Below are 55,926 nucleotides of genomic sequence, written 5' to 3' on the forward strand. Positions count from 1 at the left end.
GCCCGAGCATCCTCATGCTCGACGAGCCGGCCGCCGGCCTCAACCCGCGCGAGACCGAAGACCTCAAGGCGCTGATCGCCATGCTGCGTGACCAGCACAATGTCACCGTGCTGCTGATCGAGCACGACATGAAGCTGGTGATGAGCATTTCCGACCACATCTACGTGATCAACCAGGGCACGCCCCTGGCCGATGGCACGCCGGAGCAGATCCGCAACAACCCGGACGTGATCAAAGCCTATCTGGGGGAGGCGTAATCCATGCTCAGCTTCAACAACGTCTCCACCTTCTACGGCAAGATCCAGGCGCTGCACGACGTCAGCATCGAAGTGCAGAAAGGCGAGATCGTCACCCTGATCGGTGCCAACGGTGCCGGCAAGTCCACCCTGCTCATGACCCTGTGCGGCAACCCGCGCGCCACCAGTGGCAGCATCCGTTACCTGGGTGAAGAGCTGGTGGGCATGGACACCCCGGAGATCATGCGCAAGAGCATCGCCATCGTACCGGAAGGCCGTCGCGTGTTCGCCCGCCTGACCGTCGAGGAAAACCTGGCCATGGGCGGCTTCTTCGGCAACAAGGCGGACAATCAGGCGCAACTGGACAAGGTGCTGCACCTGTTCCCGCGCCTGAAGGAACGCTTCGCTCAGCGCGCCGGCACCATGAGCGGCGGCGAGCAGCAGATGCTCGCCATCGGTCGCGCGCTGATGAGCAAGCCCAACCTGCTGCTGCTCGACGAGCCGTCGCTGGGTCTGGCGCCGATCATCATTCAGCAGATCTTCGACATCATCGAGCAACTGCGCCAGGACGGTGTGACCGTCTTCCTGGTCGAACAGAACGCCAACCAGGCGCTCAAGCTGGCCGACCGTGGCTATGTGCTGGAGAACGGCCATATCGTCATGCGCGGCAGCGGCGAAGAGCTGCTCAACGATCCGAAAGTACGCGACGCCTACCTCGGCGGTTGATCCGCAGCAGAAGCAAACCGTGGGAGGGGCTTTAGCCGCGACAAAAGCTCGCCGCTAAAGCATCTCCCACGGTCACCCACCCGCGTGCCGCCCCTCTCTACTCCGGCACCTCGACGCTGACGTGAATGGCGTCGTGTCGCCAGAATTCCACATCGCAATCGATGATGCGCCCGTGCTGATCGCGGTTGACCCGAGTGATGCGCAATGCCGGGCTGCCCGGTGCCACCCGCAGACTGGCCGCCGCCTCGATGTGCAGCGCCGTGGGCACCATGTCGAAACGCACCCGCCCGTAATGAATACCGTACTCGCTGGCATACAGGTCGGTGAGCGAGCGGGTCAGGTCGAAGTCGAGAATCCCCGGAAAATACGCCGGGTTCAGGTAGTGCTCGACGTACAGCACCAGGCGCCCGTCGATACGCCGCGCCCGGCACACCTGATAGACGCTGGAAAGGGCCGGCAATTCGAGAATCTGACAGACCTGCGCTGATGCAGGAATCAGTCGCGCGCTCAGCACCTCGGTGGCTGGCACCCGCCCCTGTCCCGCCACCATGGCGTGAAAATGCGTGCGCACCAGCGGGTTGTAGGCAATGCGCGTCGGTGACACGAACCAGCCCCGCCGTTCCTCGCGGTAGACCAGCCCCTGCGCTTCCAACTGGCCCAGTGCCTCACGCAAGGTGATGCGTGTGGTGTCGAACAATTCACTGAGTTTGCGCTCGGCGGGCAACTTGCTGCCCGAGGGCAACAGGCCGCGGTCGATCTGTTCCTGTAAGGCACGGCAGATGGTGGTGACGGCACGCGGCGCTTCTATACGCATCAATTTTTCCCTTTTGGACTAGTCCAGCCCCATTACAGGGCAAAGACCTGCAGCTCATGCTTGTGACAAGCCTAGGCAAAGCAGATGACCAAGCGATGACAATGAAGCTACAAGCATCGCTCATGCCAGGCTCCAACCTAGAAAAATCAAGGCTCTAGCCATGGTCTACGCTTGCTGGAAGCGCCTCGCTGGCGGCACTGGACATCTGCCGTCGGCGCCTGGACACAAAACTGTCATCGAAGGCGCCTAAATTGGCTCAGGTATTGCTGATCTAGACCAACACTCACATGCAAAGGAGTTTCCGATGAAACAACTGCTGCTGGCTTCTCTGATGGGTTCGGCCATTGCTCTGGCCACCTCCGCCATGGCTGCAGGCCCCGACCTGCAGGCGCTGGAAAAAGCCGCTCGCGCCGAAGGTACGGTGAACAGCGTGGGCATGCCCGACAGTTGGGCCAACTGGAAGGACACCTGGAACGACCTGAGCACCAAATACGGCCTCAAGCACAGTGACACCGACATGAGTTCGGCGCAGGAAATCGCCAAGTTCGCCGCCGAGAAGGACAATGCCACCGCCGATATCGGCGACGTCGGCGCCGCCTTCGGCCCCATCGCCGTGCAGCAGGGCGTGACCCAACCCTACAAGCCGAGCACCTGGGAGCAGATTCCGGACTGGGCCAAGGACAAGGACGGCCACTGGATGCTGGCCTACACCGGCTCCATCGCCTTCATCGTCAACAAGCAACTGGTCAAGGACGTGCCACGCTCCTGGGCCGACCTGAAGAACGGCAAGTACCGCGTCGCCATTGGTGACGTCAGCGCCGCCGCCCAGGCGGTCAATGGCGTGCTGGCCGCCGCCATCGCCAATGGTGGCGACGAGAAGAACATCCAGCCGGGCCTGGACTTCTTCGCCGCCATCGCCGAGCAGGGCCGCCTGTCGCTGTCCAACCCAACCATCCAGACCCTGGAGAAGGGTGAAGTGGAAGTCGGCATCGTCTGGGACTTCAACGGCCTGTCCTACCGCGACCAGATCGACCCGAGCCGCTTCGAGGTGCTGATCCCGTCCGACGGTTCGGTGATCTCCGGCTACACCACCATCATCAACAAGTACGCCAAGCACCCCAACGCGGCCAAGCTGGCGCGTGAGTACATCCTCTCCGACGCTGGCCAGATCAACCTGGCCAAGGGCAATGCCCGGCCGATCCGCGCCGAGCACCTGACCCTGCCGGCCGAGGTACAGGCCAAGCTGCTGCCCAACGAGCAGTACGCCAAGGTCAAGCCGATCAAGGATGCTGCCGCCTGGGAAGCCACCTCCAAGGCCCTGCCGCAGATGTGGCAAGAGAACGTGATCATCAATATGGAATAAACCACGCTCGGTGGGAGCGCGCGTAGGGTGGACGACGCTGCATCCGTCCACCTTGCCATTTTGGCGTTTACCCATACGGTGGATCGATAAAGCGCGATCCACCCTACGCTTTTCAGGATTCCCCATGCCCTCCAAGGTCATCCTCGTCGTGCTCGACGGCCTCAGCCACTCGGTCGCACAACACGCCATGGGCCATCTGCACGCCTGGTGCGACGCCGGTCGCGCCGCCCTCTACCGCCTCGACTGCGAACTGCCGGCGCTGTCGCGCCCGCTCTACGAGGCCATCCTCACTGGCGTGCGCCCCATCGACAGCGGCGTGGTGCACAACGATGTCTCGCGCCTATCGCGCGAACGCAGCATCTTCCATTACGCCCGCGATGCCGGCCTGAGCACCGCCGCTGCGGCCTATCACTGGGTCAGCGAGCTGTACAACCGCTCGCCCTTCATCGCCGTGCGCGACCGGCATACCTGCGATGAGTCGCTGCCGATCCAGTACGGCCATTTCTACTACGCCGACCATTACCCGGATTCGCACCTGTTCGTCGACGCCGAAAGCCTGCGCCTGCAGCACGCGCCCGACCTGCTGCTGGTGCACCCGATGAACGTCGACGACGCCGGCCACAAGCACGGCCTGGACAGCCCCCAGTATCGCAACGCCGCGCGCATGGCCGACGTGCTACTGGCCGAGCATCTGCAGAACTGGGTCGATGCCGGCTATCAGGTGCTGGTCACCGCCGACCATGGCATGAACATCGACCGCTCGCACAACGGCCTGCTGGCAGAAGAGCGCCAGGTGCCGCTGTTCGTCATCGGCGATGCCTTCAGCCTCGATGCCACTGCGCGCCCTCGCCAGCTCGAGCTGTGCGGCAGCATCTGCCAGTTGCTCGGCGTACCCCACGACAAACCCTACTGCGCGGAGTTGCTGAGATGAGCGTGCCCTATTCCCGGCGGCGCTGGCTGCCGCTGCTGTTCGTGCTGCCCTTCGCCGCATTCTTCCTGGTGTTCCAGGTGGCGCCGCTGGTGTGGGTGGCGCTCAACAGCCTGAACAGCCCCACGGGCTGGGGCCTGGGCAATTTCGAGAAGATCTTCGCCTCGCGCTTCTACCGGCAGGCGATCCAGCACAGCCTGGAGATCGCCTTCTGGTCGAGCCTGTTCGGCATGGCCATCGCCATCCTCGGCAGCTACTCGCTGCGCCAGGTGGACTCGAAGCTGCGCGACTTCGTCATTGCCTTCTCCAACATGACCAGTAATTTTTCAGGGGTACCGCTGGCCTTCGCCTTCATCATCCTGCTCGGCTTCAACGGCGCGCTGACCCTGCTGCTGATCCAGCTCGGCCTGATCGAGAGCTTCAACCTCTACTCGAAGAACGGCCTGATCGTGCTCTACACCTACTTCCAGATCCCCCTCGGCGTGCTGCTGCTCTATCCCGCCTTCGACGCCCTGCGCCAGGACTGGCGCGAGTCCGCCGCACTGCTCGGCGCCGGCACCTGGGATTTCTGGCGCCACATCGGCCTGCCGGTGCTGACCCCGGCGCTGCTCGGCACCTTCGTCATCCTCCTGGCCAACGCCCTGGGCGCTTACGCCACGGTGTACTACCTGACCACCGGCAACTTCAACGTGATGCCCATTCGTATCGCGGCACTGGTCTCCGGTGACATCTCGCTGGACCCGAACCTGGCCAGCGCCCTGTCGATGGTTCTGGTCGGGCTGATGGTGCTGATCACCGTCGTCCACCAGCTACTGCTGAAAAGGAGCCAGCATGTCACGCGCTGATGTCAGCCTCTACCACCGCATCGTGGTCTGGCTGCTATTCCTCATCCTCCTGCTGCCCCTGGCCGGCACCCTGCTCTACTCACTGGCCACCACCTGGTCGGCGACCATCCTGCCGGACGGCCTGACGCTCAAGTGGTACGCCGCGCTGTGGAGCGACGAGCGCTTCCTGCGCGCCTTCGGCCAGTCGCTGCTGGTGTGCTTCGGTGCCCTGGCGTTGTCGGTGGTGTTGATCCTGCCGCTGATGTTCGTGGTGCACTACCACTTCCCCAGACTCGACGCGCTGATGAACGTGCTGATCCTGCTGCCGTTCGCCGTACCGCCGGTGGTGTCCTCGGTGGGCCTGCTGCAACTCTATGGCTCCGGCCCGCTGGCGATGACCGGCACGCCGTGGATCCTGCTCGGCTGCTACTTCACCATCGCCCTGCCGTTCATGTACCGCGCCATCGCCAACAACCTGCAGGCGATCAACCTGCGCGACCTGATGGACGCCGCCCACCTGCTCGGCGCCAGCACCTGGAAGGCCGCGTTTCTGGTGGTGCTGCCGAACCTGCGCAAGGGTCTGATGGTGTCGCTGTTCCTGTCGTTCAGCTTCCTGTTCGGCGAGTTCGTCTTCGCCAACATGCTGGTGGGCACCCGTTACGAGACGCTGCAGGTGTACCTGAACAACATGCGCAACAGCAGCGGCCACTTCAACAGTGCACTGGTGATCTCCTACTTCTTCTTCGTCCTGGTGTTCACCTGGGCGGCCAACCGTTTGAACAGGGACAAGGCATGAGCTTGCTGAGCATCCAGAACCTGCATAAAAGCTACGGCGACACCCGTATCTTCAGCGACATCAACTGCGAGATCGGCCAGGGCGAGTTCGTCACCCTGCTCGGCCCCTCCGGCTGCGGCAAGTCCACCCTGCTGCGCTGCATCGCCGGCCTGACCGATGTCGACGGCGGGCGCATCGTTCTTAGCGGCGAGGATTTGGTGCCACTGCCGCCGCAAAAACGCGGCATCGGCATGGTGTTCCAGAGCTATGCGTTGTTCCCCAACATGAGCGTGGCGCAGAACGTCGCCTTCGGATTGCGCATGCAGAAAGTGGCCAAGGCCGAAAGCGAGCAGCGCGTGCGCGAGGCACTGGAGATGGTCGAGCTGGGCGACTTCGCCGCCCGCTACCCGCACCAGCTCTCCGGCGGCCAGTGCCAGCGCGTGGCACTGGCCCGCTCGCTGGTTACCCGCCCACGCTTGCTGCTGCTCGACGAACCGCTGTCGGCACTCGATGCCCGTATCCGCAAGCACCTGCGCGAGCAGATCCGCGCCATCCAGCAGGAACTGAACCTGACGACGATCTTCGTCACCCATGACCAGGAAGAGGCGCTGACCATGAGCGACCGTATCTTCCTGATGAACGCCGGGCAGATCGTCCAGAGCGGCGACGCCGAAACCCTCTACACCGCGCCGGTGGATGCCTTCGCAGCCGGCTTCATCGGCAACTACAACCTGCTCGAGGCCGACGCCGCCAGCCGCCTGCTCGGCCAGCCGCTAACCTCGCGCGTGGCCATCCGCCCCGAGGCCATCGCCTTCGCTGACAGCGGCATCGCCGCGCAAATCCTTGGCCACAGCCTGCTCGGCAACGTCATCCGCTACCGCGTCGAGGCGCAGGGCTGCCAGTTGCTGGTGGACGTGCTCAACCGCTCGGCCGCCGACCTGCATGGCAACGGCCAGGCGGTCAGCCTGCAGATCGACGCAGCCGCGATCCGGGAGGTGGCGTGATGGCGCTGGCGATCTTCGATCTCGACGAAACCCTGATCCATGGCGACTGCGCCAGCCTGTGGACGGAGGAAATGGTGAAGATCGGCTGGGCCGATGGCGAATCCTTCATCGCCCAGGAGCAGGAGCTGATGCACCAGTACGCCGCCGGTACCCTGGCCATGGAAGACTACATGGCCTTTACCCTGTCGCCCCTGGTTGGCCGCACGCCCGAGGAAGTCGCCCATGTGGTCGAGCCCTTCGTCGAGGACGTGATCGAGCCGATTTTCTACAGCGACGCCAGCCGCTGCCTGGCCGCGCACCGTCAGGCCGGCGACCGCCTGCTGGTGATCTCCGCCTCGGCGCATTTTCTGGTCAGCGCCATCGCCGAACGCTTCGGCATCAGTGATGCGCTGGCCATCGACCTGGAGGTGCAGCACGGGTTCTACAGCGGGCGTACCGAAGGGGTACTGACCTACCGCGAAGGCAAGGTGACGCGCCTGCATGCCTGGCTCGCCGAACAGGGCGAGAGCCTGGCCGGTGCCAGCTTCTATTCCGATTCGCGTAACGACCTGCCGCTGTTGCAGGTGGTGGACAGGCCGTTCACGGTCAACCCCGATCCTACCCTGCGCGCCCACGCCGAGCGGGCTGGCTGGCCGATCCTGCATTGGCGCTGAGGCGCGGTTCGGTGGCCATGCCGCGGGATCCTTTCGGTTTCATCTCGTAGCCCGGATGCAATCCGGGGAAGCCTGGCACTGCCACCCAGCCCGCCGTCAGCCGTGGTGCGCACAGCGCACCCTACAGGGCTGAGGCGCGGTTTAGACTTCAGGCTATTTGAGGAGTGTCGGGGAAAGTCAGCGTGATACCGGACTGGCAAGTGTGTTGGCTTGTTGGTTGTTCTTGTGTCTGTTCCGAATTGCCGCGTTTTTGCTGATGTTTTTGGTTTCGCCCTCCCGGGCGAGTCACTTTGCCCGGATGGCCGGCCCGACAAAAGTAACCAAACCCTCCGCCCGGTCATCCGAGCTAGGCGCCCCCGCCCTGCTACGCGAGGGTTCGTTACTCGCTTCGCTCGCCCTTCGGGCCAGCCTTCGGCTGTTACTCCGCTTCGCTACGTTTCACTCCATCGCCGTTCCAGAGGCCCGCCGCGGTGGGCCATCCCTACCTAGGCGGCCCCGGCCATCGCGGCTCTCGGCTTTGGCATCCTGCGTCGCTCTACCTCCTGCATCCATGCAGTCGTCGCGACATCCATGTCGCTCAACCTCTTCCACGACGACTCCGTTCGCCCTCCTGGGCGGGCTCTGCACGCGCCTGAACCCGAGGTAACCCAGAAGTAGCACGGAGTGGTTGCACATGAGGTCAGCCTTAGGGCTGACCAGAATGCCGGCTGGAAGCCGGCAAGCTATTCAAGCGAATGAAACTACGAGAATGAAAGTTTTGGTTTAACTCGATGGCCCAGTCGCGATTTCACAACTACCAGAACACGCCGGGCGTACCTTGGAATGCCGGTTCGTTCAGGCGCGCGAATGTCCCCCTTCAGGAGGGTGAGTGGAATCGTTGCGTAGAGGGGCGAGCGGCATGGATGCCGCGAGAGGCTTAAAGGGCCAGGGATGGCCCTTGTAAGCCGACCCTCGGAGCAGCGATGGAACGAACGAACCCCGGCGCAGCCGGGGCCGGATGGCGGGGGTGCGTTTCTTTTGCTTACTTTTCTTTGCGCATTTCAAAGAAAAGTGAGTCGCCCGAGGGGGCGAAACCCAGAATATCTGAAAACACCCAAGGCGGCGTCCAGAACACCAACCAAGACAACAAGACAACACACAAACTTGCCAGTCCGGTCTCAAACCATGTCACAGGTCAGCCATGCTCTTCCAGCCGTGGTGCGCGCAGCGCACCCTACAGGGCCATGATCCTTTCACAGGCCTGGATCAGCGCCGTGGCCAGCTCGCGGGCATGGCCGGGTAGCTGGGCACGGGCATGCAGGGCCACCTCCACCGGGGCCACCGTGGGAAACCCCTCGGCCTCGCCCAGCTCGCGATGCGCCGGGGTGATCAGCCGGCGCGGCAGCAAGGTCAGCCCAAGCCCCCCTTCGGCTGCGGCGCTGACGCCGGGCAGGCTGCTGCTGACATAGGCGATACGCCAGGGCCTGCCCATGGCATCCAGCGCATGGGTCATCTCCAGGCGGTACAGGCCATTGGGCGGGAACACCGCCAGCGGCACCGGGTTGCGCGCCAGCACCGGGCGCTCGCGGCTGTCCAGCCAGGCCAGCGGTTCGGCCCAACTGGCCAAGCCCTTGACGCTGCCGGCACGCTGCTTGATTAGCGCCAGATCCAGTTCGCCAGCATTGAAGGCACGCCACACGTCATGGCTGAGACCGCTGGTGATCTCCAGGCGAATGCCGGGGTAGGCCTCGGCGAAGTCGGCCAGATAGGGCGTCAGACTGCTGGCGGCAAAATCGTCCGGCACGCCAAGACGCACCTCGCCCTCCTCCGCGCTGCGCCCCAGCGCCTGCTGCGCCTCGTCCAGCAGCGCGACGATGCGTTGGGCATAACCGAGCAGACGTTCGCCCTCGGTAGTGGTGACCACGTAGCGCCCGCTACGGTCGAGCAACTCTGCACCGACCTGCATCTCCAGACGGCGGATCTGCTGGCTGATGGTGGACTGGGTCAGGTGCAGGCTGGCGGCGGCACGGGTAAAGCCGCCGGTCTGCACCACGGCGAGAAAGCTGCGCAGAAGAACCGGGTCGAGCATGGATATAACCATCATGAAAGCCACTGCCAGGCATTCTACTATTTAATTTCCGAATCCAGCCGTCGCTTCCTTATAGTGCTGGCACGTCAGTTTCCCCGCCGGGCGCCCGCCCGACGCTTCACCATCGCCGAGGCCTCTTCTCGATGAGCAAAACCCCCTTCTACTACGCCCCGCATGGCGGTCATCCCGGTCAGGAGCAACTGCTGACCGACCGCGCCATGTTCACCGAAGCCTATGCCGTGATCCCCAAAGGCGTGATGCGTGACATCGTCACCAGCCATCTGCCGTTCTGGGACAACATGCGCATGTGGGTCATCGCCCGCCCGCTGACCGGCTTCGCCGAAACCTTCTCGCAATACATCGTCGAAGTCGCCCCCAACGGCGGCAGCGACAAGCCGGAGCTGGATCCAACTGCCGAGGGCGTGATCTTCGTCGTCGAAGGCACCTGCGACCTGACCTTGAACGGCACCGAGCATGCCCTGCGTCCGGGCAGCTACGCTTTCATCCCGCCGCAAAGCGATTGGTCGCTGCGCAACAAGAGCAGCGAGGCGGTGCGCTTCCACTGGCTGCGCAAGGCCTACCAGGCGGTCGAGGGCGTGCCCTACCCGGAAGCCTTCGTCACCCACGAACAGGACATCGAGCCCATTGTCATGCCCGGCACCGAAGGCCGCTGGAGCACCACCCGTTTCGTCGACATCAGCGACATGCGCCATGACATGCACGTCAACATCGTCAATTTCGAGCCGGGCGGGGTGATCCCCTTCGCCGAAACCCACGTCATGGAGCACGGCCTCTACGTGCTGGAAGGCAAGGCGGTGTATCGCCTCAACCAGGACTGGGTCGAAGTGGAAGCCGGTGACTTCATGTGGCTGCGCGCCTTCTGCCCACAGGCCTGCTACGCCGGCGGCCCGAGCCGCTTCCGCTACCTGCTGTACAAGGACGTCAACCGCCACATGCCACTGACCCTGGGTGGCCTGAAGCGCTGAGGCAGCCCTCGCCACGACACCAACGCCGCGCTCTTCGCAGAGCGCGGCGTTTTTCGTTGCAACGTGGGCGAACCTCGCGCCCAGATTACTCGTCCGATGCCAGCTCCTTGCTCGGGCGCCGGTGCGCACCGAACACCGACTTCGGCGCCTGGCCGAAGAAGGCGGAAAACGCCGCACTGAAGTTGTTCGGGTAGCGATAGCCAACGCGGTACGCCACCTGCGCCACCTGATGACCGCTCTCCAGCAGGACATGGGCCTTGCGCATGCGCATCTCGTGGAGCATGCGGTGGGGCGTGGTGTTGAAGCGGTAGTGGAAACCTTCCTTGAGCTTGAATTCGTTCAACCCTACCGCTGCGCACAGATAGGCGATGGTCAGTGGCTGGTCGAGCTGTTCGATCATCAGGTCGCGAGCGCGCTCCAGTTTCTCGATGTCCTGAGTGCTGAATTGCAGCGTTTTGGGCGTTGCCGGGCAAAGCAGATTGAGCTGCTCGGACAGCAGACTGAGCGTGTGGATATGCATATCCAGCGCTGCGATACGCTGCGGGTCGTTGAGATACCGCTGCAGCGCTCCGGCATGGGCACTGCTGGCCCCGCTGGTCTTGCGAAAGGCCAGTTGGCGGATATGCCCCGAGCCCAGCAACGTCCCGGCACGCTCCGCGCCCAGGTACCTGACCAGAGTGTTCTCACCCACCAGCAGACGCAGTTGGGAAACCGTGGTGCCGGCTTCGTAGCAGCGTTCCCCCTGGCTGCCATGGAACGCGGTGACGGTGGTGAAGCCGGCACGGAAACACAGCGTGTCACCATTGCGTGCCTTGTAGCCGGACTGCCCCTGCAGCCCCAGGGTGATCACCAGCATGTGGCGGTCATGAGGATCGACCGTCTCCTCGATCAGATCGCGGGTCGGATGGTAGCGCGAGCGAACCACCAGCAGATCGTGATCCAGCACGAAACGCTCCGAATAGCAGTCGCCCAACTCTTCCGGCAGTTGCTGGCGCTCCCAGCCAGAGGTTTCCCGGCGTACCAAGCGTGCCTGGCTCATCGCCAATCGATGCGGCTGGGAGATCCGTTGCACAACGGCCATGGGTCCTTCCTCCTGTTCAGATACGGGAAAATCCAGATTTCATACCAATCTATATGATACTCATTCTTATCTATCTATAGCATTGGTATCAAATCAATAGCACGCCATGTTGCGAAGGTATCTGCCTACGGGGGCATCTGCGGCCCCGTTCGTCATTTACCGGGTTCGGGGGGATAGATGGGAAAGATGGGTATCCGTTTGCCGGCCGGCATGCTGGGAGGCTTGCTGGCGCCGGCTCTGACGCTGGCGGCAACGCAGCAGTTGCCGGACATGACCGTTACCGCCAACAAGATCGAACAGGATCTGCAGGACGTACCGGCCAGTGTGTCGGTCGTACAGGGCGAGACCTTGCGCGACGCCGGGGCCGACGAGCTGCAGGCGCTGGCCCGGCGCACGCCGAACTTCGTCTTCCAGCCGTTCGGCCAGTCCGGCACCAACGTGCCGGTGATGCGTGGCATCAGCTCCAGCGCCACGGCGTTCTCCTCCTCCGTGCTGATGCTGGTCGATGGCGTGCCCACCCTGATGGGTCAGGGCTTCGACCACAACCTGCTGGCGGTGGAGCGAGTGGAAATCCTCCGTGGCCCGCAATCGACCCTGTACGGGCGCAACGCAGAGGCCGGCGTGATGCACCTGCATACCCGCCCCATCGACGACGCGCCCTACGCGCGGATCGATGCCACCCTGGGCAACCGCGACAAGCGCGTGCTGCGCTTCGATCTGAGCCAGGCGCTGGTGGCCGATACGCTGTACGGCGGCATCTCCGGCGAATGGCTCGAACAGGACGGTTTCATCGACAACGCCTACCGTGGCCGCGACGAGGATGATCGCGAGCGCCACAACGGCCGCGCCGTGCTGCGCTGGACACCCGCGTCAGCGACCAGCGCCACCTTGCGTTACAGCCGCCAGGACTACCGTGATGGCGGCTCGCTATGGGGCGCGGCCGGCTCGTCGCGCCGCGAGGTGCGCTCCGGCACCCGTAGCTGGAACCATTCCAGCGGCCGTAGCCTGTCGCTGGATATCGAGCATGAGCTGGATTCCGGCCTGCGCCTGCGCTCGATCACGGCACGCAACGACTTCTACGATCGCGTGCGCCAGGACACCGACTTCCTGCCGATCGACGCCCTGCATCTGGAGCGCGACTACCACCTGAGCACCCTGTCCCAGGAGCTGCGCCTGGAAGGCGAAGGGGCCGAGAGTCAGTGGCTCGTCGGCCTCTATGCCGATCGCGACGACCACTCGCTGGATTATCGCCAGAAGCTGCCCATGGCCATGACCCGCACCCAGGTGGATCTGGGCGGCAACACCGCCGCCCTGTTCGGCCAGTGGACGCAAGCGCTGACCTCGCACTGGTCCCTGACCCTGGGCGCGCGGATGGAGCGCAACGAGGTCAGCCTGTCACCCCGTGACAGCGGCAACCGCAGCGACCAGTGGCAACGCTTCACCCCCAAGCTGGCCTTGCAGTATGCCTGGAGCAGCGACACCCAGGCCTATGCCAGCTATTCGCAAGGCTTCCGTGCTGGCGGCTTCAATGCCTTCTCCGCCTCGGCCGGCTACCCAGGGTACGACCCGGAGCAGGTCGACGCCTATGAACTCGGCATCAAGGGCTGGGCCGCGGAACGTCGCCTGCGCTATTCGGCCGCCCTCTACTGGATGCAGATCAGCGACATGCAGGTGCAGCAGATCGTGCAGCCCGGGATGGTCTACATCACCAATGCCGCCGAGGCCCGCAGCAGCGGCCTGGAACTGGAGGCCGACTACCTGCTCGGCGCCCATTGGCAACTGCAGGCTTCGCTTGGCATCAACCGCACGCGCTTCGAGCGCTTTCAGGACGGCAGCGCCGACTACCAGGGCAACCGCGCCCCCTTCGCGCCCGACCTGACCAGCTACCTGGGCCTGCGCTACGACGCCGATAGCGGCTGGTTCGCCCAGGCCGGAGTCAGCGGAGTGGGTCGCACCTATCTCGATTCGGCCAACCGCTACGCCCGCGCCGGCTACGCCCTGCTCGACCTGAGCGCCGGCTATGACTTCGAGCACCTGGGCCTGAGCGCCTACGTGGAAAACGCCACCGACAAGCGCTACGACGCCGTCGGTTACCTCAATGGCATGGCCCGCGTGTACAGCGAGCCACGCGAGATCGGCCTACGCCTGAGCTATCGATTATGACCCCACACACCGACGCGACCAGCGGCCACCCGCTGCAACCCTACTGGAACCTGGCCCTGGCCTCGGTCCAGGCCGACGCCCTGCGCGTGGCCCTGGAGCTGAAGCTGTTCCGCCTGCTCGCCGAGCCGATGCCGGCCGGCAGCGTGGCCGAGCGTCTGCGCCTGCACCCGGACAACACCGAGCATCTGCTGGAAATACTCTGGAGCATGCGCCTGCTGGATCGTCAGGAAGCCGCAACGCCTGCGCAAGGCTGGCGCTACCAGGCCTCCTGGCTGGCGAGCCGCTACCTGGATCACGAATCGAAGCAGCATTGCGGCGACGCCTGGAGCCTGCGCCTGCAGGCGCTGCGCCATTTCGGCCAGCACCTGGACGAACAGCTACGCACCGGCGAGGCAAGCACCGCCCCCCGGCTCGCCGGCACCGCAGCCAACTGGCAGGCGGCAGCGCGCCTGCAGATCGCCCAGGAGCAACGGGCGGCAACGGCCGAGGCGGCGCTGGCGGTGTTCTCGCAACTGCCCGAATTCCCCCGTGCCCAACGCCTGCTCGACCTGGGCGGCGGCCCCGGGCTGGTCGCCATCGCCCTGGCCAAGGCCAACCCGAACCTGCGCGGCGAGGTGTTCGACCTGCCAGAGACCATCAGCGTGGCCGAAGAGAACATCCACGCGGCCGGCCTCGGCGGGCGTCTGCGGGGCCGCAGCGGCGACCTGATCCGCGACCCGATCGGCGAGGGCTATGACCTGATCTGGTGCTCCTCCGTGCTGCATTTCGTGCCCGATATCGACCAGGCTCTGGGCAAGATCCACGCCGCGTTGCGCCCAGGCGGCGTGCTGGTCTGCGCCCAGGCGGAAATTCCCGACAGCCAGGATGCGGCGCGGCAGATGCTCTCCTACTACCTGTCCATGCGCATGCTCGGGCGCCAGCTAACGCACGCCGGCGGCCTGCGCCAGGCTATGCAGCGGGCCGGTTTCAGCGCCTTGCAGACGCAGCACGAGGTGCCGTTCCCGGTGACCCCGGTCACCGCCGTGATCGGCCGCAGGAGCCTGCAATGACCCCCCAGGCATTGCATCTGCTCGGGCGCCAGGCGCTGTTCGGCTGGCTGAACTTCGTTCTGGCGGTGCCGAGCATCTACCTGTTGCTCGGCATGCCGCTGGTGATGCGCCAGCACGGTTGGTCGGGCACCGAGATCGGCCTGTTCCAGTTGGCCGGGCTGCCGGCGGTGTTCAAGTTCCTGCTGGCGCTGCCGGTGGAGCGCTGGCGCTTCGCCGGCGCGCATTACAGAAGCTGGGCACTGCTGCTGAACCTGGGGCTGGCGGTGGTTCTGCTGCTGGTGGGCAGGGAGGCACTGCTCGACAGGCACGGCCTGTTCTTCGCCCTGACGCTGCTGGCCGGGGTGCTGGCAACCTGGGCCGACATTCCGGTCAACGCCCTGGCGATCAAGCTTCTGCCGGAAGACCAACGCGTGCGCGCCGGGGCGATCCGCTCGGCGGCGCTGTTTCTGGCCGCCATCGTCGGTGGCGGCCTGATGCTGCTGGTGCACGCGCACTGGGGCTGGCAGGCCCCCTTCGTGCTGATGGCCGGCGCCCTGCTGCTGGGTGCGCTGTTGCTGCCGTTGCTGGGCGAAGGTGCGCCGCAAGGCCCGGCAGACGCTGCACAGAGCAGGTACGAGCCGAACTGGCGCGGCTACTTCGAGCAACCCGGGGCAGCGCTGTGGACCTGCCTGCTGCTGTCCTGCTTTCCGTTCATTGGCGCCAGTTGGCTGTACCTCAAGCCGTTGCTGCTCGATCAGGGCATGCCGGCCACCCAGGTGGCCTGGGTGGCCGGCGTCGGCGGCGGCGTGGTCGGTGCCCTGGCCAGCGTGATGGGCGGGCGCCTGTTGCGCCGGCTCGGGGTCGCCCGGGCCATGCCGCTGTTCACCGGCTTCGCCCTCTTCGCCCTGGCCAGTCTGACCGCCGTGCTCTGGAGCCAGGCCGGCCCGCTCGGGCTGATCATCGGCGCAACGCTGGTGGCAGCGGCTATGGGCGCGATCTCCGCCATGGTCTTCGGCCTGATGATGTACTTCACCCGCCACCAGCGCCAGGCCGTCGATTACGGCCTGCAGGCCAGCCTGTTCGTGGTCTCGCGCCTGGCGGTGCCGGTGGCCGCCGGCGTGCTTCTGGATCGCCTGGGCTACACCGGCATGCTGCTCGGCCTGACCTCGGCCATGCTCGGCGTCTACCTCCTGACGCTGATCGCCGGCCCCGCCCTGGCACGCATCACCGAAGGCGAGCGAATCATGGCCGAGTGCGACCTGAAGAATTGATAGCTACAGAGTGGTGGAAATATCGTTTCATACCGTCGTCATGAAAAAGCTCTGCTGGGTAGGTTTGAAACGTAGATAAACCGTACACAAACGAAAAAGGCCATCCCGGAGGATGGCCTTTCTCGTCTCTGCGATGCCCGATCAGCTATGGCGGATCAGGTAGTCGAAGGCGGACAGCGAAGCCTTCGAGCCCTCGCCCATGGCGATGACGATCTGCTTGTACGGCACGGTGGTCACGTCACCAGCGGCGAACACGCCGGGGATGTTGGTCGCGCCCTTGGCATCGACGACGATCTCGCCGAAACGACTGAGCTCCACGGTGCCCTTGAGCCAGTCGCTGTTGGGCAGCAGGCCGATCTGCACGAAGATGCCTTCCAGCTCGACGTTGTGCAGCTCCTCGGTGGTGCGATCCTTGTACACCAGGCCAGTGACCTTCTGCCCGTCGCCCTTGACCTCGGTGGTCTGCGCGCTCTTGATCACGGTGACGTTGGGCAGGCTGAACAGCTTCTTCTGCAGCACGGCGTCGGCACGCAGGGTGTCGGCGAACTCCAGCAGGGTGACGTGGGCAACGATGCCGGCCAGGTCGATGGCCGCCTCGACGCCGGAGTTACCGCCGCCGATCACCGCCACGCGCTTGCCCTTGAATAGCGGGCCGTCGCAGTGCGGGCAGAAGCACACGCCCTTGGCCTTGTACTCCTGCTCGCCGGGCACGCCCATCTCGCGCCAGCGGGCGCCGGTCGACAGGATCACGGTCTTGGCCTTGAGCGAGGCGCCGTTATCGAACTTCACCTCGTGCAGGCCGCCTTCGCTGCTGGCCGGCACCAGCGCGGTGGCGCGCTGCAGGTTCATGATGTCGACGTCGTATTCCTTGACGTGCTCTTCCAGGGCACGCACCAGTTTCGGGCCTTCGGTCTCCTTCACCGAGATGAAGTTCTCGATGGCCATGGTATCGAGCACCTGGCCGCCGAAGCGTTCGGCGGCGATGGCGGTGCGGATGCCCTTGCGCGCCGCGTAGATCGCAGCGGCGGCGCCAGCCGGGCCACCACCGACCACCAGCACGTCGAAGGCTTCCTTGGCGCTCATCTTCTCGGCGTCGCGGTTGGCGGCGCCGGTATCGATCTTGGCGAGGATTTCCTTCACGTCCATGCGGCCGGAAGCGAAGACTTCACCATTGAGGTAGACGCTCGGCACGGCCATGATCTGGCGCCGCTCGACCTCTTCCTGGAACAGCGCACCGTCGATGGAGACGTTGCGGATGTTGGGGTTGAGCACTGCCATCAGGTTCAGTGCCTGCACCACGTCCGGGCAGTTCTGGCAGGAGAGCGAGAAGTAGGTCTCGAACTCGAACTTGCCTTCGATGCTCTTGATCTGCTCGATGGTCTCGGCATCGAGCTTGGACGGATGGCCACCCACCTGCAGCAAGGCCAGCACCAGCGAGGTGAATTCGTGGCCCATGGGGATGCCGGCGAAGGTCAGGCCGATATCCGCTCCAGGGCGGTTGAGGGAGAACGACGGACGACGGGCGTCATTGCCATCGGTCTTGAGGGTGATCTTGTCGGTCAGGCCGACGATGTCTTCGAGCAGCCCGAGCAGTTCCTTGGACTTCTCGCCGTCATCCAGGGACGCGACGATCTCGAACGGCTGGGTGACCTTTTCCAGGTAGGCCTTCAACTGGGTTTGCAGATTGGCGTCCAACATGACGGGAATCCTCTAGAAATAGCGAATTACGGGCGAAAAAACGCCCGGACGGATCGCGCCCGGGCGTTCGGGCACCTTTGAAGGCCTTTTAGGCCTCGTAAGGCGAAAAATGGGATGAAGAGCGTCGCGAGCGACGGTAGTGCAAGGCGAAATCAGGCGAGGGCGCGGAGTTTACGAGCTGTAAATGAGCAGCCCGAGCCTGATTTCAACGCAGCAATACCTAGCGCAGCAGCTCTGCGCCCATTTTTAGATCTTGCCGACCAGGTCCAGGGAGGGAGCCAGGGTCTTCTCGCCTTCTTTCCACTTGGCCGGGCAGACTTCGCCCGGGTGAGCGGCGGTGTACTGAGCAGCTTTCAGCTTGCGCAGGGTTTCGCCGACGTCACGAGCAATCTCGTTGGAGTGGATTTCGACGGTCTTGATCACGCCTTCCGGGTTGATCACGAAGGTGCCACGCAGGGCCAGGCCTTCTTCGGCGATGTGCACGTCGAACGCGTTGGTCAGTTGGTGAGTCGGGTCACCGATCAGCGGGAACTGAGCCTTGCCAACGGCCGGCGAGGTTTCGTGCCAGACCTTGTGCGAGAAGTGGGTGTCGGTGGTGACGATGTACACCTCGGCACCGGCCTTCTGGAACTCGGCGTAGTTGTTGGCGGCGTCTTCGATCTCGGTCGGGCAGTTGAAGGTGAAGGCAGCCGGCATGAAGATCAGCACGGACCACTTGCCCTTGAGGCTCTCCTCGGTCACTTCGATGAACTTGCCGTTGTGGAAGGCGTTGACCTTGAACGGTTGCACTTGAGTGTTGATGAGGGACATCTCTGACTCCTTGTTGAGTTTCACTGAGGGTTGATAACTTCGATGGGGCGTATATTAGCCCCCTATCGAAAAAAAGCTTATTGATTACACCCATGGTATCGATTGAATGTGGCAATCGCAGCATTCATTCAATCGATGAGCGGAGGCTCTATTGGGCCAGTTCGGGGTCAATCAGCAGTACTACCTTGCCGTTGACCTGATTGCTGGCAAGCGTCTCGAAAGCGGCCTCACTGTCTTTGAGTGCAAAAGTGCGCTCCAGTTGCGGCTTGATGCGTCCTTCGCCGAATAAAGGCCATACCTGCTGCTGCAGGTCGTGCAACAGCTCGGCCTTGAAGCGGTCGTCGCGGTTGCGCAGCGTCGAGCCAATCAGTTGGATGCGTTTGCCCAGCACCTGAGCCAGATCCAGCCTCGCCTCGCGCCCACCCATCAGGCCAATGTTGACCCAACGCCCATCCTGCGCAAGCAACTCCAGATTGAGCGCCGCATACTGGCCGCCCACCGGGTCGAGAATCACGTCGAACGGGCCGAAATCGCGCAGGGCCTGCAGATCCTCGCTACGCAGCACACCGCCCTGGGCACCGAGCGCCTCGCAATAGGCCAGCCGCTCGGCCGAGCCGACGCTGACCCAGCAGGGGTTACCGAAGGCCTTGCATAGCTGGATAGCCGCCGAGCCGACACCGCTGGCACCGGCATGCAGCAATACCCTCTCCCCTGGTTTGAGGCCAGCGAGCTGGAACAGATTGAGCCAGGCAGTGGCATAGACTTCCGGCACGCCAGCCGCTTCGGCCAGGCTGAGGCCCTCCGGCACCGGCAGCGCATGGCGTGCATCGACCACCACCTCCTCGGCCATGCCGCCTCCGGCCAGCAGGCAGCACACGCGATCACCCACTGCCCAGGCGCTGCCAGGGCCAACCTCGACCACTACCCCGGCACACTCCAGACCCAACGCCTGGCTGGCTCCGGGCGGCGGAGGATAGAGCCCGGCACGCTGCAGCAGATCGGCCCGGTTGAGCCCGGCTGCCGCCACTTTCACCCGAATCTGCCCCACGTCACATGCCAGCGCGGGTTGCTCGAGCCACTCGGCCCGTCCTTCGACGCCTTGCAATGCCTTCATGCTGCCTCCATAGTGCAAACGAAACCTAGCTCAGCGCCAACGGAACCTGGCGCCCTCATATACGGCCTAATATGCGTTATCACTTGCCACTACGTCGAATCAGCATGAAGCGCTCTATCGCAAGCACCGCACTCGCACTCGCCCTCGGCTTCAGCGCCTTGCCGCTGGCGGCCAAGACTACCAGCGCCGACTGGCAATACCTGCAGCCGGATCGCGATCAGGTGGTCGCCAGCCTCAACGTGGTGGAACTGCTACGCCGTCATCACTACAACAAGCCGCCGCTCAATGACGAACGCTCGATCAAGATCTATGACAACTACCTCAAGTTGCTCGATCCCACGCGTAGTTACTTCACGGCCGCGGATATCGCCGAATTCGACCAGTGGCGCACCAAGTTCGACGACCTGCTGAAAAGCGGTGATCTGGAGCCCGGCTTCGCCATCTACCGTCGCCATCTGCAGCGCCTGCAGGAGCGCCTGGACTATGCCCTGGCCATGCTCGACAAGGGCGTTGACAAGATCGACTTCACGGTCGACGAGAGCCTGCAGGTGGATCGCGAGAATGCGCCCTGGGCCAAAGACAGCGCCGAACTCGACGAACTCTGGCGCAAGCGCGTGAAAGACGAAGTGCTGCGCCTGAAGATCGCCGGCAAGGATACCAAGGCCATTCAGGAGCTGCTGACCAAGCGCTACAAGAATCAATTGGCGCGCCTCAAGCAGACCCGTGGCGAGGACGTGTTCCAGGCCTATATCAACGCCTTCGCCACCACCTATGACCCGCACACCACCTACCTGTCGCCGGATAACGCGGAAAACTTCGACATCAACATGAGCCTGTCGCTCGAAGGCATCGGTGCGGTGCTGCAGAACGACAACGATTACGTCAAGGTGGTGCGCCTGGTGCCGGCCGGCCCGGCGGAAAAGAGCAAGCAGATCGCTCCTGCGGACAAGATCATCGGCGTCGCCCAGGGCAATGACGACATGGTCGACGTGATCGGCTGGCGCCTGGACGAGGTGGTCAAGCTGATCCGTGGCCCGAAAGGCTCTACCGTACGCCTGGAAGTCATCCCGGCGAGCAACCCACCGAGCGACCAGACCAGCAAGGTGGTCACCATCACCCGCGAAGCGGTCAAGCTCGAAGAACAGGCCGCGAAGAAGAAGGTGCTGCACCTGACCCAAGACGGCCATGACTACAAGCTCGGAGTGATCGAACTGCCGGCCTTCTACCTTGACTTCAAGGCCTTCCGTGCCGGCGACCCGGATTACAAGAGCACCACGCGCGACGTGAAGCGCCTGATCGACGAGTTGCAGAAAGAGAAGGTCGACGGTCTGGTGATCGACCTGCGCAACAACGGCGGTGGCTCGCTGCAGGAAGCCACCGAACTGACCAGCCTGTTCATCGACCAGGGCCCCACCGTACTGGTACGCAACGCCGACGGTCGCGTCGACGTGCTGGCCGACGAACACGAGGGTGCCTACTACAAAGGCCCGATGGCCGTACTGGTCAACCGCTTGTCCGCCTCTGCCTCGGAAATTTTCGCCGGTGCCATGCAGGACTACCATCGCGCCCTGATCCTCGGTGGCCAAACCTTCGGCAAGGGCACGGTGCAGACCATCCAGCCGCTCAATCACGGCGAGCTGAAGCTGACCCTGGCCAAGTTTTATCGCGTCTCCGGGCAGAGCACCCAGCACCAGGGCGTGCTTCCGGATATCGCCTACCCTGACGTGATGCACACCAAGGACATCGGCGAGAGCGCCCTGCCGGCCGCCATGCCCTGGGACAGCATCCGCCCGGCAATCAAGCCGGAACTGGATCCGATCAAGCCGTTCCTCAAGCAGCTACAGAGCAAGCACGATCAGCGCACCGCTCACGACCCGGACTTCCTCTTCACCCGCGCCAGCATCGACCTGTCGAAACAGTTGATGGCCGAAACCACCGTCAGCCTCAACGAGGCCAAACGCCGCGCCAGGCAGGCTGAAATCGAGGCCAAGCAGCTCAAGCTGGAGAACAATCGACGCCTGGCCAAGGGTGAGGAACCCCTCAAGGAGCTGGCCAAGCAAGACGAAGATGCACTGCCCGTCGAAGACGACAAGAGCACGCCGGAAGACGATGCCTACCTGGCCGAGTCCGGGCACATCCTCATCGACTACCTGAACCTCAATCCGGCCTTGGCGCAACATTGATGAAAGCTGTCGCAACTCGTCATCAAACAGTCATTAAACTGTCGTGAAATACAGGGGCCGATCATTGATCGGCCTTTTTCGTTTCCGGGCATAACGAGACCATCATGACCGTCACCGAGCAGTTGAGCGCCCTGGGTAACATCCTCGCTCACGGCGACCTCAACAGCCTGTTCCAACCCATCGTATCCCTCTCGGAGCAGCGTATCCTCGGCTACGAGGCGCTGACCCGCGGGCCATCCAACAGCCCGCTGCACTCGCCGCTGACCCTCTTCGCCGTGGCCCGCCATGCCGGTCGTCTCAGCGACCTGGAAATGCTCTGCCGCAAGAGTGCCTGCAAGCGTTTCAGCAACCTGGGACTGGAAGGCAAGCTGTTCCTCAACGTATCCCCCGAATCTCTGCTCGAAGCCAGCCACCAGCCAGGCCGTACGCTCAAGCTGCTACAGGCCTTCGGCATTCCACCGAGCCAGGTGGTCATAGAACTCACCGAGCAATCCCCGACCGAAGACTTCGCCCTGCTCGACAACGCCCTGCATCACTACCGCGCCATGGGTTTCTCCATCGCACTGGACGACCTCGGCGCCGGCTACTCCAGCCTGCGCCTGTGGTCGGAACTGCGCCCGGACTACGTGAAGATCGACCGCCACTTCATCGACGGCATCCATCAGGACGCGGTCAAGCGCGAGTTCGTCGGCTCCATCCTGAAGATGGCCCAGGCTTCGCGTGCCCAGGTGATCGCCGAGGGCATCGAGCGCGTGGAGGAATTCACCGTGCTGGCCGAAATGGGCGTGGATCTGATGCAAGGCTACCTGCTTGGCCGTCCACAGGAGCGCCCGCCGCGTGATGTCCGCCAGCAGCTCACCAGCCTGCAGGACAACCAGGCCGTCCTCAACGACGACCACCATGACCTTACCCCGCTGCTCAACGAGCTGCCTGCGGTGAACCAGCACACGGCCACCGCCGAAGTGCTGGAAATGTTCCGTGCGCAACCGAACCTGAACTCCCTGGCCGTGCTCGACGAAGCCCAGCAGCCCATCGGCATCGTCCACCGCCACTCGCTATCGGAGGCCCTGCTCAAGCCCTTCGCCACCGATCTGTTCGCGCGCAAGCCGATCAGCCGCCTGATGAGTCAGGACTTTCTCGCCGTGGAGCTCTACCAGTCGCTGCAGAAGGTCAGCCGCCTGCTCACCAGCCGCGCCCGACAGCGTATCGAAGAAGACTTCATCATCACCCTGCAGGGCAGCTATCGCGGCCTGGGCCGCGTCATCGACGTGCTCAAGCTGATCACCGAGCAGAAGCTGCAGCAGGCACGCCACGCCAACCCACTGACCCTGCTGCCCGGCAACGTGCCGATCCAGCAATGCCTGACCCGCCTGCTGCAGCAGCAGCGCTCGGCAGCGGTGTGCTACGTCGACATCGACAGCTTCAAACCCTTCAATGACCTCTATGGCTATGCCAAGGGCGACGAAGTGCTGCTGTGCCTGGCCCAGTGCCTGAACGAGCGCGTCGACCCGGCGCGCGACTTCGTCGGCCATATCGGCGGCGACGACTTCATGCTGGTGCTGGGCAGCGAGGACTGGCGACAGAAACTCAGCCGCCTGCTGGACGACTTCCAGAACCAGTGCCGACGCTTCTACCGTGAGGAGCATCTGCAGGCTGGCTGCTTCGTCGCCCATAACCGCCAGGGCCAGCGCCAGGAATACCCGCTTCTGTCACTGTCGGTGGGCGTGGTGCAGTTGCAGGGACAGGACTGCGCGCATCTGGACGCCGCCCTGCTCGCCGAGATGGCCTCCGATGCCAAGCGCGGCGCCAAGGCCATGCCCGGTTACAGCGTGCACATCATCGAGGCGGCTCAGCGCTCCTGAGCGTCCAGGCGAGCGTAGTGCTCGGCCTGCGCGGAGTCAGCCGCCACCCCTGGCGCGCCCTCGCGATACAGCACAGCCAGACGCCCGGCCGCCAGCGGATGTCCCGCTGCCAGCGCCATCCCCCACCAGCGCACGGCCTCCTGGCCGTCGGGCGATTGCCGGGTGTCGCCCTTGAGCGCCAGTTGCCCAAGCTGATAGGCCGCCTTGCCATCACCGGCCTGGGCCGCCAGGCGCAGCAGGCGCAGGCCCTCCTCGCGGGCGCCGAAGCCCTGACCGCGAAACAGCAGGATATGGCCATAGAAGCTCTGCGCCCCACGATCGCCCAGATTGGCCATGCGCCCATATTGCCCCTGCATCCACTGCCAGGCGCGCGGCTGGCGCATCAACCATGGCCAATGGAACAGGCGCCGTGCCAGCCAGTAGCCCAGGCGCGCCCGTAACTGCCAGAGCCACCTAGACATCGTCGGGGTACTCGAACTCGAAGACACGGGTCACTTCGGCAGCGTGCCAGGAGGCCGCCGCGACCCCATCGGGCGCGCCGCTGAAACGGGCCAGGCGGGCCACACAGTCGAAGAAACCGGTTCTCGGCAGTCGGCTGGCGCCCTGGCTGATCACCAGCGCGCTACGCAATGGGCGATCGGCACGCGCATCCAGCGCCGCGAGATGTTCCAGCGCCGCCGTGAGCGTCTGCATGGCCGGGCTGGGCAGTTCCAGACGCTCGATCAGGGCGCGATAGGTAAGCAGGTGGCGCTGACGGCGGGCATCCTCCAGCTCGGTAAGCAATGCCTGCCAATGCTGACGACTGATGCGCACGCTCAAGACCAGCCCTCCAGGCCGAGCTGCCAGGCCAGTGAACGGAGGATGGCGGCATCGGGTTGACGCTCGCCACGTTCGATCATTGCCAGGTAATGGGGGCTGATACCGACGCTGCGCGCCAACTCCTCGGCGGCCAGGCCCTTGGCTTCACGCAGTTGCTGCAACTGGCTCAAAGCCGGGCGCGTGGCGTTGCCCTGCGCCCCCGCATCCTGCATCACAGGTGCCTGCGTGCTCTGCCCGGCGGCCTGCAGCAAGGCCTGGTAATCGGCCCAGGGCAGCACGGCGTATTCCGGCTCGCCGTCGCGGGCAATGATTTGCACTGTCATCGTCTCTCCAGAAAAATGCGCAACCGAAGGCTCGGGGCATCTTAACAGGCGGCCGACTCAGATGGTCGCCCGAGGCGAAACGTCCTTGGCATCGCTCGGCGCAGGCAGCGCTTCGATGACGGCAAGCCGCTCCGGCGACTGCTGCTCGCGCCAGAGGCGAAACGCCTGCAGCTCGTCCCTCCAGGTATTGAGTACCCAGGCCAGTACGGCGAGGTCGTCGACGAACCCCAAGCCCACCAACCAATCGGGTATGGCATCGAGCGGTGTGATGAAGTAGAGCAACGCCGCCACGGCCATCAGCAAGGCCTGCTTGCTGACCTGTCGGTATTCGCCCTTGAACCAGGCCAGGCACAGCGAACGCAACAGTTGCACGTCCTCTCTGAGCGCGGCGAAGCGGGCGCCAACCGGGGTCTTCTTGTCGGCAAGCTGGCGCAACAGTTCGGGCAGCTTGCCGTCACGCACGAAGCGCGCCGCAAGCGGAAGGTAACGCGCCAGTTTCCAGGGAGTTTTCATCATCGCTCCTTGGCAGCCCAGTGACTGCCTGGGGTTGCCGGTTTATCCACCGAAGCTGTGGATAAACCTGTGCAAAGACTTTCGACAAGCTTACCAAAGCCCCGTGCTATGGGGCCTTCAGTCAGATCGGGCATTTTTTGCCCAGCCCACAAAACCCAATGAAATCAATAAGTTGTGAGTTGACGAAAAAGTCATTCAAGTGTAACGGCGATCACTTGGGAGTGATTCGCACAATGTGCATAAGCGTAACACCTGGATCAGCTCGCACCGCTCAGGTCAAGCGCAAAAACGCAAACGCCCCATCAAGAGACGGGGCGTTTTTTTCAATCAGGGCAGGTTGTTACTGAGCGACGTCCTGATCCTTGGCGTTCTTGTCCTTGATGCCGATCAGTTCCAGATCGAACACCAGCACCGAGTTGGCCGGAATGGCCGGCGACGGGCTCTGCTCGCCATAGGCCAGCTCGCTGGGGATGTACAGCTTGTACTTCTCGCCCACGTGCATCAGTTGCAGACCTTCGACCCAACCTGGGATCACGCCGCTGACCGGCAGATCGATGGGGCTGCCACGGGCGACCGAGCTATCGAAGACGCTGCCATCGGTCAACTTGCCTTCATAGTGAACGGTGACCACATCGTCAGGCTTGGGCTGAGCACCATCGGTCTTCTTGATCACTTCGTACTGCAGGCCGGAGGCGGTGGTCACCACGCCTTCACGCTTGCCATTCTCTTCGAGGAACTTCTTGCCGGCTTCGGCGGTTTCCTTGCTCAGCGCAACCATGCGCTCCTGGGCACGGTTCTGCAGGAAGGTGAAGGCCTCGACCATCTCTTCATCCTTGATGCGCGGCTCCTTCTTCGCCATCGCGTCTTCGATACCTTGGGCGACGGCCTTGGAATCCAGATCGTCCATGCCTTCCTCGGAGAGGCTGCGTCCCATATTCAGGCCGATACCGTAGGAAGCTTTCTGCGCCGGGCTCTTGAGTTCGACTTCGCTGGTCTGCGAATCACAACCCGTGAGTACCAGACCCACCAGGGCAACCGCCGCCGCCAAACGATGCTGTTTCATGCTTGTTCCTTTGTTGATGCGCCCGAAGGCCGTCGTGTGAAAGCGCGAGCTTAGGGTCTGTTGGCGCCTCGACGCAAGCAGACATCACAGGATCGAGGCCTGCGAAGCAGCACGCTGCTGGCTACGGCATTAGGAGCCCGGCAAAGCGCACAAGTTCAGGCGTACAAAGGATTTCTTGAAGTTTTCGGCGAACGCCGAAGAATTGTCACAGGAGGGGATGAAGCGAGGAGAAGAATGGCGCAGCGGACGGGACTCGAACCCGCGACCCCCGGCGTGACAGGCCGGTATTCTAACCGACTGAACTACCGCTGCGCGTAACTGCGAGATTGGTGGGTGGTGACGGGATCGAACCGCCGACCCTCTGCTTGTAAGGCAGATGCTCTCCCGGCTGAGCTAACCACCCCATTCACTCTCGAAGTGGGGCGCATTCTAGTGAGCGCAGATGACCTTGGCAAGCCTGGATGTGAAAAAAATTTATCGAGGCAGCAAGAACTTAGCGAATGCCCAGGAATTATCCAGACGGCCACTTGCCAGGGTTGGCCTCGCCGCTCTAGGCGACAATAATGCGCGCTGCATATCGGCAGGCAGCCCCTGCCCCCCGTTCGTTGGCGCGCCCGCCTGGTCGGTCAGCGCCCCCTCAAGCCAATGGAGAGTCACCCGCTCATGTGGTTCCGCAACCTGCTGGTCTATCGCCTCACCCAGGACATCCCCTTCGACGCCGACGCACTGGAAGCTGCTCTGGCCAGCAAACCGGCACGCCCCTGCGCCAGCCAGGAACTGACCACCTACGGTTTCACCGCCCCCTTCGGCAAGGGTGCCGATGCCCCGCTGGTGCATGTCAGCGGCGATTTTCTGCTGATCGGCGCACGCAAGGAAGAGCGCATCCTGCCGGGCTCGGTGGTGCGTGATGCGCTCAAGGAGAAGGTCGACGAGATCGAGAACACCCAGATGCGCAAGGTGTATAAAAAGGAGCGCGACCAGATCAAGGACGAGATCGTCCAGGCCTTCCTGCCACGCGCCTTCATTCGCAAATCTGGCACCTTCGCCGCCATCGCGCCGAAACAGGGCCTGATCCTGGTGGACAGCGCCAGCGCCAAGAAGGCCGAAGACCTGCTCTCCACCCTGCGCGAGGCCATCGGCTCGCTGCCGGTGCGCCCGCTGTCGGTGAAGATCGCCCCGACCGCCACCCTTACCGACTGGCTGAAGAGCCAGAGCGCCGCCGAGGGGTTCTTCGTCCTCGATGAATGCGAGCTGCGCGATACCCATGAGGATGGCGGTGTGGTGCGCTGCAAGCGCCAGGATCTCACCAGCGAGGAAATCCAGCTGCACCTGTCCACCGGCAAGCAGGTCACCCAGCTATCGCTGGCCTGGCAGGACAAACTGTCCTTCGTCCTCGACGACAAGCTGACCATCAAGCGCCTGCGCTTTGAGGACATCCTCCAGGAGCAGGCCGAACAGGATGGCGGCGACGATGCCCTGGCTCAGCAGGATGCCAGCTTCACCCTGATGATGATGACTCTGGTGGAGTTCCTGCCCGAGCTGTTCAGCGCCCTCGGCGGTGAAGAGATTCCGCAGGGCATCTGAGGCCCTGGCGGATGTGTGGCGGGGCGCCAGGCGCGCCCCGCCATACTCTGCACGAGCGTCCTGGGCAGACGCAAAAAACTGGCCCGCGCAAGGCTGCCAGCAGAATCCCCCCGCCACTCACTCCCGCCGTGCAACAGATGCATAATGGCTATTAGCCATGTAGCCACTATTCACTGTAGTGCCGTCGCGGCGCTCCCTAGAATCACCCTCATCTTCTTCGTCTGCGCGCTCATAGGAGCATCGTCCATGCACGCCCCACTCAGCATTGCCCAACGCCTGGGCCTGGGCTTCGGCCTGATCCTGTCCCTGATGTTGCTGATCAGCCTGATCGGCGTGCAGCGGGTTAGCTTCATCGACTCCACGCTCACCGAGGTCAACGAAGGCGCCGCCCTCAAGCAGCGTTACGCGATCAACTTCCGTGGCAGCGTGCATGACCGTGCCATCGCCATTCGCGACGCCGTACTGGTGGACGACAGTGCCCTGAACGCCTACCTGCAGACCATCGAGCGCCTGCGCGGCGACTACCAGAAATCGACCACGCTGATGCAGCAACTGCTCGCCAGCCAACCGGCCACCGCCGAGGAACAACGCCTGCTCGAAGCCATTCAGGCCACCGAGAAGCGCACTCTGCAACTGACCGAGCAGTTGCTGAACCTGCGCCGCCAGGATGATCGCGCCGGGGCGCAGGCCTTGCTGCTCAAGGAGGTGTCGCCGGCCTACAGCCAATGGCTGAAGGACATCAATGCCTACATCGACTTCCAGGAGCGGCAGATCGCCCAGCACATCGATGCGGTGCGTGCCACCGCGGGCAGCTTCCAGTGGCTGATGCTGCTGGCCACGGCGGTGGCCATCCTGCTCGGCATTGGCATTTCCCTGCTGATCATCCAGCGCCTGAAGTCGACGCTCGGTGCCGAACCGCACGAAGTTGCCGAGGCCATTGGGCGCCTGGCCGAGGGCCAGCTCGACCAGCGTATCGACACCCGCTACCCACAGAGCGTAATGGCCGCTCTGGGCAACACCACCCGACGCCTGGCCGACACCATCACCCAGGTACGCAGCGCGGCGGCCGAACTGCTGCAGGCCTCCGAGCAACTGCTGCACACCTCGAGCAACAACAACCAGCAGATCCACCTGCAGGCCAGCGAGGCAGCGCAGATCGCCAGTGCCATCCAGCAGATGGCGGCGACGGTCAACGAAGTGGCCGGCTATGCCACCCAGGCGGCAGATGCCACGCAGAGTGCCGATATCGAGGTGAGCAAGGGCAATGAGGTGGTGACCAGCACCGCAGGTGCCATACAGAACCTGGCCAACACCCTGGAGAGTGCCGCACAGAGCGTGCTGCAGGTGGCCCAGGACAGCGAGAACATCGAGAAGATCACCGACGTGATCACCGCCATCGCCGAGCAGACCAACCTGCTGGCGCTCAATGCCGCCATCGAGGCCGCCCGTGCTGGCGAGCACGGCCGTGGTTTCGCCGTGGTGGCCGACGAGGTACGCTCCCTGGCCAACCGTACCCAGGAGTCGACCCGCGAGATTCGCGGCATGATCGCCACCTTGCAGGCTGGCACCAACAAGGCCGCCGAAGTGATGCAGGACAGCCGCGAACTAGCGCAGCAGACGGTGGAGCAGACCCGCATCGCCGAAAGCTCGCTGGGCAAGATCCACCAGGAAGTCACCGCCATCAACAGCATGAACGCGCAGATCGCCAGCGCCTCGCTGCAGCAAAGCAACGTCGCCGCGGATGTCAGCGCCAACATCGGGCGCATTCACCAGGCCACTCAGGAAACCTCGGCCGGCTCCGAGCAGGTGGCCGTGGCCAGCCGCGAACTGGCCAACCTGGCCACGCGCATGCAGGAGAAGGTGAGCTTCTTTAGGCTGTGAAACATCAGGTTCTTCGTGGGGTCTTGGGAAAGTCGGTTTTGATACTGGACTGGCAAGTTTGTTTTGGGTGTTCGGGTGTCCGTTCCGAATTGCCGCGTTTTTGCGGATGTTTCTGGTTTCGCCCTCCCGGGCGAGTCACTTTGCGGGCAAAGTAACCAAACCCTCCGCCCGGTCATCCGAGCTAGGCGCCCCCGCCCTGCTGCGCGAGGGTTCGCTCACTCCATCGTCGCTCCAGAGGCCCGCCACGGTGGGCCATCCATGGCCCATCGTGGCTTTCGCGACATCCATGTCGCTCAACCTCTTCCACGACGATTCCGTTCGCCCTCCTGGGCGGGCTCTGCACGCGCCTGAACCCGAGGTAACCCAGAATTAGAGTGGAGTGCTTGAACATGGGTCAGCCTTAGGGCTGACCGGGATGCCGGCTGCAAGCCGGCAAGCTGAAACTACACGAATGAAAGTATTGGTTTAACTCGACGACCCAATCGCGACTTCATCGCTACTAGAACACGCCGAGCAACCTATGGATTGCCCGTTCGTTCAGGCGCGCAAATGCCCCCTTCAGGAGGCCGAACGTAGGCATTGCGCAGGGGGCGAGCGGCATGGATGCCGCGAGATACCGATGGCGGCCCCGCGTAATGGGCCAGGGATGGCCCATGTACGCCGACCCCGGAGCGATGCCGGAGTGAGGGAAGTCGAGCGAAGCATGACGGGGACGCCTAGTTCCGGATGGCGGGGGTGCGTTTCTTTTGCTTACTTTTCTTTGCGCTGGGCGGCAATCCGAGTTCAAAGAAAAGTGAGTCGCCCGAGGGGGCGAAACAAGGAGTTTCCGAACACACCGAAGCGGCGCCCAGAACACCAAACAACACACAAACCTGCCAGTCCAGTATCAACCAAGCCCTCCCCCTAACATGCGAAAAACCAACCATCAGAGACTGTCGACGTTACGCGTACGGCCGCGCCGAAACGCCCGAACGGCATAGCCCCCTAGTAGTCGACCCGCCCCCGCCCGGCCTTGATCGCCCCACGCTTGCTCTTGCCGTCCAGACGGCGCGTCTGTGAACCCCGGGTCGGCTTGGTCGGGCGGCGCTTCTTCTCGGTCTTGGCTACGCCGCGGATCAATTCGACCAGACGCTCCAACGCATCGGCACGGTTCTGCTCCTGAGTGCGGAACTGCTGCGCCTTGATGATCACCACGCCGCCCTCGGTGATGCGCGAATCACGAGCGGCCAGCAGGCGCTCCTTGTAGAACGGCGGCAGCGACGAAGCCTGGCTGTCGAAGCGCAAATGCACGGCACTGGACACCTTGTTGACGTTCTGCCCGCCAGCACCCTGGGCGCGGATGGCGGTCAGTTCGATCTCGTCCAGCGGGAGGTGGACAGCGTTGGAAATGATCAGCATGGAAGAATGGCCTGGCTGGTGCGATGCCTACTGTAACCTTTGCTTGAAATTTCACTACGGCAGCGGCGGCGGCGCTCCGCTAACGTAGCGGCCTCGTCATTCATGGATCGACGCAATGGATTCGATTACCCAGGCCGTTCTCGGCGCCAGCATACAGGGCGCGTTGCTCGGTCGCTGGCAAGGGCGCAAGGCCCTGCTCTATGGCGCCGCGCTGGCCACCCTACCCGACCTCGACGTGGTCATCGACTACGGCGATGCAGTGGCCGAGATGACCTATCACCGCGGCTTCAGCCACTCGCTGTTCGTGCTCAGCGGCCTGGCGCTGCTGCTCACCTGGCTGATCCGGCGCTTTCGTCCTCATCCCGGCTACAGCAGCAGGCGCCTGTTGCTCACCCTCTGGCTGGTGCTGATCACTCACCCGCTGCTGGATGCCTTCACCAGCTACGGCACCCAGCTCTTCTGGCCCTTGATGCCAACGCCCACGGCCTGGTCGAGCCTGTTCATCATCGACCCGCTGTACAGCCTGCCATTGCTGGTGGCGGTGATCGTCAGCCTGTTCACTGGCCTGCGCGAGCAGAGCTGGCGCGTACCGGCCGTGGCCCTGGCGATCTCGACCCTGTACATCGGCTTCAGCCTGGCCGGCAAGTTCATGGCCGAACAACGGGTGGAACGTGAGCTGGCCCGCCAGGGCATCCAGGCCGAACAGTTGTTCGTCACGCCGACGCCTTTCAATACCCTGCTCTGGCGCGTCATCGTGGTGGATGGCGAGGACTATCACGAGGCGCTGACCGGCTGGTTCGACAGCGCACCACCGCAACTGCAGCGCCTGCCCCGTGGCACCCACCTGCAGGCAGCGCTGGCCGACTCGCCGATGCACCAGCGCCTGCATTGGTTCACCAACGGAGTGCTGCGCTATGACCGGGTGGACGGGCATCTGATCGTCACCGACCTGCGCCTGGGCATGACCGGTTACCACCCCTTCCGCTTCGACTTCGCCCAGTGGCAAGAAGGCAAGTGGCAGGTACACGAACGCATCGACCGCCAGCCCTTCGCCCGTGGCGAGCCCGAGCAACTGCTGCTGTTGCTGCGGCGCATCTGGCAACCACAGACCGAAGTGCCACTACTGGCCTGGGCCAGTGAGCTGAAGAGAACACTGCCACCTGAGACAGGTTCGCGTTAGGATCGGCGTTCGCTTTCTGGGCAGGACGCCGCCTCCATGTTGTTTCGCCGCTTCGAGTCGTTGATCGACGTCTTCAAACCCAGCCCCGATGTCGCACCACCAGCGGGGCTGCTGCGCTTTTACGGCCACTACCTGAAACAGGTGTGGCCGCTGATGCTGGCCATACTGATCATCGGTTTCTTCGCCGCGCTGATCGAGGTGGCGTTGTTCGCCTTCCTCGGCCAGTTGATCGACATGGCCCAGGCCAGCATGGATGCCAACAGCTTCTTCGCCGAACATCGGGGCGACCTGCTGTGGATGCTGCTGGTGGCGCTGATCATCCGTCCCGTGGTGTTCGGCCTGCACAACCTCTTGGCACACCAGGCGATCAACCCGGGGCTGAGCAACCTGATCCGCTGGCAGAACCACCGCTACGTGCTCAAGCAGAGCCTGAGCTTCTTCCAGAACGATTTCGCCGGGCGCGTCGCCCAACGGGTGATGCAGACTGGCCCATCACTGCGCGAGTCGGCCATGCAGGTGATCGACGCCCTGTGGCATGTAGTGGTCTATGCCGGCAGCGCACTGTACCTGTTCGCCGCCGCCGACTTGCGCCTGGTGCTGCCGCTGCTGCTGTGGATAGTCGGCTATAGCGCCGCGCTGTGGTACTTCGTGCCGCGCATCAAGGCGCGTTCGGCTGCTGCCTCTGCCGCGCGCTCCAAGGTCATGGGGCGGGTGGTGGACGGCTACAGCAACATCGCCACGCTCAAGCTGTTCGCCCATTCGCAGGAGGAGGAAAGCTACGCCCGCGAGGCCATGCAGGAACTGCTCGACAAGTTCTGCCTGCAGTCGCGCACCATCACCGCGCTGGACTTTCTCATCACCTGCATGAACGGCGTGCTGATCGTCGGCACCGGCGCCCTGGCCCTGTGGTTGTGGAGCCAGACGTTGATCAGCACCGGCGCCATTGCCCTGGCTCTCGGCCTGGTCATCCGCATCAACAACATGTCCGAGTGGATCATGTGGGTGGTCAACGGCATCTTCGAGAACGTCGGCACCGTGCAGGACGGCATGCAGACCATCGTCCAGCCGCGCCAGGTGCTCGACCGCGAAGACGCCCAGCCGCTCCAGGTAACCCGAGGTGAGGTACGCTTCGAGGACATCCACTTCCACTACGGCAAGCAAGGCGGCGTGATCGCCGGCCTCGACATCGCCATCCGCCCTGGCGAGAAGATCGGCCTGGTCGGCCCGTCCGGCGCGGGCAAATCCACCCTGGTCAACTTGCTGTTACGTCTCTACGACCTGGAAAGCGGCCGCATCCTGATCGATGGCCAGGACATCGCCACGGTCACCCAGGAAAGCCTGCGCGCGCATATCGGCGTGGTCACCCAGGACACCGCCCTGCTGCACCGCTCGATTCGCGACAACCTGCGCTACGGCAAGCCTGGCGCCAGCGATGAGGAACTCTGGGAAGCCGTGCGCAAGGCGCGTGCCGATACCTTCATCCCCAATCTCGACGATAGCCAGGGCGGGCGCGGCATGAATGCGCAGGTGGGCGAACGCGGGGTCAAGCTCTCTGGCGGTCAGCGCCAACGCATCGCCATCGCCCGCGTGCTGCTCAAGGACGCGCCGATCCTGGTACTGGACGAAGCCACCTCGGCGTTGGATTCGGAAGTGGAAGCGGCCATCCAGGAAAGTCTGGACAGCCTGATGCAGGGCAAGACGGTGATCGCCATCGCCCACCGCCTGTCCACCATCGCGCGCATGGATCGCCTGGTGGTGATCGACCAGGGCCAGGTGATCGAAACCGGCAGCCACGCCGAGCTGATCGCCCGTGGCGGTCTGTATGCACGCCTGTGGCAGCACCAGACCGGTGGTTTCGTCGGGGTGGATTGAGCCCCCCCTCTCCCGCAAGCGGGAGAGGGGCCGGGGGAGAGGGCCTATCTGACAGATCCGAATGGCCTGAGCCACCCTCTCCCCAGCCCTCTCCCATAAATGGGAGAGGGGCAGACCGTGCGTTACCAGCGCAGAACGGTGGACGAATGAAGCGTCGTCCACCCTACACCGCTACTCTGCCGCCGGCTTCTTGCGCTTGAGCGGCGCGCTGCCGTCGGCGCTGACCAGGGCGGAAGGCTTGCCGGCCGGGCGAGGGCCGGTCTTGCGCTTAGGCGCGGCGGCCTTCTTCGGGTCTTTCTTCTCAGTCTTTTTCTTCTTGCTGCCAGCGGCCTTGCCCGAGGCCTTGAGGTTCTTCGGCCCCTGGTAGGCGCCTTTCAGTTCCTTGATGGTACGACGCTCGAAACGCTGCTTGAGGTAGCGCTCAATGCTCGACATCAGGTTCCAGTCGCCATGGCAGATCAGCGACACCGCCAGGCCTTCGCCACCAGCGCGGCCGGTACGACCGATGCGGTGCACGTACTCGTCGCCGGAGCGCGGCATGTCGAAGTTGATCACCAGATCCAGACCATCGACATCCAGCCCGCGCGCCGCCACATCGGTGGCTACCAGTACCTTGACCGCGCCCTGTCGCAGGCGCTCGATGGCCAGCTTGCGATCCTTCTGATCCTTCTCGCCGTGCAGCACGAAGGCCTTGACCCCGGCCGCCACCAGCTTGCCGTAGAGACGGTCGGCCTGCACCCGGGTATTGGTGAAGACGATGGCCTTGTCATAGGTCTCGTTGGCCAGCAGCCAGTCCACAAGCTGTTCCTTGTGATGATTGTGGTCGGCGGTGATGATCTGCTGGCGGGTGCCCTCGTTGAGCTGGCTGACGCTGTTGAGCATCAGGTGCTGCGGCTCCTTGAGCACCTTGGCGATCATCTCGCGCAGGCCGTTGCCGCCCGTGGTGGCGGAGAACAGCAGGGTCTGGTGCGGCCCGCAGGCCTCGGCCAGACGCTGGGCATCCTCGGCGAAGCCCATGTCGAGCATGCGATCGGCCTCGTCGAACACCAGCACTTCGACTTCGTCGAGCGGCAGGTTACCGGCGTTGGCATGCTCGATCAGGCGGCCCGGCGTGCCGATCAGAATGTCGATCTTGCGCATCATCGCCGCCTGCACCTTGAAGTCCTCGCCGCCGGTGACCAGGCCGGCCTTGAGGAAGGTGTACTGGGCGAAACGCTCGACTTCCTTGAGGGTCTGCTGCGCCAGCTCGCGGGTCGGCAGCAGGATCAGCGCGCGAATGCTCAGGCGCTGGCGGGAGTTGCCATCGCCGAGCAGGCGGTTGAGCAACGGCAGGACGAAGGCAGCGGTCTTGCCACTGCCGGTCTGGGCGATCACGCGCAGATCCTTGCCCTCCAGCGCCAGTGGAATGGCAGCCGCCTGCACGGGCGTCGGCTCGACGAAATTGAGCTCGGCCACGGCTTTGAGCAGACGTTCATGCAGGGCGAATTGGGCAAACACGGCAACACTACCTCGAAGGATCGACAAAACGGTGCATAGCCTAACGGTTTCCGGCGTCCGGGCCGAGTTTCTTTGCACTCGCCCCCCGATTAACAGCGCGATCAGGGCTAACCTTCACAGGAACCGAAACCGCATACCGAGCGTCGAATTGACATCACACCACGGGAGCGTCCCTCATGCCGAAGAAACCTCACGCCGCTGTATGCCTTGGCCTGTGCGCCTTGCTGGCTGCCTCCCCGCTGCTCGCCGCACCACCGCCAGGCAAGGGCAATCCGCATAAGGGCGGTCACGACGAGGTGCAACTCGACATGCGCGGCCCCAGCGTGGACATCGGCCAGGTGCGTATCGTGCTGGGCGAAAATCGCCAACTGATCGGCCCGAGCCCCTCCCTGCCGCCCGGTATCGCCAAGAACCTGGCCCGCGGCAAGCCTCTGCCACCTGGTATTGCCAAGAACTTCGACAGCCGCCTGTCGGCACGCTTGCCCCACTACGAGGGTTACGAGTGGAAGCAGGTGGGCAGCGACGTGGTGCTGGTAGCGGTGGCCACGGGCATCGTCTACGAGATCCTGCGCAATGTGCTGAACTGACAGGCTGCTCCTGCCGACCAGCGGTACGGCGGCTGGCGAACTTGTCCTCGGTGTACCACTCCAACGCCAACACCCGCCCTTCGCGGAGGCAGGATGCAGCCCTCACTGATCTACCACGTCACCTCCAGTCTGGACGGCTATATCGCGCGTCCGGACGGCAGCCTCGACTGGCTCGAGAGCGAACGCCAGGCGGACGAGGAAAACTGCTTCCAGCAGTTCTACGCCGGGATCGACTCGCTGCTGATGGGGCGCATGGCCTATGAGGCCCTGCTGGCCAAGGGCGGCCCCTGGCCCTACCCCGGCAAGCCCTGCGTGGTGCTGACCCGCTCGGCCCTGCGGCGGCCCTGCGCAGAAGTGCAATTGACCCACTGCACCCCGAGCCAGGCCATGGCGGTATTGCGCGAGGCAGGCCTGCAGCGCACCTGGCTGCTGGGCGGCAGCACCCTGGCGGGCAACTGTCACGCTGCCGGATTGATCGACGAAGTGCTGATCAACCTCACACCCTGCCTGCTCGGCGCCGGCATCCGCCTGTTCGCCACCGGGCTGGAACGCAACCTGGAATTATGCGAACAGCGCCGCTTCAACAGTGGCGTCATCCAGTTGCACTACCGGGTGAACAACCCCTACAGCCAACTCATGCCGCTGTCCGACGCCCGCCACAGTGCCGCCTGATCAACCCGCGCCCTGCTTGCGCAGCAAGCGCGCACTGTCCCAGCCCACCAGCAATACCGCCAGCCAGATCGGCAGATAGGTCAGCCACTGCGCGGCATCGAAGCGCTCCCCCAGCACCAGCAACGCCACGGCGAACAACAGCACCGGCTCGACGTAGCTGAGGATGCCGAACAGCCCCATGGGCAACAGTCGGCTCGATGCCATCATCGAGGCGAACGCCAGGGTGCCGATCAGCGCCATGCCCGGCATCAGCAACCAGAGTTCAGGCTTGTTGGCGAAGGCATTGGCCGGGCCATACGCGACGATCAGCCAGATGGCCAGTGGCGCCAGTATGAGCATCTCCAGCACGAAGCCGGACAGCGCATCCAGACGCATCCAACGACGCAGCATCATGTAGGGCGGGTAACCCACTGCGGTGATCAGCGTCAGCCAGGAAAACGCCTGAGTGCGCCATAGCTCGTGCAACACGCCGAGCACGGCGCAGATTACCGCCAGGCGCTGCAAGGGACGCAGACGCTCGCCGTAGAACAGCCGGCCGCTGAGCACCAGCGCCAGCGGCAGGAGGAAATAGCCCATGGATACGTCCAGCATCTTCCCCGCCAGCGGCGCCCAGAGAAACAGCCCCCACTGCACACCGATCAGTGCAGCGGCCAATGGACAGGCGGCCAGCAGCAGCGGCTCACGGCGCAAACGGCCGAAGGTTTCGCGCAGCAACGCACTCTGCCGCGTCAATACCACCAGCAACAATACCAGGGGAATCGACCAGAGCACGCGCTGGGCGAAGATCTGTATGCCGTCGAGCGGCGCCAGCCAGGGCACATAGCCCGGCATCATGGCAAACAGCACCGAGGCGCCTACCGACAGCGCCACGCCGCGCCCGGACAAATGCATCAGGCTACGCTCCCGTGCACGGCCCGGGCCCGTCCGAGCCGTGCCAGCGGCAGCGAGGCAGCGATCACCAGCCCGCCCAGGGCCAGACTCAGCAGGTCGGCGTCATGGTTCCAGATCAGCAGGTTGACCAGCAGCCCGGCCGGTACCAGGGCATTGTTCATCACCGCCAGAGTGCCGGCATCGACCAAGCTGGCGCCCTTGTTCCACCAATACAGACCAAGCCCGGACGCCATCACGCCGAGCCAGCCGAGCACACCCCATTGCAGCGCCGTCGTCGGCAGGCGCTCGGCATTGCCCAGCAGCAGGAAGGCCGGCAAGGCCACCAGCAAGGCGCCCAGGTAGAAGAAGCCGAAGCGATGGTACTGCGGCCCCTCACTGGGATGGCGCAGCAGCAGATGTTTGTACAGCACCTGGCCGGCGGCGAAGGTGAAGTTGGCCAGTTGCAGCAGCAGAAAGCCGAACAGGAAACCCGGGCTGATGCCGTCGTAACGGATGATGCCTGCGCCGAGCACCGCCACCCCCGCTGCTACCAGCGCCCAGGGGTTGAAGCGTCGGTTCAGGGCATCCTCGATCAGAGTCACGTGCAAGGGAGTGAGGATGGTGAACAGCAACACCTCCGGCACGCTGAGCACGGCGAAGCTCAGGTACAGGCAGACGTAGGTGATGCCGAACTGCAAGGCACCGATCAGCAGCATGCCGCGCACGAAGGCCGGCGCATGGCCGCGCCAATGCGTCAGCGGCACGAACAACAGGCCGGCAATGAGAATGCGAGTGAGCACGGCGAAATAACTGTCGACCCGGCCAGCCAGGTATTCACCGATCAGGCTGAAGGAAAAGGCCCACAGCAGGGTCACAATCCACAGATATCGCACGGCCACCTCCGGAAGAAGGCGGCGACCATAGCGCGTTCGGCAAAGGCGGACAATCCACAACTGCACAGCTTATGCAGGGCTACAGACTCGCCAACCGAGTAGCCAGGATGCAATCCGGGACAGCCAGGCGCGGTCTTGTGTATCGGTGCGCACAGCGCACCCTACAGGGCAGCCCCCGCACCTGCGCGAAGCGACAACAAAAAGCCGGCCACCCCAAGGGCATGACCGGCAGCAATACCCGCAAGCGGGCACTCAGGAGAGTCGAACGTGATCAGACCACTTCGGCCAGCTTGGCCTTGGCCTGGGCCAGGCCCTTCTCCACGAACTCGCCACCCATGTTCATGCCTTCGGCATGGATGAACTGCACATCGTGAATACCAATGAAGGCCAGTACCTGGCGCAGGTAGGGTTCCTGGTGATCCAGGGCGCTGCCGGCATAAATGCCGCCACGGGCAGTCAGCACGATGGCACGCTTGCCGGTCAGCAGACCTTGCGGGCCGGTTTCCGTGTACTTGAAAGTCACCCCGGCACGCAGCACGTGATCGAGCCAGGTCTTGAGGGTGCTGGGAATGGCGAAGTTGTACATCGGTGCAGCCAGCACCAGCACGTCAGCGGCCAGCAGCTCTTCGGTCAGCTCATTGGAGCGTGCCAGCGCGGCCTTCTCCGCCGCGCTCTGCTGCTCGGCCGGGGTCATCCAGCCACCCAGCAGAGTCAGATCCAGGTGCGGCAGCGGGTTGGCCGCCACGTCACGTACCTGAACCTGGTCGGCCGGGTTGGCGGCCTGCCACTGGGCGATGAACTGCTGGGTCAGCTCGCGGGACACCGAGCCTTGTTGACGAGCACTGCTTTCGATAACCAGAACGCGGGACATGATAAGGACTCCATCGAAGTGGGTGGGTGTCGATGGAGCGCAGGTTACGCCCACACCTATCGATGAAAAAGAGCAAATATCCGCTTACATATATCGATAAAGTTGATTTGATCAACAAGCAGCGCTAGCCTCGACTTACTTGGGCTTGCAGGTCAGATCCACCCTTAGACGGATGACGCTACGGCTGAACCTGACCACCAGGTTGTTGTTGGCTCCGGGTGCCAGGCTGGCCTGACGGATACGCGGCGCCTCCGGGCCATTGCGGAACACGGCCTTGCACTCGGCGTCGCGCTGGCCGTAGTTGTAGAGCATCAACCCCGCGATGTTGTGGTCGACGTCCTGGGTGGTAGCCGATACCTCGGCGCCATTGAGCTGCTTCTCCAGTTCGATGGGATAAGCATGGGCACCCAGTGGCAAGCCCATGAGCAACAGCAGACAACCTAGTTTTTTCATGCGCTGTTCTCCGACAGAAGAATGCCAGTTTAACTGGCAATGAGCCCCAACAGCAGGATGAGGTAATGAAGGTACCCCGCGTAACCCTGGATCAATGGCGAACCTTGCAGGCCGTGGTAGATCAGGGCGGCTTCGCCCAAGCCGCCGAAGTGCTGCACCGCTCGCAATCCTCGGTCAGCTACACCGTGGCGCGCATGCAGGAGCAGCTCGGCGTGCCGCTGCTGCGCATCGATGGACGCAAGGCGGTGCTCACCGTGGCCGGTGACGTGCTGCTGCGCCGCTCGCGGCACCTGGTCAAGCAGGCCAGCCAGCTCGAGGAACTGGCCCACCACATGGAACAGGGCTGGGAAGCCGAAGTGCGCCTGGTGGTGGATGCCGCCTACCCCACGGCCAACCTGGTGCGCGCCCTGTCGGCCTTCATGCCGCAAAGCCGTGGCTGCCGCGTGCGCCTGCGCGAGGAGGTGCTTTCGGGGGTCGAGGAAGTGCTGCTCGAAGGCACCGCCGACCTGGCCATCAGCGCCCTGAACATCACCGGCCACCTGGGCATCGAGCTGAGCGAGGTGGAATTCGTCGCCGTCGCCCACCCAGAACACCCGCTGCATCGCCTGCAACGCGAACTGAATTTCCAGGATCTGGAAGGCCAGATGCAGGTCGTCACCCGTGACAGTGGCCGCCTGCAACCGCGTGATGCCGGCTGGCTGGGTGCCGAGCAACGCTGGACGGTGGGCAGCCTGCCGACCGCGCGCACTTTCGTCAGCAGCGGCCTGGGCTTTGCCTGGCTGCCGCGCCATCTGATCACCCGCGAATTGCAGGAGGGCCTGCTCAAGCCTCTGCCCCTGAGCCAGGGCGGCGTGCGCAAACCACGCTTCTTCCTCTATAACAACAAGGATCGTGCGCTCGGCCCGGCCACGCAGATCCTCATCGAGCTGATCAAGAACTTCGACTGCGCGCCTCTCGATGCCCCCTTCGCCGCACCGCAGTCGAGCACCTGAGGCGCTCCATGCCCTACTTCGACAATGACGGTTGCCAGCTCCACTACGAGGATCGTGGCCACGGCACACCCGTGCTACTGGTGCACGGCCTGGGCTCCAGCACCCTGGACTGGGAAGCGCAGATTCCCGCGCTGAGCGCCCATTACCGCGTGCTGGCCCTGGACGTACGCGGCCATGGCCGCTCGGACAAACCTCACCAGCGTTATCGCATGCTCGACTTCGCCGACGATGTCGCGGCATTGATCGAACATCTGCAACTGCCACCGGTGCACCTGGTGGGCATTTCCATGGGTGGCATGATCGGCTTTCAGCTCGGTGTTGATCAGCCGCATCTGCTGCGCAGCCTGACCATCGTCAACAGTGCTCCGGAAGTGAAGCCGCACAACCTGCGCGAGCGCCTGGAAATCGCCAAACGCTGGCTGCTGGCTCGTCTGCTGCCACTGGACACCATCGCCAAGGGCCTGGGCAAACTGCTGTTCCCCCTGCCGGAACAGGCCGAACTGCGGCGCAAGGTAGAGCAGCGTTGGCCGCAGAACGACAAGCGTGCCTATCTCGCCAGCCTCGACGCCATCATCGGCTGGGGCGTGCGGGAACGGCTGCAACGCATCACCTGTCCTACTCTGGTGATCACCGCCGATCGCGACTACACCCCGATCGAACTCAAGCAGGCCTATGTGAAAGAGCTCCCCGACGCGCGCCTGCAGGTGATCGATCATTCACGCCACGCCACACCGCTGGATCAACCGCAACGCTTCAACACCGTCCTGCTCGACTTCCTCGCCGAAGTCGACGGCTCTGCCAACAAGGAAAACTGACCATCATGCTCAAGCAACTCGCGCTCGCTGCCTGCACCCTGCTGCTGTCCTCCAGCCTGCTGGCGGCAGAAAACCCCAAGGTGCTGCTGACCACCAGCCTGGGGCAAATCGAAGTGGAGCTGGACGCCGACAAGGCGCCGATCAGCACGCAGAACTTCCTCAAGTACGTCGACAGCGGCTTCTACAACGGCACCCAGTTCCACCGCGTGATGCCCGGTTTCATGATCCAGGGCGGTGGCTTCGATGCCGACATGCGCCAGAAGGACACCGACGCCCCGATCAGGAACGAGGCCGACAACGGCTTGCACAACGTCCGTGGCACGCTGGCCATGGCCCGCACCCAGGTGCGCGACTCGGCCACCAGCCAGTTCTTCATCAACCAGAAGGACAACGCCTTCCTCGACCACGGCTCGCGCGACTTCGGCTATGCCGTGTTCGGCAAGGTGATCCGTGGCATGGACGTGGTGGACAAGATCGCCCAGGTGCCCACCGGCAACCGTGGCATGCACCAGAACGTACCGCGCGAGCCGGTGCTGATCCTCGACGCCAAGCGCTTGTAAAACCGTAGCCCGTAGCCCGGATGAAATCCGGGGAACATGTATCGCCATCGCCCGGATTTCATCCGGGCTACGCATGCATGAGCCACCTGAAACGACAAAGCCGCCCATCGGCGGCTTTGTCGTTGAGCGGAAACGCTCATTTTTGGTTCATCGCATTTTCAGGGGGAATACCTGGACACCGGACTGGCAAGTTTGTGTTTTTCTGGTGCTTGTTCCGAATTGCCGCGTTTTTGCTGATGTTTTTGGTTTCGCCCTCCCGGGCGAGTCACTTTTGTAGGGCAAAAGTAACCAAAACCCTCCGCCCGGTCATCCGGCCCTGGCTTCGCCAGGGTTCGCTCACTCCATCGCCGTTCCAGAGGCCCGCCACGGTGGGCCATCCCTGGCCCATCGCGGCTCTCGCGGCATCCATGCCGCTCAACCTCTTCCACGACGATTGCGTTCGCCCTCCTGGGCGGGCTCTGCACACGCCTGAACCTGCGGTAACCCAGAATTAGCATGGAAGTGCTTGAATATGAGGTCAGCCTTAGGCTGACCAGAATGCCGGCCTCAGGCCGGCAAACTATGCAAGTGGGTGAAACTATGCGAATGAAAGTATCGGTTTAATTTGATGGCTACATTGCGACTTCACAGCCGTCAGAGCACGCAGCGCCAACCTGGCATACCTGTCCGCTCAGGCGCGCGAATGCCCCCTTCAGGAGGCCGAACGTAGGCATTGCGCAGGGGGCGAGCGGCATGGATGCCGCGAGATACCGATGGCGGCCCCGCGTAATGGGCCAGGGATGGCCCATGTACGCCGACCCCGGAGCGGTGCCGGAGTGAGGGGAGTCGAGCGAAGCGAGACCCGGATGGCGGGGGGGCGTTTCTTTGGCTTACTTTTCTTTGCGCATTTCAAAGAAAAGTGAGTCGCCCGAGGGGGCGAAACAAGGAGTTTCCGAACACACTGAAGCGGCGTCCAGACCACCAAAGAACACACAAACTTGCCAGTCCGGTATCAAAACCAACTTCCCGAGATCCCGCGAAAAACCTTATTTTTCCACGAAGGCACGCTCGATCAGATAGTCCCCCGGCTCACGCATACGCGGGGAGATCTTCAGGCCGAAGCTGTCGAGCACCTGGCTGGTCTCGTCGAGCATGCTCGGGCTGCCGCAGATCATGGCGCGGTCGTCCTGCGGATTGATCGGCGGCAGGCCAATGTCGGCGAACAGCTTGCCACTGCGCATCAGGTCGGTCAGCCGGCCCTGATTCTCGAACGGCTCACGGGTCACCGTCGGGTAATAGATCAGCTTCTCTTTCAGCGCATCGCCGAAGAACTCGTTGCGCGGCAGATGCTCGGTGATGAACTCGCGGTAGGCCACTTCGTTCACGTAGCGCACGCCATGCACCAGGATCACCTTCTCGAAACGTTCGTAGGTTTCCGGATCCTGGATCACGCTCATGAACGGCGCCAGGCCGGTGCCGGTGCTGAGCAGGTACAGGTGCTTGCCGGGGTTGAGGTCATCGAGCACCAGGGTGCCGGTGGGTTTCTTGCTGATGATGATCTCGTCGCCTTCCTTGAGGTGCTGCAACTGCGAGGTCAACGGGCCATCGGGCACCTTGATGCTGAAGAACTCCAGGTGCTCTTCCCAGTTCGGGCTGGCGATGGAGTAGGCGCGCATCAGCGGGCGACCATTGGGCTGTTGCAGGCCGATCATCACGAACTGGCCATTCTCGAAGCGCAGGCCCGGGTCACGGGTGCACTTGAAGCTGAACAGGGTATCGTTCCAGTGGTGGACGCTGAGCACGCGCTCGACGTTCATATTGCTCATGATGATGTTTTCCTCGAGAAACACAGCGCCCAAAGGCGCGATTGCGCGGCATTCTATTCGCGGCAACAATATCTGTTAAGTGGATTATCAAGATATAGGTTATCGGTTATATCGATATGCGATTTACCCTCAGACAGCTTCAGGTCTTCGTCGCCGTGGCGCAGCATGAGAGCGTTTCCCGCGCCGCGCAATCGCTCGCATTGTCGCAGTCTGCCACCAGCACCTCGCTCACCGAGCTGGAGCGCCAGTCCGACTGCCAGTTGTTCGACCGTGCTGGCAAACGCCTGGCGCTCAATGCCCTGGGCCATCAACTGCTGCCCCAGGCGGTGGCCCTGCTCGACCAGGCCCGCGAGATCGAACGCCTGCTCGGTGGCAAGAGCGGCTATGGCTCGTTGAACGTTGGCGCTACGCTGACCGTGGGCAACTACCTGGCCACCCTGCTGATCGGCAGCTTCATGCAGCATCACCCCGAATGCCGGGTGAAGCTGCAGGTGCACAACACCGCCCACGTGGTGCAGCAGGTGGCCCACTACGAACTGGATCTGGGGCTGATCGAAGGCGACTGCCAGCACCCGGACATCGAGGTGCAGCCCTGGGTCGAGGACGAGCTGGTGGTGTTCTGCGCGCCACAACACCCGCTGGCCCAGCGCGGCAGCGCCAGTCTGGAAGAGTTGACCCACGAAGCCTGGATCCTGCGTGAACAGGGTTCGGGCACCCGCCTGACCTTCGACCAGGCCATGCGCCATCACCCCAACCGCTTGAATATCCGCCTGGAGCTGGAACACACCGAAGCGATCAAGCGCGCCGTGGAATCCGGCCTGGGCATCGGCTGCATTTCCCGCCTGGCCCTGCGCGACGCCATCCGCCGGGGCAGCCTGGTGGCGGTGGAAACCCCGGCGCTGGATCTGCGTCGGCAGTTCTACTTCATCTGGCACAAACAGAAATACCAGACCGCCGCCATGCGCGAATTCCTCGAGCAGTGCCGTGCCCTCACCGCAGGTGTGAGTCGCAGCGATCAGATCGTGCTGCCTCCCATCGTCTGAACAGACTGGGCTTGGGCTCAGTGCGCCGGGATCGACTCCATCTGCTGCAACAGCAAGGCTGCCTGAGTCCGGGTACGCACCCCCAGCTTGCGGAAGATGGCGGTAACGTGGGCTTTGACCGTGGCCTCGGAAACGCTCAGCTCGTAGGCGATCTGTTTGTTCAGCAAGCCCTCGCAAACCATGGTGAGCACGCGGAACTGTTGCGGCGTGAGGCTGGCCAGCCCGGCACTGGCGGCCTTGGTTTCCTCCGACACCGGCGCACTCTCCTCGGCCAGCGGCGGCCACCAGGTGTCGCCATCGAGCACCTGGCGCACGGCCTGCTGCAAGGTTTCCAGCGGGCTGGATTTGGGAATGAAGCCACTGGCGCCGAACTCGCGAGAGCGATTGACCACCGACGCCTCTTCCTGAGCGGAGATCATCACCACCGGGATTTGCGGATACTGCCCGCGCAGCAGTACCAGGCCGGAAAAGCCATAAGCGCCGGGCATGTTCAAGTCGAGCAGCACCAGATCCCAGTCGCCCTTCTCGGCCAGGCGGCCTTCCAGCTCGGCGATGCTGGCAGCTTCCACCAGACGTACATCGGGCCCCAGCCCCAGGGTCAACGCCTGATGCAGGGCGCTGCGAAAAAGCGGGTGATCATCGGCAATCAGGATTTCATAAACGGCCATTGGCGGATCCTGTTGTTTTTATGAGCGGCGCCCTGTAACAGCGCCTCGACTCCCTTGTCCGCTCAGCGTAGCGCATCTGGCACGCCGCCTCCCCTCGCGGAGCCAGGGCGGCGCTCAGCATGCCGAGACGTGACGAGGTGGTCAAGCTCGATACTTTGCGGCAGGATGCTGCGCTTTGCACCGAGAACTGCCATGCCAAATCCCGCCCTGCGTGCCGATCTGCTGATGCTGTTGACCGCGATGATCTGGGGCAGCGCCTTCGTCGCCCAGCGCCTGGGCATGGACAGCATCGGCCCCTTTCTCTATACCGGCCTGCGTTTCGCCCTCGCCTGCCTGGCCCTGCTGCCGGTACTGATGCTGCTGCAACGCGGCAAGCGCCAGCGGCCCGCTGCGCTCGATCGCAGCACATTGCTTGGCGGCGTGAGCATGGGCCTGGTACTGGCGCTGGGGATCAATCTGCAGCAGGTCGGCCTGCTGTTCACCAGCGTCACCAATTCCGGCTTCATTACCGGACTGTACGTGATCGTGGTGCCGCTGCTCGGTCTGTTCATCGGTCAGCGCAGCAGCCTGGGCATCTGGCTGGGCGCCAGCCTGGCGGTGCTCGGCATGTTCCTGCTCAGTGTCGGGGAAGGCTTCAGCGTCGCGCCCGGCGATTGGCTGCAACTGGCCGGCGCCTTCGTCTGGGGCATCCATGTGCTGCTGGTGAGTTTTTTCGCCAGCCGTCATGACCCGCTGCGCCTGGCCTTGATCCAGTTCGTCACCTGCGCGCTGATCAGCCTGCTGCTGGCAACGATCTTCGAGACGGCAACGCCAGACGGCATCCTTGCCGCCGCACCGGCCATCCTCTACGGTGGCCTGCTCGGTGTGGCGGTCGGGTTCACCCTGCAGGTGGTGGCGCAGCAGCACGCCATCGCCTCGCATGCGGCGATCATCCTGTCGCTGGAAGCGGTGTTCGCCGCCATCGCCGGCGCCCTGCTGCTGGGCGAAGTACTGGCCTTGCGCGGCTACCTGGGTTGCGCCTTGATGTTCGCCGGCATGCTGATCGCGCAGTTGTGGCCGAAACCGCTGGTCGTCAGCGGTACGCCTGCAGACGCCGGTGCAGCGCGTCGTTGAGATCCAGCGGCAGGCGCCGCTTGGCTGCCAGGTAGTGCTGGCTGAAGGCATCCAGATAATCGTCCAGTGCGGCACTGGCCTGGTCATCGCCGGCCAGCTCCAGGCACAACGCCGCCACCTCGGCAGTGCACAGGTGGTCGCCGCGCGTCGAGCGGCGCAGGCGATAGCGCGAGAGCTGCTCCGGCTTGAAGCTGAGCACCGGCAGCGCATCCAGATAGGGGCTCTTGCGAAACATCTTGCGCGCCTCGGTCCAAGTGGCATCCAGCAGCACGAACAGAGGCCGTTTGCCGGGCGCCAGATTGACCTCCTCGACCACGCGTTCCTGGCCGGCATATTCACCGGGAAATACCAGATAAGGCTGCCACTGTGGCTCGGCCAGCAGAGCCGGCAAGGCCGGATCCACCTCGGTACGCGCCCAACCGAAGGCGTGGGTATCGGGCACCACGTCGGCGATCAGCCAGCCGGTATTGCTTGGTTTGAGCGCCTCGATATCGTGCATCACCAGGCACATGCCCGACTGCGCCGCAACCTGCGGGCGCCAGGCGCACAGGCAATAGGCCGGCTGGATGCGACAGGCCGGGCAGCGCTCGGCTCGCGAGCCACGGGCGATGAAGGGTTTCAGGCTACGCGCCAGACGCTCGGCGCGCAGGCGGGCAACGGCATGCTGAGGCGCAGGAGAAGAAGGTAAGGTCATGACGCGATGGGCCGGCAAAGGGGGCGCAAGTCTAACACCCCCTGCCGCCCGGCTTCAGAAGCTGTGATTCAGCGCCAGACCAACGAAGTGGATGCGCGTGCGATATTCACCCGTGTAATTACCGCCATTGCCGGTGCAGCGTTCGCCACTGTCCACGTACAGACCGCCACTGCCCGGCACCCAGCCGGCAGGCGAACAGCCGTCGCGGTAGTCCATCTTGCCGCTGGAGAACTGCACGAAGCTGTAGGCCAGATCTACCGAGGTATCGGGGGTGAACTTGTAGTTGGCACCAAAGGACAGCCAGTAGCGGTCAGCATCCGGGAAAGCCGGATGGCGCAACTCGGGGGAGTTGACCGGCGACTTGTCGTAGGCCACCCCGGTACGCAACAGCAGGTCGTCGCTGTACTGGTAGTTCATGCCCAGGGAAATCTTGTAGGTGTCCTTCCAATCCTGCTTGACTGCCAGATCACCCTCGGTGACGCCATTGAAGTAGGGATAACCGGCAACCTGGTCGATCCCTATGCGCACTTCGTCGAGCCGGGAGTGGCGAGTGAAGGTCAGGTCAGCCATCAACGCCACCTTGTCGTTGAGTTGATGGAAGGCGCTGAACGAGAGGGTTTCCGGGGTATCGATGGCGGTCTTGGCCGTGGAGTTCGGGTGCAGGCGGGTTGCGGCAAAGTCGCCGGGGTTGACCCAGTTGTTCTCGTCAAAGACCTGTTGCAAGGCGTCCGTGGGGGGCACATAGATATTGAGGAGAGGGATGGTGAACCCACCCTCCAATGAGGTTGCAGGCGAAGGCACGGCTCCCTGCACATCGGCGAAGCTCCACTTGGTCTCACCTTCCAGGGTATGACGGATATGCGAGCGATAGGCTACGCCGAAGCGCGTCGACTCGGTCGGCTCCCACATGTAGCCGATATTCCAGCCATAACCCCAGTCGTCACCCTTGACGCGGAAATAGCCATCGCCCTGCACGTTGTTGGCGAAGTTGTTCGCCACGCAATCGACGAAGCCATCGCGATCCGCCACACCTCGACAGGAGGTGATTTCCTCGGGCACTGGAACCCCGGCAATGCCGCCGACGATCGGCCCCAGAATCGGATCGGCGGCGTTACGAGTGCTTTCATAGTTGGCATCGACGAACTGCCCGGCCAACTGCCGCGAAGCCCCCTTCACATCGGCAGCGCCACGTTGAATCGACTTGATGTACTGCGCCGAGACGCCAAAGCCGATGCTGTGGTGTTCGTTGAAGCGAAAGGAAATACTGGGGTTGAAGGTCACGGTTTCCAGGCTGGCGGACTGAATGCCGTAGCGTCCGGCCCAGTCTTCCTTGTAATCGAGCTTGGCGCCGTAGGGCGTGAAGATGCCCAGACCGATGGTCACCCGGTCGTTGATCTCATGCGAGACATAGAAATTCGGCGCCCCGGCCGCATCCGGTAGGAAGTCACCGGCATCGCCCTGCACCGGATTGCCGAATACGTCACGACTGCCTTTGTCCTCGTACTTGCCATCGGGCAACACCAGGGTCAACCCGGAGGTCACCTGAGTGCCTTTGAGCCGTGCCAGGCCTGCCGGGTTGTAGAAAATGGTCGAAGGGTCAGCCGCTTCCGCACCGTTGGCATGGGCAGTGCCCTGAGCGGCAACGGACTGGGAACCGAAGTGATAACCGGAGGCCTGCACCTCTAGGCAGGGCAAAACCAATAAACTGCCAGCCATCAGAGACGATGGCCAGCGCCGAGAGAAAGTTGTCATTATTATTCTCCTGCACTGCACGCTGTCTTGAACGCCGCTTGCACAGCGGCTAGTTCTTCGGACGGACGTACTATGAGGACGATCCCCAGCCTTTGGTCGTGACGGCGACTGACAGCCAAATGCCATCAGGTCTCATTTGGTAACACCGGCTTTGTTACGAGCAAATGGCCAGCAGCCGAACAATGGCCACGCCATTCTGTCCAACCCCTTGTCCTTGTTTTCAGGAGTCAACCCAGATGCTGCGTTACATTCTTCCCGCGTTCGCGCTCAGCCTGACGCTTCCGCTCGCTCAGGCGGCATCACTCAAGGAAATGGAGTTGACGCGAACGCTGGAAAAGGTCGCCCAGGAAAGCAGCGTGGGCACGCCGCGGGCGATCAACGAAGACATTCTCGATCAGGGTTATACCGTCGATGGCCACACCCTGATCAACCACCTCAGCGTGCGCCCGGCACATGCGGCGAAAATGCGCGGCAATCCCGACATCGTCAGGAGCCAGCTAGCGGCCAGCGTCTGCCGCAATCCGGGTTACCGCCAACTGCTGAGCCAGGGCGCGCAGTTGCGCTACCAGTTCAGCGAATACCGTAGCAATCGGCCGATCACCACCGAGGTATTCGAGCGCAGCGACTGCGGCCTGTGACACCGCTCGGACGGCGCCACACCCAGCCCGTGCCAGCAGCCCGCCTGGCTGAGTGGCGTCCGCCCTCAGCCCTTAGCGCGACGCTGCGCATCGCCGGCGCGCAATTCCGCCAGCAGCGCATCCATGTAGCGCGAGCGACGCACGCCGCCTTCGAGACGACGCAGGCATTCGTCTTCCAGGCTTAGCTGGTTCACCCGTGCAGCTTCCTGCAGCATCTGGTAAAGCTCTTCATCCACTTCCACGATCAGCTTGGGCATACCTGCCCCCCTTTACTCTTCAATATCCGTTACGACCACTAAGGCTGCCGCGCCAACAGTACGCGATAGCCACGAAGTGCGGTTAACAATCTGCCATATGACTTCCACCACAGGCACGGTGCCGATGTCCAGAGAGGGGTAAAGCCAACGCCTGCTTTCCCGTCTCTGCAAGTAAATCAGACGTCAGACTTTCCCCAAGTTCCCCAGACGAACGGCTGCAAGACACCCGACTGTGAACGAGTCGACATCAGCGTAGTGGGCCGCTTCGATATCGCCATTCGCCAGAGGGTACCCGTGGATTGTCATAAAGGCGAACTGACCTGCATCAAGACCAGCCGAGCATGAATTCGCCAAGCTCGATAGTCCCTCCTGACAAGGACAGAACCATGGCCCTGCTTACCTTCCTCGGCGCGATCCAACAGGTCACCGGCTCCTGCTACCTCATCGAAAGCCGCGATGGCGCCAGGGTGCTGCTCGAATGCGGCATGCATCAGGGGCGACGCGAAGATGAGAATCGCAACCGTAGCGCCTTTGCCTTCGATCCGCGCAGCCTCGACGCCGTCGTGCTCTCCCATGCCCACCTCGACCACAGCGGCCTGCTGCCACGTCTGGTCGCCGAGGGCTACCGTGGCCCCATCCATGCCACCGAGGCCAGTTGCGAACTGCTGGAGCTGATGCTGATGGATTCGGCCTTCCTGCAGGAAAAGGACGCCGAATGGGAGAACCGCTGGCGTGCCCGCCAGGGCAAGCCAGCGATAAAACCACTGTACACCATCGCCGACAGCGAACGAGCGCTCAGCCAGACACGCCGCCATCCCTATGGTCAAAGCAGCGAAGTGGCCAAGGGTATCCATGTGACCTTTCACAATGCCGGGCATATTCTCGGCTCGGCCATCGTCGAGCTGTGCGTGGAGGATCATCATCTGCACCGACGCCTGGTTTTCTCCGGCGACCTGGGCAATACCTGTTCGCCTCTGATGCAAGCGCCCACGCAATTGCACGAGGCCGACGTGCTGATGCTCGAATCCACCTACGGCGACCGCGACCACCGCTGCAGTGAAGACACCCTCGAGGAACTGGCCGACATCCTCCAGCGAGCCCACCGTGACGATGGCAACGTACTGATCCCCTCCTTCGCCGTGGGCCGCACGCAGGATCTGCTCTACTACCTCGGACGCTTCTATCAGCAAGGCCTGCTGCCGCAACAGGCAGTGTTTCTCGACAGCCCCATGGCCATTCGCGCCAACGCCATCTATAGCCGTTACCACGAGCAGTTTGCCGAGAAGGATCGGGCTGCCTTGGCTGCCAAAGGGGTACAACGCGTCGAGGACTGGCTACCGGTGCTGCGCTGCACCCCAACCGTGGAAGAGTCCATGGCGATCAACCGGGTCAAGAGCGGCGCGATCATCATTGCTGGGGCCGGTATGTGCAATGGCGGGCGTATCGTCCACCACTTCAAGCACAACCTGTGGCGCGAGAACTGCCACCTGGTCTTTCCCGGTTTCCAGGCCAGCGGCACGCTCGGCCGCCTGATCGTCGACGGTGCCGACACAGTGAAAGTGCTGCACCAGCGCATCGCGGTGAAAGCCCAGGTGCACACCCTGGGTGGCTTTTCCGCGCATGCAGGACAATCGCAGCTACTCGACTGGGCCAGCCAGTTCGAGCACCACCCCGAGCTGTACCTGGTGCATGGCGAACTGGAAAAGATGCAGGCGCTGCAGCAGGCTCTGCGCGGGCACCTGAACTGGATCGCCAATATCCCCGAGCCAGGCGAGCAGATCGCCCTGTAACCCGCGCTTACGAAAAGATTGCAGCCCGACTGCAACCTGACTGTGGCAATGTTCCGAGCACTCCATAATCAAGGAACCGGAAAAGGCGCGAGCGTGATCCGCTCGCGTCGGCCGCAGAAAAGGAGCATGTCCATGCCTTATGAAACGGACGACTATCTGTCGCGCCATGTGCAAACCAGTGAAGTCGATCTGAGCAGCAAGCTCGACGAACTGATCAACCTCAGCGTGCCCAACGCCAGCCCCAATCTGCCGCTGTACCGGGAAATGCTCACCACCGTGATCCGCATGGCACAGGCCGACCGCAACCGCTGGGACGCCAAGATCATGCTGCAGACCCTGCGCGAGATGGAAAAGGCCTTTGCCGTGCTGGAGCAGCTCAAGCGCCGACGCAAGGTCACGGTATTCGGCTCGGCGCGTACACCGGCTGATCACCCGCTCTACCAGCAGGCTCGCGAGTTGGGCGCGATGCTGGCTCGCCGTGATCTGATGGCGGTTACCGGCGCCGGAGGCGGCATCATGGCCGCCGCCCACGAAGGTGCTGGCCCGGAAAACAGCCTGGGTTTCAATATCACCCTGCCCTTCGAGCAAACGGCTAACGCCACCATGCGCGACAGCCAGTATCTACTGTCATTTCACTTCTTCTTCCTGCGCAAGCTGTTCTTCGTCAAGGAAGCCGACGCCCTGGTGCTCTGCCCTGGCGGCTTCGGCACGCTGGACGAAGCCCTGGAAGTGCTGACCCTGATCCAGACCGGCAAGAGCCCGCTGGTGCCAGTGATACTGCTCGACCAGCCGGGCGGCAGCTATTGGAAGGATGCTTTGGGCTTCATCCGCCGCCAGCTCGAAGGCAACGGCTACATTCTGCCCACTGACCTGAACCTGCTGCACCTGGTCTACAGCCCCGAAGAGGCGGTGGATGAAATTGCCCGCTTCTATCGCAACTTCCACTCCAGCCGCTGGCTCAAGGATCGCTTCGTGATTCGCCTCAACCACCCACTGAGCGAAGCAGCCCTGGAACGCTTGAACAGCGATTTCGCCAGGCTGTGCAAGAGCGGCGGTTTCAGCCAGCAGCAGCAGTGCGAGCAGGAGCACGACGAACCCGAGCTACGTCACCTGACGCGCCTGGCCTTCGCCTTCAACGGCCGCGACTACGGACGGCTACGCGCCCTGCTCGACCTGGTCAACGAGCCGCAGAACTGGGCAAGCTGAAGTAGCCCGGATGCAATCCGGGCTACGTGTTTGCCTCCCCTCTCCCATAAATGGGAGAGGGAGCAGTTTTTCAACGGCCTGCTACAGCTCGTGGCTTGAAGCTTGTCGCTGCTCCTCTCAGGCGTTGCCGGCCACCTTGAGCCTGGCGGCCTGGGTAAAGTCGAGCATGCGCTTGAGCGGCTTGATCGCCTTGGGGATCAGCGCCGGATCCACCTGAATCTCGCCAGTGCCTTCACGCAGCCCGGTCAGCACACGCTCCAGGGTATTCATCGCCATCCAGGGGCAATGCGCGCAACTGCGGCATGCCGCGCCGTTACCCGCAGTGGGCGCTTCGATGAAGGTCTTGTCCGGGCATAACTGCTGCATCTTGTAGAAGATGCCGCGATCGGTGGCGACGATGAAGGTGGAATTGGGCAGGGTCTGCGCCGCCTTGATCAACTGGCTGGTGGAGCCCACCGCGTCGGCCAGCTCCACAACGCTCTGCGGCGACTCCGGGTGCACCAGGATGGCGGCGTCCGGATAGAGTGCCTTCATGTCCATGAGCTGCTTGGACTTGAACTCCTCATGCACGATGCAGGCCCCGTCCCACAGCAGCATGTCGGCGCCAGTCTCGCGCTGGATGTAATTGCCCAGGTGCTTATCCGGTGCCCAGATGAGGGTCTCGCCGTTGTCCATCAGGCTTTCGACGATCTCCAGGGCGCAACTGGAGGTCACCACCCAGTCGGCGCGCGCCTTTACCGCTGCCGAGGTGTTGGCGTAGACCACCACAGTGCGCTCCGGGTGCTGGTCGCAGAAAGCCGAGAACTCGTCCACCGGGCAGCCCAGATCCAGCGAGCAGGTCGCCTCCAGGGTCGGCATCAGCACGCGCTTTTCCGGATTGAGGATCTTCGCCGTCTCGCCCATGAATTTGACTCCGGCCACCATCACGGTCTGCGCCGGGTGCTGGTTGCCGAAGCGGGCCATTTCCAAGGAGTCGGCAACGCAACCGCCGGTTTCCTCGGCCAGGGCCTGGATCACTGGATCGCAGTAATAGTGCGCCACCAGCACCGCGTTCTGTTTCTTCAGTTCGGCGGCGATCTCGCGGCGATAGACAGCCTCCTCCTCGGCCGTCAGCGGCTTGGGCTGCTTGGCATCGAGATGGGCTTGAACGAGGAGACGTTCGGAAATCTGCGTCATTTCATCAGGCTCTGATTGTTGTCCGGCGCGCCGAGTATACCTTCCCAAGAACCCCGGAAAGAACGAGCTGACCAACGAATCAGAGGAAAGTCGGCTTATGCCAAGGCGCCAAGCGAGGTCGTGGGTGGTCGCCAGACGCCTGGCAGTGCCTCATTGCGTTACATGCTTCAACTCGACGGTTCTTGGATCGAGTTCCAGCGCCCGATGATCTCGGGCCAGCAAGCTGTAGGCCGTGGGCAGGATGAACAGGGTGAAGGCGGTACCCACGAGCATTCCGCAGACGATCACCAGCCCCAGGCCCTGCCGGCTGTGCGCGCCAGCCCCGCTGGCGAACAGCAGCGGGATGAGGCCCACCACCATCGCCGCGGTGGTCATCAGGATCGGGCGCAGGCGAATGCGCGCAGCACGCAGTATGGCGGCGTGGCGGTCGAGCCCTTCCCTGACCTGTATCTCGTTGGCGAAGACCACCATGAGAATACCGTGCTTGCTGATCAGGCCGATCAGGGTGACCAGACCGATCTGGGTGTAGATGTTCAACGTCGCCAGCCCCAGGGCCAGGGGAATCAGCGCACCGCAGATCGACAAGGGCACGGTGAACAGGATGATCAAGGGGTCCACCAGGCTCTCGTACTGGGCGGCCAGCACCAGATAAATGACGATCACCGCCAGACCAAAGGCTAATACCAGGGTATTGCCTTCCTGGACGTACTGCCGTGAATCGGCCTGCCAGTCCAGGGTGAAGCCGACCGGCAGATCGGCACTGGCCTTCTCCAGGAAATCCACGCACTGACCGAGGCTGACCCCGGGTGCGGGAATGGCCTGCAGCGTGGCCGAGTTCTGCTGGTTGAACTGGGTCAGTTTGTTGGGGTCGATCTTCTCCTCCACCTGCACCAGGGAGGACAACGGCACCAGTCGCCCTTCGCGGCTACGCACGTATTGTTGCCCGAGGGCTTCGGCGCTCATGCGCATTTCGCGGGTGCCCTGCGGGATGACGTCATAGGAGCGCCCCTGAAAGCCAAAGCGATTGACGTAGTTCTCGCCGACCAGCACGGCCAGGGACTGGCCGATGTCGCTCATGCGCACGCCGATGGCATTGGCCTTGTCACGGTCGACACGCAGGCGCAGCACCGGATTGTTGAAGTCAAGGTCGCTGTCCACCGCAGCGAACAGGCCGCTTTCACGGGCCTTGCGCTTCAGCGTCTCCATGCTGTCATACAGCGTGCGGTAATCCTGCGAGGTGCGCAGCACCAGTTGCACCGGCATGCCACCCGTGGAACCCGGCAAGGGCGGCAACTGGAAGACGAAGATGCTGGTGCCTTCCACCGCACCGACCTTCTGCTGAAGCTCGGCCTGA

52 protein-coding genes, 2 tRNA genes and 1 pseudogene (2 of these 55 running past the window's edge) are annotated in these 55,926 nt (G+C 63.4%); 29 read left to right on the plus strand and 26 right to left on the minus strand.

The genetic code is table 11. From position 1 onward, the window contains the following. Both livG and OU800_RS16470 read left to right on the plus strand, forming a co-directional pair. Positions 1–257: the 3' end of a high-affinity branched-chain amino acid ABC transporter ATP-binding protein LivG gene (gene livG / locus OU800_RS16465; RefSeq protein WP_268178399.1), read on the plus strand. It extends 511 nt beyond the left edge of the window; the window shows 257 of its 768 coding nt (coding positions 512–768); its start codon lies off the left edge, out of view; the stop codon is at positions 255–257. 3 nt (positions 258–260) lie between these two features. After that, on the plus strand, positions 261–962 hold the full coding sequence (locus OU800_RS16470; protein WP_268178400.1) for an ABC transporter ATP-binding protein: 702 nt from the start codon (positions 261–263) through the stop codon (positions 960–962). Between the two features lie 97 nt (positions 963–1,059). Here OU800_RS16470 and OU800_RS16475 read toward each other — a convergent pair whose 3' ends face one another. After that, a complete protein-coding gene (locus OU800_RS16475) occupies positions 1,060–1,776 on the minus strand; it encodes a UTRA domain-containing protein (RefSeq protein WP_268178401.1) in 717 nt (238 codons plus the stop codon). Between the two features lie 304 nt (positions 1,777–2,080). On the opposite strand from OU800_RS16475, the gene OU800_RS16480 reads away from it, so the two are divergent. The 6 genes from OU800_RS16480 (at position 2,081) to OU800_RS16505 (ending at position 7,323) form a co-directional block, all read left to right on the plus strand. Beyond that, a complete protein-coding gene (locus OU800_RS16480) occupies positions 2,081–3,139 on the plus strand; it encodes an ABC transporter substrate-binding protein (RefSeq protein ID WP_268178402.1) in 1,059 nt (352 codons plus the stop codon). A 124-nt stretch (positions 3,140–3,263) separates the two neighbouring features. After that, complete coding sequence (locus OU800_RS16485; RefSeq protein ID WP_268178403.1) at positions 3,264–4,070, plus strand: alkaline phosphatase family protein; 807 nt, start codon at positions 3,264–3,266, stop codon at positions 4,068–4,070. Beyond that, the gene (locus OU800_RS16490) at positions 4,067–4,912 is read left to right on the plus strand and encodes an ABC transporter permease (RefSeq protein WP_268178404.1); all 846 of its coding nucleotides are present in this window, start codon (positions 4,067–4,069) and stop codon (positions 4,910–4,912) included. Before OU800_RS16485 ends, OU800_RS16490 begins: the two co-directional genes overlap by 4 nt. Next, complete coding sequence (locus OU800_RS16495) at positions 4,899–5,687, plus strand: ABC transporter permease (RefSeq protein ID WP_268178405.1); 789 nt, start codon at positions 4,899–4,901, stop codon at positions 5,685–5,687. The genes OU800_RS16490 and OU800_RS16495 overlap by 14 nt, the downstream gene beginning before the upstream one ends. Then, on the plus strand, positions 5,684–6,670 hold the full coding sequence (locus OU800_RS16500) for an ABC transporter ATP-binding protein (RefSeq protein WP_268178406.1): 987 nt from the start codon (positions 5,684–5,686) through the stop codon (positions 6,668–6,670). Before OU800_RS16495 ends, OU800_RS16500 begins: the two co-directional genes overlap by 4 nt. Then, on the plus strand, positions 6,670–7,323 hold the full coding sequence (locus OU800_RS16505; RefSeq protein WP_268178407.1) for an HAD family hydrolase: 654 nt from the start codon (positions 6,670–6,672) through the stop codon (positions 7,321–7,323). The genes OU800_RS16500 and OU800_RS16505 overlap by 1 nt, the downstream gene beginning before the upstream one ends. A 1,213-nt stretch (positions 7,324–8,536) precedes the next feature. Here the strand turns inward: OU800_RS16505 and OU800_RS16510 are convergent. Further along, positions 8,537–9,391, minus strand: coding sequence for a LysR substrate-binding domain-containing protein (locus OU800_RS16510; RefSeq protein WP_330221414.1), 855 nt, complete (start codon positions 9,389–9,391; stop codon positions 8,537–8,539). A 143-nt stretch (positions 9,392–9,534) separates the two neighbouring features. On the opposite strand from OU800_RS16510, the gene OU800_RS16515 reads away from it, so the two are divergent. Then, positions 9,535–10,377: a bifunctional allantoicase/(S)-ureidoglycine aminohydrolase gene (locus OU800_RS16515; protein ID WP_268178409.1), complete on the plus strand. Its 843-nt coding sequence runs from the start codon at positions 9,535–9,537 to the stop codon at positions 10,375–10,377. An 85-nt stretch (positions 10,378–10,462) separates the two neighbouring features. Here the strand turns inward: OU800_RS16515 and OU800_RS16520 are convergent, their stop codons facing one another. Further along, complete coding sequence (locus tag OU800_RS16520; RefSeq protein ID WP_268178410.1) at positions 10,463–11,458, minus strand: helix-turn-helix transcriptional regulator; 996 nt, start codon at positions 11,456–11,458, stop codon at positions 10,463–10,465. A gap of 186 nt (positions 11,459–11,644) precedes the next feature. Between OU800_RS16520 and OU800_RS16525 the strand changes: the two genes are divergently transcribed. Genes OU800_RS16525 through OU800_RS16535 form a run of 3 tightly spaced genes read left to right on the plus strand, consistent with a single transcriptional unit; the run spans position 11,645 to position 15,920 of the window. Next, on the plus strand, positions 11,645–13,621 hold the full coding sequence (locus tag OU800_RS16525) for a TonB-dependent receptor (RefSeq protein WP_268178411.1): 1,977 nt from the start codon (positions 11,645–11,647) through the stop codon (positions 13,619–13,621). Then, positions 13,618–14,670, plus strand: a complete 1,053-nt coding sequence (locus tag OU800_RS16530) for a methyltransferase (RefSeq protein WP_268178412.1) — start codon at positions 13,618–13,620, stop codon at positions 14,668–14,670. The genes OU800_RS16525 and OU800_RS16530 overlap by 4 nt, the downstream gene beginning before the upstream one ends. Then, positions 14,667–15,920 (plus strand): MFS transporter, encoded by a 1,254-nt coding sequence (locus OU800_RS16535; RefSeq protein ID WP_268178413.1) that lies wholly within the window; start codon positions 14,667–14,669, stop codon positions 15,918–15,920. The genes OU800_RS16530 and OU800_RS16535 overlap by 4 nt, the downstream gene beginning before the upstream one ends. A gap of 141 nt (positions 15,921–16,061) precedes the next feature. Here OU800_RS16535 and ahpF read toward each other — a convergent pair whose 3' ends face one another. From ahpF to OU800_RS16550, 3 genes are all read right to left on the minus strand, one after another. Continuing rightward, positions 16,062–17,618, minus strand: coding sequence for an alkyl hydroperoxide reductase subunit F (gene ahpF, locus OU800_RS16540; protein ID WP_268178414.1), 1,557 nt, complete (start codon positions 17,616–17,618; stop codon positions 16,062–16,064). Between the two features lie 246 nt (positions 17,619–17,864). Continuing rightward, complete coding sequence (gene ahpC, locus OU800_RS16545; RefSeq protein WP_268178415.1) at positions 17,865–18,428, minus strand: alkyl hydroperoxide reductase subunit C; 564 nt, start codon at positions 18,426–18,428, stop codon at positions 17,865–17,867. Between the two features lie 148 nt (positions 18,429–18,576). Beyond that, positions 18,577–19,542, minus strand: a complete 966-nt coding sequence (locus tag OU800_RS16550) for an NAD(P)H-quinone oxidoreductase (protein ID WP_268178416.1) — start codon at positions 19,540–19,542, stop codon at positions 18,577–18,579. A 104-nt stretch (positions 19,543–19,646) separates the two neighbouring features. Between OU800_RS16550 and OU800_RS16555 the strand changes: the two genes are divergently transcribed. After that, positions 19,647–21,725, plus strand: coding sequence for a carboxy terminal-processing peptidase (locus tag OU800_RS16555; protein WP_268178417.1), 2,079 nt, complete (start codon positions 19,647–19,649; stop codon positions 21,723–21,725). Positions 21,726–21,829: 104 nt separating this feature from the next. After that, positions 21,830–23,587, plus strand: coding sequence for a bifunctional diguanylate cyclase/phosphodiesterase (locus OU800_RS16560; RefSeq protein ID WP_268178418.1), 1,758 nt, complete (start codon positions 21,830–21,832; stop codon positions 23,585–23,587). On the opposite strand, the gene OU800_RS16565 is transcribed toward OU800_RS16560, so the two are convergent. From OU800_RS16565 to OU800_RS16595, 7 genes are all read right to left on the minus strand, one after another. Then, a complete protein-coding gene (locus OU800_RS16565; protein WP_268178419.1) occupies positions 23,575–24,048 on the minus strand; it encodes a sel1 repeat family protein in 474 nt (157 codons plus the stop codon). The genes OU800_RS16560 and OU800_RS16565 overlap by 13 nt on opposite strands. Further along, positions 24,041–24,406 (minus strand): hypothetical protein, encoded by a 366-nt coding sequence (locus OU800_RS16570; RefSeq protein ID WP_268178420.1) that lies wholly within the window; start codon positions 24,404–24,406, stop codon positions 24,041–24,043. The genes OU800_RS16565 and OU800_RS16570 overlap by 8 nt, the downstream gene beginning before the upstream one ends. Further along, on the minus strand, positions 24,403–24,729 hold the full coding sequence (locus OU800_RS16575; protein WP_268178421.1) for a helix-turn-helix domain-containing protein: 327 nt from the start codon (positions 24,727–24,729) through the stop codon (positions 24,403–24,405). The genes OU800_RS16570 and OU800_RS16575 overlap by 4 nt, the downstream gene beginning before the upstream one ends. Before the next feature lie 57 nt (positions 24,730–24,786). After that, positions 24,787–25,242: a YkvA family protein gene (locus OU800_RS16580; RefSeq protein WP_268178422.1), complete on the minus strand. Its 456-nt coding sequence runs from the start codon at positions 25,240–25,242 to the stop codon at positions 24,787–24,789. A gap of 340 nt (positions 25,243–25,582) precedes the next feature. Continuing rightward, positions 25,583–26,305 carry an FKBP-type peptidyl-prolyl cis-trans isomerase gene (locus tag OU800_RS16585; RefSeq protein WP_268178423.1) on the minus strand — a complete coding sequence of 241 codons (723 nt, stop codon included), beginning with the start codon at positions 26,303–26,305 and terminating at the stop codon, positions 25,583–25,585. A 235-nt stretch (positions 26,306–26,540) separates the two neighbouring features. After that, positions 26,541–26,617, minus strand: a tRNA-Asp gene (locus OU800_RS16590). 15 nt (positions 26,618–26,632) lie between these two features. Then, positions 26,633–26,708: transfer RNA gene (locus OU800_RS16595), tRNA-Val, on the minus strand. A gap of 260 nt (positions 26,709–26,968) precedes the next feature. Between OU800_RS16595 and rdgC the strand changes: the two genes are divergently transcribed. From rdgC to OU800_RS16605, 3 genes and pseudogenes are all read left to right on the plus strand, one after another. Further along, the gene (rdgC, locus tag OU800_RS16600) at positions 26,969–27,889 is read left to right on the plus strand and encodes a recombination-associated protein RdgC (protein WP_268178424.1); all 921 of its coding nucleotides are present in this window, start codon (positions 26,969–26,971) and stop codon (positions 27,887–27,889) included. 309 nt (positions 27,890–28,198) lie between these two features. Next, a pseudogene (locus OU800_RS24410) lies at positions 28,199–28,600 on the plus strand (MCP four helix bundle domain-containing protein); the annotation flags it as partial. Continuing rightward, on the plus strand, positions 28,595–29,770 hold the full coding sequence (locus tag OU800_RS16605; protein ID WP_442964787.1) for a methyl-accepting chemotaxis protein: 1,176 nt from the start codon (positions 28,595–28,597) through the stop codon (positions 29,768–29,770). The pseudogene OU800_RS24410 and the gene OU800_RS16605, both read left to right, overlap by 6 nt. 984 nt (positions 29,771–30,754) lie before the next feature. Here OU800_RS16605 and arfB read toward each other — a convergent pair. Further along, positions 30,755–31,168, minus strand: a complete 414-nt coding sequence (gene arfB / locus OU800_RS16610) for an alternative ribosome rescue aminoacyl-tRNA hydrolase ArfB (RefSeq protein ID WP_268178426.1) — start codon at positions 31,166–31,168, stop codon at positions 30,755–30,757. 115 nt (positions 31,169–31,283) lie between these two features. Here arfB and OU800_RS16615 point away from each other — a divergent pair, with 115 nt between their 5' ends. Together OU800_RS16615 and OU800_RS16620 are read left to right on the plus strand one after the other, a co-directional pair. After that, positions 31,284–32,348 (plus strand): metal-dependent hydrolase, encoded by a 1,065-nt coding sequence (locus OU800_RS16615; RefSeq protein ID WP_268178427.1) that lies wholly within the window; start codon positions 31,284–31,286, stop codon positions 32,346–32,348. Positions 32,349–32,384: 36 nt separating this feature from the next. Next, positions 32,385–34,220, plus strand: a complete 1,836-nt coding sequence (locus tag OU800_RS16620) for an ABC transporter ATP-binding protein (protein WP_268178428.1) — start codon at positions 32,385–32,387, stop codon at positions 34,218–34,220. 171 nt (positions 34,221–34,391) lie between these two features. Here OU800_RS16620 and OU800_RS16625 read toward each other — a convergent pair whose 3' ends face one another. Continuing rightward, positions 34,392–35,717, minus strand: a complete 1,326-nt coding sequence (locus tag OU800_RS16625) for a DEAD/DEAH box helicase (RefSeq protein ID WP_268178429.1) — start codon at positions 35,715–35,717, stop codon at positions 34,392–34,394. 176 nt (positions 35,718–35,893) lie between these two features. Here OU800_RS16625 and OU800_RS16630 point away from each other — a divergent pair, with 176 nt between their 5' ends. Continuing rightward, positions 35,894–36,304: an anti-virulence regulator CigR family protein gene (locus OU800_RS16630; protein ID WP_268178430.1), complete on the plus strand. Its 411-nt coding sequence runs from the start codon at positions 35,894–35,896 to the stop codon at positions 36,302–36,304. A 93-nt stretch (positions 36,305–36,397) separates the two neighbouring features. Beyond that, on the plus strand, positions 36,398–36,976 hold the full coding sequence (locus OU800_RS16635) for a dihydrofolate reductase family protein (protein ID WP_268178431.1): 579 nt from the start codon (positions 36,398–36,400) through the stop codon (positions 36,974–36,976). Here OU800_RS16635 and rarD read toward each other — a convergent pair whose 3' ends face one another. The 4 genes from rarD to OU800_RS16655 all read right to left on the minus strand — a co-directional run bounded on the left by rarD (position 36,977) and on the right by OU800_RS16655 (position 40,063). Further along, on the minus strand, positions 36,977–37,867 hold the full coding sequence (gene rarD / locus OU800_RS16640; protein ID WP_268178432.1) for an EamA family transporter RarD: 891 nt from the start codon (positions 37,865–37,867) through the stop codon (positions 36,977–36,979). Continuing rightward, positions 37,867–38,739 carry a carboxylate/amino acid/amine transporter gene (locus OU800_RS16645; protein ID WP_268178434.1) on the minus strand — a complete coding sequence of 291 codons (873 nt, stop codon included), beginning with the start codon at positions 38,737–38,739 and terminating at the stop codon, positions 37,867–37,869. Before OU800_RS16645 ends, rarD begins: the two co-directional genes overlap by 1 nt. Before the next feature lie 271 nt (positions 38,740–39,010). Beyond that, on the minus strand, positions 39,011–39,610 hold the full coding sequence (locus OU800_RS16650) for an FMN-dependent NADH-azoreductase (protein ID WP_268178435.1): 600 nt from the start codon (positions 39,608–39,610) through the stop codon (positions 39,011–39,013). 135 nt (positions 39,611–39,745) lie between these two features. Further along, complete coding sequence (locus OU800_RS16655) at positions 39,746–40,063, minus strand: 3-phosphoglycerate kinase (protein WP_268178436.1); 318 nt, start codon at positions 40,061–40,063, stop codon at positions 39,746–39,748. 65 nt (positions 40,064–40,128) lie between these two features. Here OU800_RS16655 and OU800_RS16660 point away from each other — a divergent pair, with 65 nt between their 5' ends. Genes OU800_RS16660 through OU800_RS16670 form a run of 3 tightly spaced genes read left to right on the plus strand, consistent with a single transcriptional unit; the run spans position 40,129 to position 42,430 of the window. Further along, positions 40,129–41,055, plus strand: a complete 927-nt coding sequence (locus OU800_RS16660) for a LysR family transcriptional regulator (protein WP_268178437.1) — start codon at positions 40,129–40,131, stop codon at positions 41,053–41,055. Positions 41,056–41,063: 8 nt separating this feature from the next. Next, positions 41,064–41,870, plus strand: coding sequence for an alpha/beta fold hydrolase (locus OU800_RS16665; RefSeq protein WP_268178439.1), 807 nt, complete (start codon positions 41,064–41,066; stop codon positions 41,868–41,870). 5 nt (positions 41,871–41,875) lie between these two features. Further along, a complete protein-coding gene (locus tag OU800_RS16670; RefSeq protein WP_268178440.1) occupies positions 41,876–42,430 on the plus strand; it encodes a peptidylprolyl isomerase in 555 nt (184 codons plus the stop codon). 1,025 nt (positions 42,431–43,455) lie between these two features. Here OU800_RS16670 and fpr read toward each other — a convergent pair. Continuing rightward, positions 43,456–44,235, minus strand: a complete 780-nt coding sequence (gene fpr, locus OU800_RS16675; protein WP_268178441.1) for a ferredoxin-NADP reductase — start codon at positions 44,233–44,235, stop codon at positions 43,456–43,458. A 116-nt stretch (positions 44,236–44,351) separates the two neighbouring features. Between fpr and OU800_RS16680 the strand changes: the two genes are divergently transcribed. Continuing rightward, entirely contained in the window at positions 44,352–45,278 is a 927-nt protein-coding gene (locus tag OU800_RS16680; RefSeq protein ID WP_268178442.1) for a LysR family transcriptional regulator, read from the plus strand. A 17-nt stretch (positions 45,279–45,295) separates the two neighbouring features. Here the strand turns inward: OU800_RS16680 and erdR are convergent, their stop codons facing one another. Beyond that, positions 45,296–45,946, minus strand: a complete 651-nt coding sequence (gene erdR / locus OU800_RS16685; RefSeq protein WP_268178444.1) for a response regulator transcription factor ErdR — start codon at positions 45,944–45,946, stop codon at positions 45,296–45,298. Between the two features lie 192 nt (positions 45,947–46,138). Here erdR and OU800_RS16690 point away from each other — a divergent pair, with 192 nt between their 5' ends. Next, positions 46,139–47,059: a DMT family transporter gene (locus OU800_RS16690; RefSeq protein WP_268178446.1), complete on the plus strand. Its 921-nt coding sequence runs from the start codon at positions 46,139–46,141 to the stop codon at positions 47,057–47,059. On the opposite strand, the gene OU800_RS16695 is transcribed toward OU800_RS16690, so the two are convergent. Together OU800_RS16695 and OU800_RS16700 are read right to left on the minus strand one after the other, a co-directional pair. Continuing rightward, positions 47,019–47,753, minus strand: a complete 735-nt coding sequence (locus OU800_RS16695) for a tRNA-uridine aminocarboxypropyltransferase (RefSeq protein WP_268178447.1) — start codon at positions 47,751–47,753, stop codon at positions 47,019–47,021. The genes OU800_RS16690 and OU800_RS16695 overlap by 41 nt on opposite strands. Positions 47,754–47,807: 54 nt before the next feature. Further along, entirely contained in the window at positions 47,808–49,505 is a 1,698-nt protein-coding gene (locus OU800_RS16700; RefSeq protein WP_268178449.1) for an OmpP1/FadL family transporter, read from the minus strand. A 236-nt stretch (positions 49,506–49,741) separates the two neighbouring features. Between OU800_RS16700 and OU800_RS16705 the strand changes: the two genes are divergently transcribed. Then, positions 49,742–50,143 (plus strand): quorum-sensing-regulated virulence factor family protein, encoded by a 402-nt coding sequence (locus tag OU800_RS16705; RefSeq protein ID WP_268178450.1) that lies wholly within the window; start codon positions 49,742–49,744, stop codon positions 50,141–50,143. Positions 50,144–50,208: 65 nt separating this feature from the next. Here OU800_RS16705 and OU800_RS16710 read toward each other — a convergent pair whose 3' ends face one another. After that, positions 50,209–50,400: a hypothetical protein gene (locus tag OU800_RS16710; protein WP_268178451.1), complete on the minus strand. Its 192-nt coding sequence runs from the start codon at positions 50,398–50,400 to the stop codon at positions 50,209–50,211. A 386-nt stretch (positions 50,401–50,786) separates the two neighbouring features. Between OU800_RS16710 and OU800_RS16715 the strand changes: the two genes are divergently transcribed. Next, on the plus strand, positions 50,787–52,190 hold the full coding sequence (locus OU800_RS16715; RefSeq protein ID WP_268178453.1) for an MBL fold metallo-hydrolase RNA specificity domain-containing protein: 1,404 nt from the start codon (positions 50,787–50,789) through the stop codon (positions 52,188–52,190). Between the two features lie 132 nt (positions 52,191–52,322). Further along, positions 52,323–53,396, plus strand: coding sequence for an LOG family protein (locus OU800_RS16720; protein ID WP_268178454.1), 1,074 nt, complete (start codon positions 52,323–52,325; stop codon positions 53,394–53,396). A gap of 117 nt (positions 53,397–53,513) precedes the next feature. Here OU800_RS16720 and nadA read toward each other — a convergent pair whose 3' ends face one another. Both nadA and OU800_RS16730 read right to left on the minus strand, forming a co-directional pair. Further along, complete coding sequence (nadA, locus tag OU800_RS16725; RefSeq protein ID WP_268178455.1) at positions 53,514–54,572, minus strand: quinolinate synthase NadA; 1,059 nt, start codon at positions 54,570–54,572, stop codon at positions 53,514–53,516. Between the two features lie 150 nt (positions 54,573–54,722). Further along, positions 54,723–55,926, minus strand: partial view of a MexW/MexI family multidrug efflux RND transporter permease subunit gene (locus tag OU800_RS16730; RefSeq protein WP_268178456.1) — the final stretch only. The gene runs 1,868 nt beyond the window's last position; 1,204 of the gene's 3,072 nt are visible here — the last part of the coding sequence; its start codon lies beyond the right edge, outside the window — the gene reads right to left on this strand; the stop codon is at positions 54,723–54,725.

This window comes from Pseudomonas sp. GOM7, assembly GCF_026723825.1.
In the GTDB taxonomy this organism is placed as follows: domain Bacteria; phylum Pseudomonadota; class Gammaproteobacteria; order Pseudomonadales; family Pseudomonadaceae; genus Aquipseudomonas.

Excerpts from the sequence above, each read along its gene's own strand:
- OU800_RS16470 (WP_268178400.1), top strand. The coding sequence starts at position 261 with ATGCTCAGCTTCAACAACGTCTCCACCTTCTACGGCAAGATCCAGGCG.
- OU800_RS16475 (WP_268178401.1), bottom strand. The coding sequence starts at position 1,776 with ATGCGTATAGAAGCGCCGCGTGCCGTCACCACCATCTGCCGTGCCTTA.
- OU800_RS16480 (WP_268178402.1), top strand. The coding sequence starts at position 2,081 with ATGAAACAACTGCTGCTGGCTTCTCTGATGGGTTCGGCCATTGCTCTG.
- OU800_RS16485 (WP_268178403.1), top strand. The coding sequence starts at position 3,264 with ATGCCCTCCAAGGTCATCCTCGTCGTGCTCGACGGCCTCAGCCACTCG.
- OU800_RS16490 (WP_268178404.1), top strand. The coding sequence starts at position 4,067 with ATGAGCGTGCCCTATTCCCGGCGGCGCTGGCTGCCGCTGCTGTTCGTG.
- OU800_RS16495 (WP_268178405.1), top strand. The coding sequence starts at position 4,899 with ATGTCACGCGCTGATGTCAGCCTCTACCACCGCATCGTGGTCTGGCTG.
- OU800_RS16500 (WP_268178406.1), top strand. The coding sequence starts at position 5,684 with ATGAGCTTGCTGAGCATCCAGAACCTGCATAAAAGCTACGGCGACACC.
- OU800_RS16505 (WP_268178407.1), top strand. The coding sequence starts at position 6,670 with ATGGCGCTGGCGATCTTCGATCTCGACGAAACCCTGATCCATGGCGAC.
- OU800_RS16510 (WP_330221414.1), bottom strand. The coding sequence starts at position 9,391 with ATGCTCGACCCGGTTCTTCTGCGCAGCTTTCTCGCCGTGGTGCAGACC.
- OU800_RS16515 (WP_268178409.1), top strand. The coding sequence starts at position 9,535 with ATGAGCAAAACCCCCTTCTACTACGCCCCGCATGGCGGTCATCCCGGT.
- OU800_RS16520 (WP_268178410.1), bottom strand. The coding sequence starts at position 11,458 with ATGGCCGTTGTGCAACGGATCTCCCAGCCGCATCGATTGGCGATGAGC.
- OU800_RS16525 (WP_268178411.1), top strand. The coding sequence starts at position 11,645 with ATGGGTATCCGTTTGCCGGCCGGCATGCTGGGAGGCTTGCTGGCGCCG.
- OU800_RS16530 (WP_268178412.1), top strand. The coding sequence starts at position 13,618 with ATGACCCCACACACCGACGCGACCAGCGGCCACCCGCTGCAACCCTAC.
- OU800_RS16535 (WP_268178413.1), top strand. The coding sequence starts at position 14,667 with ATGACCCCCCAGGCATTGCATCTGCTCGGGCGCCAGGCGCTGTTCGGC.
- ahpF (WP_268178414.1), bottom strand. The coding sequence starts at position 17,618 with ATGTTGGACGCCAATCTGCAAACCCAGTTGAAGGCCTACCTGGAAAAG.
- ahpC (WP_268178415.1), bottom strand. The coding sequence starts at position 18,428 with ATGTCCCTCATCAACACTCAAGTGCAACCGTTCAAGGTCAACGCCTTC.
- OU800_RS16550 (WP_268178416.1), bottom strand. The coding sequence starts at position 19,542 with ATGAAGGCATTGCAAGGCGTCGAAGGACGGGCCGAGTGGCTCGAGCAA.
- OU800_RS16555 (WP_268178417.1), top strand. The coding sequence starts at position 19,647 with ATGAAGCGCTCTATCGCAAGCACCGCACTCGCACTCGCCCTCGGCTTC.
- OU800_RS16560 (WP_268178418.1), top strand. The coding sequence starts at position 21,830 with ATGACCGTCACCGAGCAGTTGAGCGCCCTGGGTAACATCCTCGCTCAC.
- OU800_RS16565 (WP_268178419.1), bottom strand. The coding sequence starts at position 24,048 with ATGTCTAGGTGGCTCTGGCAGTTACGGGCGCGCCTGGGCTACTGGCTG.
- OU800_RS16575 (WP_268178421.1), bottom strand. The coding sequence starts at position 24,729 with ATGACAGTGCAAATCATTGCCCGCGACGGCGAGCCGGAATACGCCGTG.
- OU800_RS16580 (WP_268178422.1), bottom strand. The coding sequence starts at position 25,242 with ATGAAAACTCCCTGGAAACTGGCGCGTTACCTTCCGCTTGCGGCGCGC.
- OU800_RS16585 (WP_268178423.1), bottom strand. The coding sequence starts at position 26,305 with ATGAAACAGCATCGTTTGGCGGCGGCGGTTGCCCTGGTGGGTCTGGTA.
- rdgC (WP_268178424.1), top strand. The coding sequence starts at position 26,969 with ATGTGGTTCCGCAACCTGCTGGTCTATCGCCTCACCCAGGACATCCCC.
- arfB (WP_268178426.1), bottom strand. The coding sequence starts at position 31,168 with ATGCTGATCATTTCCAACGCTGTCCACCTCCCGCTGGACGAGATCGAA.
- OU800_RS16615 (WP_268178427.1), top strand. The coding sequence starts at position 31,284 with ATGGATTCGATTACCCAGGCCGTTCTCGGCGCCAGCATACAGGGCGCG.
- OU800_RS16620 (WP_268178428.1), top strand. The coding sequence starts at position 32,385 with ATGTTGTTTCGCCGCTTCGAGTCGTTGATCGACGTCTTCAAACCCAGC.
- OU800_RS16630 (WP_268178430.1), top strand. The coding sequence starts at position 35,894 with ATGCCGAAGAAACCTCACGCCGCTGTATGCCTTGGCCTGTGCGCCTTG.
- OU800_RS16635 (WP_268178431.1), top strand. The coding sequence starts at position 36,398 with ATGCAGCCCTCACTGATCTACCACGTCACCTCCAGTCTGGACGGCTAT.
- rarD (WP_268178432.1), bottom strand. The coding sequence starts at position 37,867 with ATGCATTTGTCCGGGCGCGGCGTGGCGCTGTCGGTAGGCGCCTCGGTG.
- OU800_RS16650 (WP_268178435.1), bottom strand. The coding sequence starts at position 39,610 with ATGTCCCGCGTTCTGGTTATCGAAAGCAGTGCTCGTCAACAAGGCTCG.
- OU800_RS16655 (WP_268178436.1), bottom strand. The coding sequence starts at position 40,063 with ATGAAAAAACTAGGTTGTCTGCTGTTGCTCATGGGCTTGCCACTGGGT.
- OU800_RS16660 (WP_268178437.1), top strand. The coding sequence starts at position 40,129 with ATGAAGGTACCCCGCGTAACCCTGGATCAATGGCGAACCTTGCAGGCC.
- OU800_RS16665 (WP_268178439.1), top strand. The coding sequence starts at position 41,064 with ATGCCCTACTTCGACAATGACGGTTGCCAGCTCCACTACGAGGATCGT.
- OU800_RS16670 (WP_268178440.1), top strand. The coding sequence starts at position 41,876 with ATGCTCAAGCAACTCGCGCTCGCTGCCTGCACCCTGCTGCTGTCCTCC.
- fpr (WP_268178441.1), bottom strand. The coding sequence starts at position 44,235 with ATGAGCAATATGAACGTCGAGCGCGTGCTCAGCGTCCACCACTGGAAC.
- OU800_RS16680 (WP_268178442.1), top strand. The coding sequence starts at position 44,352 with ATGCGATTTACCCTCAGACAGCTTCAGGTCTTCGTCGCCGTGGCGCAG.
- erdR (WP_268178444.1), bottom strand. The coding sequence starts at position 45,946 with ATGGCCGTTTATGAAATCCTGATTGCCGATGATCACCCGCTTTTTCGC.
- OU800_RS16690 (WP_268178446.1), top strand. The coding sequence starts at position 46,139 with ATGCCAAATCCCGCCCTGCGTGCCGATCTGCTGATGCTGTTGACCGCG.
- OU800_RS16695 (WP_268178447.1), bottom strand. The coding sequence starts at position 47,753 with ATGACCTTACCTTCTTCTCCTGCGCCTCAGCATGCCGTTGCCCGCCTG.
- OU800_RS16700 (WP_268178449.1), bottom strand. The coding sequence starts at position 49,505 with ATGACAACTTTCTCTCGGCGCTGGCCATCGTCTCTGATGGCTGGCAGT.
- OU800_RS16705 (WP_268178450.1), top strand. The coding sequence starts at position 49,742 with ATGCTGCGTTACATTCTTCCCGCGTTCGCGCTCAGCCTGACGCTTCCG.
- OU800_RS16710 (WP_268178451.1), bottom strand. The coding sequence starts at position 50,400 with ATGCCCAAGCTGATCGTGGAAGTGGATGAAGAGCTTTACCAGATGCTG.
- OU800_RS16715 (WP_268178453.1), top strand. The coding sequence starts at position 50,787 with ATGGCCCTGCTTACCTTCCTCGGCGCGATCCAACAGGTCACCGGCTCC.
- OU800_RS16720 (WP_268178454.1), top strand. The coding sequence starts at position 52,323 with ATGCCTTATGAAACGGACGACTATCTGTCGCGCCATGTGCAAACCAGT.
- nadA (WP_268178455.1), bottom strand. The coding sequence starts at position 54,572 with ATGACGCAGATTTCCGAACGTCTCCTCGTTCAAGCCCATCTCGATGCC.